Origin of the sequence: Microcoleus sp. AT9b-C3 (genome assembly GCF_036705485.1) — a bacterium.
Classification (GTDB): domain Bacteria; phylum Cyanobacteriota; class Cyanobacteriia; order Cyanobacteriales; family Microcoleaceae; genus Microcoleus.
On record NZ_JAUBUR010000005.1, the window covers coordinates 89,694 to 147,364 of the forward strand.

The 57,671-nt window shown below is 46.0% G+C and carries 45 protein-coding genes and 1 pseudogene (1 of these 46 only partly in view); 20 read left to right on the plus strand and 26 right to left on the minus strand.

The annotated features are described in order from the left end of the window. The coding region (locus QUB77_RS06730; RefSeq protein WP_333174692.1) for a Calx-beta domain-containing protein at nt 1-842 on the plus strand (842 nt) is incomplete at its 5' end. A 317-nt stretch (nt 843-1,159) separates the two neighbouring features. On the opposite strand, the gene QUB77_RS06735 is transcribed toward QUB77_RS06730, so the two are convergent. Continuing rightward, complete coding sequence (locus QUB77_RS06735) at nt 1,160-1,753, minus strand: DUF4129 domain-containing protein (RefSeq protein ID WP_333174690.1); 594 nt, start codon at nt 1,751-1,753, stop codon at nt 1,160-1,162. Between the two features lie 478 nt (nt 1,754-2,231). Between QUB77_RS06735 and QUB77_RS06740 the strand changes: the two genes are divergently transcribed. The 3 genes from QUB77_RS06740 to QUB77_RS06750 all read left to right on the plus strand — a co-directional run bounded on the left by QUB77_RS06740 (nt 2,232) and on the right by QUB77_RS06750 (nt 6,771). Further along, complete coding sequence (locus QUB77_RS06740; protein WP_333174689.1) at nt 2,232-3,959, plus strand: diflavin flavoprotein; 1,728 nt, start codon at nt 2,232-2,234, stop codon at nt 3,957-3,959. Nucleotides 3,960-4,403: 444 nt separating this feature from the next. Further along, nucleotides 4,404-5,033, plus strand: a complete 630-nt coding sequence (locus QUB77_RS06745; RefSeq protein ID WP_333174686.1) for a hypothetical protein — start codon at nt 4,404-4,406, stop codon at nt 5,031-5,033. After that, nucleotides 5,026-6,771 carry a diflavin flavoprotein gene (locus tag QUB77_RS06750; RefSeq protein ID WP_333174684.1) on the plus strand — a complete coding sequence of 582 codons (1,746 nt, stop codon included), beginning with the start codon at nt 5,026-5,028 and terminating at the stop codon, nt 6,769-6,771. The genes QUB77_RS06745 and QUB77_RS06750 overlap by 8 nt, the downstream gene beginning before the upstream one ends. A 104-nt stretch (nt 6,772-6,875) precedes the next feature. Here QUB77_RS06750 and pgsA read toward each other — a convergent pair whose 3' ends face one another. The 5 genes from pgsA to QUB77_RS06775 all read right to left on the minus strand — a co-directional run bounded on the left by pgsA (nt 6,876) and on the right by QUB77_RS06775 (nt 14,402). Further along, on the minus strand, nt 6,876-7,394 hold the full coding sequence (gene pgsA, locus QUB77_RS06755; RefSeq protein WP_333174682.1) for a CDP-diacylglycerol--glycerol-3-phosphate 3-phosphatidyltransferase: 519 nt from the start codon (nt 7,392-7,394) through the stop codon (nt 6,876-6,878). Nucleotides 7,395-7,602: 208 nt separating this feature from the next. Beyond that, on the minus strand, nt 7,603-8,448 hold the full coding sequence (locus QUB77_RS06760) for an ADP-ribosylglycohydrolase family protein (RefSeq protein ID WP_333174679.1): 846 nt from the start codon (nt 8,446-8,448) through the stop codon (nt 7,603-7,605). A gap of 83 nt (nt 8,449-8,531) precedes the next feature. After that, entirely contained in the window at nt 8,532-9,197 is a 666-nt protein-coding gene (locus QUB77_RS06765; RefSeq protein ID WP_333174676.1) for a sugar transferase, read from the minus strand. Nucleotides 9,198-9,515: 318 nt separating this feature from the next. Next, nucleotides 9,516-13,859, minus strand: a complete 4,344-nt coding sequence (locus QUB77_RS06770; RefSeq protein ID WP_333174673.1) for a hypothetical protein — start codon at nt 13,857-13,859, stop codon at nt 9,516-9,518. Nucleotides 13,860-14,165: 306 nt separating this feature from the next. Next, nucleotides 14,166-14,402, minus strand: coding sequence for a hypothetical protein (locus tag QUB77_RS06775; protein WP_333174671.1), 237 nt, complete (start codon nt 14,400-14,402; stop codon nt 14,166-14,168). A gap of 693 nt (nt 14,403-15,095) precedes the next feature. On the opposite strand from QUB77_RS06775, the gene QUB77_RS06780 reads away from it, so the two are divergent. The 4 genes from QUB77_RS06780 (at nt 15,096) to cobT (ending at nt 18,658) form a co-directional block, all read left to right on the plus strand. Then, entirely contained in the window at nt 15,096-15,809 is a 714-nt protein-coding gene (locus QUB77_RS06780; protein WP_015176662.1) for a Crp/Fnr family transcriptional regulator, read from the plus strand. 90 nt (nt 15,810-15,899) lie between these two features. Then, nucleotides 15,900-16,397, plus strand: coding sequence for a universal stress protein (locus QUB77_RS06785; RefSeq protein ID WP_333174669.1), 498 nt, complete (start codon nt 15,900-15,902; stop codon nt 16,395-16,397). A 325-nt stretch (nt 16,398-16,722) separates the two neighbouring features. After that, nucleotides 16,723-17,478 (plus strand): DUF2232 domain-containing protein, encoded by a 756-nt coding sequence (locus QUB77_RS06790; protein WP_333174667.1) that lies wholly within the window; start codon nt 16,723-16,725, stop codon nt 17,476-17,478. Nucleotides 17,479-17,551: 73 nt separating this feature from the next. Continuing rightward, nucleotides 17,552-18,658, plus strand: coding sequence for a nicotinate mononucleotide-dependent phosphoribosyltransferase CobT (gene cobT, locus QUB77_RS06795; RefSeq protein WP_333174664.1), 1,107 nt, complete (start codon nt 17,552-17,554; stop codon nt 18,656-18,658). Nucleotides 18,659-18,941: 283 nt separating this feature from the next. On the opposite strand, the gene QUB77_RS06800 is transcribed toward cobT, so the two are convergent. Beyond that, complete coding sequence (locus QUB77_RS06800) at nt 18,942-19,340, minus strand: hypothetical protein (protein WP_333174661.1); 399 nt, start codon at nt 19,338-19,340, stop codon at nt 18,942-18,944. Between the two features lie 664 nt (nt 19,341-20,004). Between QUB77_RS06800 and QUB77_RS06805 the strand changes: the two genes are divergently transcribed. Genes QUB77_RS06805 through QUB77_RS06815 form a run of 3 tightly spaced genes read left to right on the plus strand, consistent with a single transcriptional unit; the run spans nt 20,005 to nt 21,352 of the window. Then, the gene (locus tag QUB77_RS06805) at nt 20,005-20,145 is read left to right on the plus strand and encodes a hypothetical protein (protein ID WP_333174658.1); all 141 of its coding nucleotides are present in this window, start codon (nt 20,005-20,007) and stop codon (nt 20,143-20,145) included. After that, nucleotides 20,127-20,246, plus strand: a complete 120-nt coding sequence (locus tag QUB77_RS06810; RefSeq protein WP_333174654.1) for a hypothetical protein — start codon at nt 20,127-20,129, stop codon at nt 20,244-20,246. Before QUB77_RS06805 ends, QUB77_RS06810 begins: the two co-directional genes overlap by 19 nt. Beyond that, nucleotides 20,243-21,352 (plus strand): extracellular solute-binding protein, encoded by a 1,110-nt coding sequence (locus tag QUB77_RS06815; RefSeq protein ID WP_333174651.1) that lies wholly within the window; start codon nt 20,243-20,245, stop codon nt 21,350-21,352. Before QUB77_RS06810 ends, QUB77_RS06815 begins: the two co-directional genes overlap by 4 nt. 171 nt (nt 21,353-21,523) lie before the next feature. Here the strand turns inward: QUB77_RS06815 and QUB77_RS06820 are convergent, their stop codons facing one another. The 5 genes from QUB77_RS06820 to QUB77_RS06840 form a co-directional block, all read right to left on the minus strand. Further along, nucleotides 21,524-22,360: a DUF1963 domain-containing protein gene (locus QUB77_RS06820; RefSeq protein ID WP_333174649.1), complete on the minus strand. Its 837-nt coding sequence runs from the start codon at nt 22,358-22,360 to the stop codon at nt 21,524-21,526. 104 nt (nt 22,361-22,464) lie between these two features. Continuing rightward, the gene (locus QUB77_RS06825; protein WP_333174647.1) at nt 22,465-22,995 is read right to left on the minus strand and encodes a hypothetical protein; all 531 of its coding nucleotides are present in this window, start codon (nt 22,993-22,995) and stop codon (nt 22,465-22,467) included. Between the two features lie 300 nt (nt 22,996-23,295). Continuing rightward, on the minus strand, nt 23,296-26,517 hold the full coding sequence (locus QUB77_RS06830) for a PAS domain-containing protein (RefSeq protein ID WP_333174644.1): 3,222 nt from the start codon (nt 26,515-26,517) through the stop codon (nt 23,296-23,298). Nucleotides 26,518-27,200: 683 nt separating this feature from the next. Continuing rightward, nucleotides 27,201-28,331 (minus strand): aldo/keto reductase, encoded by a 1,131-nt coding sequence (locus QUB77_RS06835; RefSeq protein ID WP_333174642.1) that lies wholly within the window; start codon nt 28,329-28,331, stop codon nt 27,201-27,203. 5 nt (nt 28,332-28,336) lie between these two features. Then, nucleotides 28,337-28,843 carry a bifunctional nuclease family protein gene (locus tag QUB77_RS06840; RefSeq protein ID WP_006635481.1) on the minus strand — a complete coding sequence of 169 codons (507 nt, stop codon included), beginning with the start codon at nt 28,841-28,843 and terminating at the stop codon, nt 28,337-28,339. Between the two features lie 395 nt (nt 28,844-29,238). Between QUB77_RS06840 and ribE the strand changes: the two genes are divergently transcribed. Both ribE and QUB77_RS06850 read left to right on the plus strand, forming a co-directional pair. After that, a complete protein-coding gene (ribE, locus tag QUB77_RS06845; protein WP_333174639.1) occupies nt 29,239-29,952 on the plus strand; it encodes a riboflavin synthase in 714 nt (237 codons plus the stop codon). A gap of 291 nt (nt 29,953-30,243) precedes the next feature. Continuing rightward, on the plus strand, nt 30,244-31,434 hold the full coding sequence (locus QUB77_RS06850; RefSeq protein ID WP_333174637.1) for a glycosyltransferase family 2 protein: 1,191 nt from the start codon (nt 30,244-30,246) through the stop codon (nt 31,432-31,434). 50 nt (nt 31,435-31,484) lie between these two features. On the opposite strand, the gene QUB77_RS06855 is transcribed toward QUB77_RS06850, so the two are convergent. The 3 genes from QUB77_RS06855 to QUB77_RS06865 all read right to left on the minus strand — a co-directional run bounded on the left by QUB77_RS06855 (nt 31,485) and on the right by QUB77_RS06865 (nt 37,000). Continuing rightward, nucleotides 31,485-33,857: a hypothetical protein gene (locus QUB77_RS06855; RefSeq protein WP_333174636.1), complete on the minus strand. Its 2,373-nt coding sequence runs from the start codon at nt 33,855-33,857 to the stop codon at nt 31,485-31,487. A 74-nt stretch (nt 33,858-33,931) separates the two neighbouring features. Then, nucleotides 33,932-35,719 carry a peptidoglycan DD-metalloendopeptidase family protein gene (locus tag QUB77_RS06860; RefSeq protein WP_333174634.1) on the minus strand — a complete coding sequence of 596 codons (1,788 nt, stop codon included), beginning with the start codon at nt 35,717-35,719 and terminating at the stop codon, nt 33,932-33,934. Nucleotides 35,720-35,809: 90 nt separating this feature from the next. Further along, nucleotides 35,810-37,000, minus strand: a complete 1,191-nt coding sequence (locus QUB77_RS06865; RefSeq protein WP_333174632.1) for a transposase — start codon at nt 36,998-37,000, stop codon at nt 35,810-35,812. Nucleotides 37,001-37,637: 637 nt separating this feature from the next. Here QUB77_RS06865 and pgeF point away from each other — a divergent pair. Continuing rightward, on the plus strand, nt 37,638-38,516 hold the full coding sequence (pgeF, locus tag QUB77_RS06870) for a peptidoglycan editing factor PgeF (protein ID WP_333174629.1): 879 nt from the start codon (nt 37,638-37,640) through the stop codon (nt 38,514-38,516). A 244-nt stretch (nt 38,517-38,760) separates the two neighbouring features. Further along, entirely contained in the window at nt 38,761-39,372 is a 612-nt protein-coding gene (locus tag QUB77_RS06875) for a CPP1-like family protein (RefSeq protein WP_333067066.1), read from the plus strand. Between the two features lie 219 nt (nt 39,373-39,591). Here the strand turns inward: QUB77_RS06875 and QUB77_RS06880 are convergent, their stop codons facing one another. Beyond that, nucleotides 39,592-40,290: an HAD family hydrolase gene (locus QUB77_RS06880; protein ID WP_333174626.1), complete on the minus strand. Its 699-nt coding sequence runs from the start codon at nt 40,288-40,290 to the stop codon at nt 39,592-39,594. Nucleotides 40,291-40,786: 496 nt separating this feature from the next. On the opposite strand from QUB77_RS06880, the gene QUB77_RS06885 reads away from it, so the two are divergent. Together QUB77_RS06885 and QUB77_RS06890 are read left to right on the plus strand one after the other, a co-directional pair. Continuing rightward, nucleotides 40,787-42,916 (plus strand): diguanylate cyclase domain-containing protein, encoded by a 2,130-nt coding sequence (locus QUB77_RS06885; RefSeq protein ID WP_333174624.1) that lies wholly within the window; start codon nt 40,787-40,789, stop codon nt 42,914-42,916. After that, a complete protein-coding gene (locus tag QUB77_RS06890; RefSeq protein ID WP_333174622.1) occupies nt 42,897-43,430 on the plus strand; it encodes a GNAT family N-acetyltransferase in 534 nt (177 codons plus the stop codon). Before QUB77_RS06885 ends, QUB77_RS06890 begins: the two co-directional genes overlap by 20 nt. A gap of 20 nt (nt 43,431-43,450) precedes the next feature. On the opposite strand, the gene hppD is transcribed toward QUB77_RS06890, so the two are convergent. From hppD to QUB77_RS06935, 9 genes are all read right to left on the minus strand, one after another. Further along, on the minus strand, nt 43,451-44,512 hold the full coding sequence (hppD, locus tag QUB77_RS06895) for a 4-hydroxyphenylpyruvate dioxygenase (RefSeq protein ID WP_333174619.1): 1,062 nt from the start codon (nt 44,510-44,512) through the stop codon (nt 43,451-43,453). Between the two features lie 401 nt (nt 44,513-44,913). Further along, complete coding sequence (locus QUB77_RS06900) at nt 44,914-45,621, minus strand: SDR family oxidoreductase (RefSeq protein ID WP_333174618.1); 708 nt, start codon at nt 45,619-45,621, stop codon at nt 44,914-44,916. A gap of 83 nt (nt 45,622-45,704) precedes the next feature. Continuing rightward, nucleotides 45,705-47,111: an NYN domain-containing protein gene (locus QUB77_RS06905; protein WP_333174616.1), complete on the minus strand. Its 1,407-nt coding sequence runs from the start codon at nt 47,109-47,111 to the stop codon at nt 45,705-45,707. Nucleotides 47,112-47,153: 42 nt separating this feature from the next. Continuing rightward, the gene (locus tag QUB77_RS06910) at nt 47,154-48,425 is read right to left on the minus strand and encodes an APC family permease (RefSeq protein ID WP_333174614.1); all 1,272 of its coding nucleotides are present in this window, start codon (nt 48,423-48,425) and stop codon (nt 47,154-47,156) included. A gap of 388 nt (nt 48,426-48,813) precedes the next feature. Next, nucleotides 48,814-49,665, minus strand: coding sequence for a phosphate ABC transporter ATP-binding protein PstB (gene pstB / locus QUB77_RS06915; protein ID WP_333174611.1), 852 nt, complete (start codon nt 49,663-49,665; stop codon nt 48,814-48,816). A gap of 55 nt (nt 49,666-49,720) precedes the next feature. Next, complete coding sequence (gene pstA, locus QUB77_RS06920; RefSeq protein WP_333174609.1) at nt 49,721-50,701, minus strand: phosphate ABC transporter permease PstA; 981 nt, start codon at nt 50,699-50,701, stop codon at nt 49,721-49,723. Continuing rightward, on the minus strand, nt 50,698-51,705 hold the full coding sequence (gene pstC, locus QUB77_RS06925; RefSeq protein WP_333174606.1) for a phosphate ABC transporter permease subunit PstC: 1,008 nt from the start codon (nt 51,703-51,705) through the stop codon (nt 50,698-50,700). Before pstC ends, pstA begins: the two co-directional genes overlap by 4 nt. 201 nt (nt 51,706-51,906) lie before the next feature. Then, the gene (gene pstS / locus QUB77_RS06930; RefSeq protein WP_333174603.1) at nt 51,907-52,935 is read right to left on the minus strand and encodes a phosphate ABC transporter substrate-binding protein PstS; all 1,029 of its coding nucleotides are present in this window, start codon (nt 52,933-52,935) and stop codon (nt 51,907-51,909) included. Nucleotides 52,936-53,432: 497 nt separating this feature from the next. Then, nucleotides 53,433-55,028, minus strand: coding sequence for an IS1/IS1595 family N-terminal zinc-binding domain-containing protein (locus QUB77_RS06935; protein ID WP_333174600.1), 1,596 nt, complete (start codon nt 55,026-55,028; stop codon nt 53,433-53,435). A gap of 13 nt (nt 55,029-55,041) precedes the next feature. Between QUB77_RS06935 and QUB77_RS06940 the strand changes: the two genes are divergently transcribed. The 3 genes from QUB77_RS06940 (at nt 55,042) to QUB77_RS06950 (ending at nt 57,208) form a co-directional block, all read left to right on the plus strand. Further along, on the plus strand, nt 55,042-56,550 hold the full coding sequence (locus QUB77_RS06940) for a UbiD family decarboxylase (protein WP_333174597.1): 1,509 nt from the start codon (nt 55,042-55,044) through the stop codon (nt 56,548-56,550). 168 nt (nt 56,551-56,718) lie between these two features. Next, nucleotides 56,719-56,958 (plus strand): hypothetical protein, encoded by a 240-nt coding sequence (locus QUB77_RS06945; protein WP_333174595.1) that lies wholly within the window; start codon nt 56,719-56,721, stop codon nt 56,956-56,958. After that, nucleotides 56,951-57,208: a type II toxin-antitoxin system RelE/ParE family toxin gene (locus tag QUB77_RS06950; protein ID WP_333174593.1), complete on the plus strand. Its 258-nt coding sequence runs from the start codon at nt 56,951-56,953 to the stop codon at nt 57,206-57,208. The genes QUB77_RS06945 and QUB77_RS06950 overlap by 8 nt, the downstream gene beginning before the upstream one ends. Nucleotides 57,209-57,479: 271 nt before the next feature. On the opposite strand, the pseudogene QUB77_RS06955 reads toward QUB77_RS06950, so the two are convergent. After that, nucleotides 57,480-57,671 (minus strand): annotated as a pseudogene (locus QUB77_RS06955) (helix-turn-helix domain-containing protein); it runs 21 nt beyond the window's last position.

A 57,671-nucleotide genomic window follows, 5' to 3' on the forward strand; every position in this document is an offset into this window, starting at 1 on the left:
TGACTGATGCGATTTTGGAATCATCGCCGGAAACGGTTAATTTGGTGCTCTTCGGTGGCAATGTCAGTAATCCGTCACTTTTGACGATTAATGATGTGGCGCCAACTCCGACGCCGACTCCAACTCCAGCAACATCAACAGCAACCCAGTTTGTTTTTAGTGCGGCTACTTTCAGCACTCAGGAATCATCTGGCTTTGCTACGGTGACAGTCAATCGCATCGGCCCCAATACGGCGACCGCAAGCATTAGCTACAGTACTCTTGACGGCACCGCCCTATCAACTGGAAGTGCGGTTGATTATGCCTCTAGTGCTGGTGTACTCAACTTTGGCCCTGGGGAAACTTCCAAGACGTTCAGCATCTTTGTCAATCCTGATACTGTGCCTGAAATGACTGAGACTGTTAACCTATTTCTCAACAACGGCCCCGTCGGCACTCCGTCAACAGCAAGACTAGACATTATTGACGGTAGCAGCAGTGCATCTGGCAATATCTTCCAGTATAGTGCGTCTAATTACGGCACGATCGCCACTCAGGGGGGCCGCACAACGGTTACAGTTACCCGCTCAAGCGGCTTAGGTGCAGCATCGATTGATTATATTATTCTGGCGGGTACTCCAGGCAGTGGCTCTGCACCTGAATTTGGTACCGACTACCTGCTTAGCCCGGGCGGCCCCACTGGCGGCACGTTGTCCTTCGCCGACGGCCAACTCAGCCAAACCTTTACTATTCAAGACAACCCATTTAGTACCAATAATGGGACTGTGAACTTAGGTCTTGCTAACCCCACTGCGGGCTATAATTTCGGCAGTACAGCGGCAACAAGTATCACTCTCATCTAAGGCTGTTAGTAGGGCGAGGAATCCTTGCTCTACTAATATGTCCCGCAAGTAGTTAAATGCTTTTTATCGATTGGATATTATAGCAATCCTTGCAGGAGTCGTAAATTTTTTACCCCACCCCAACCCTCCTCTTACCAAGGGGAGGTAGTAAGAAATTCACAAATGATTTAGGATTGCTATATATCGTTTCCGGTTGCATGGGAATGATAAAGTCAAGGTCAATAATTCCACATTCCCCGACTCCCACTCCCCACTCCCAACGGAACATCATTCCGGTGTTACCGGAATTGATATTATTGTTTTTTGCCCTTACCTACTTAATCCTTAATTTGTTGATAAGCTTGCTGACACTGTTCAAAGGTTGAGGCGGAAGCTTCCCTATTCCCAAAATATAGTTGCTGATGGATTGTTATCACAGTTTCGTAAGGCACTGGCTGGGGTAATTGCTGGATTAATTCCAAATATTCGCCATCAGTGCGACTGGGTTGGTGAACCACGGTTCCCGCATCATTCAACCGCTGCAACACCGCCATGTAAAGACAGCGGCAAGCTTGGCGGTATTTCCCTTGTTGCTGCAATTTTTGCGATCGCAACAACCACTCTGCTACCGACAAATCGTTAATGGTTTTTTTCGCACTTCCATCAGTTGTTTGATTCCTATTTTTGAAATTATGAATATAAAAACGTAACAGTTGCCAAATCTGCCAACTCGCCCAGACTGCGAGCAATGCTAAGATTAACCAAAAGGCTGCTTTAGCGATCGCCCCTAAGATGGGGGAATCGAACCAAGATGGCAATTTGACATTCGGTATACTTTGGGCAGTTTTTAGTTCCCACCACTCCTGCAATCGTTGTTGCGACTGTCCTAATTGCCAACCCAAATTAGTTTTATCAAAGGAACTTTCAGACATAGCTTTACATCAATCAGTAGATTTTTGATTGCGGATTGGAAAAATTTTTCTTCTATAATTATCCCCAAAACCCCGACTTCTTAAAGAAATCTGGGATAAGAGAGCGCGATCGCATTTGACGTTTGATAAGGTTGACTTAAATGCCAAGTTATTGTCCCTCATTCAAATTGCCGCGCGATCGAGAATCGGATTTGAGTGATATTCTTCTAAAGTGGCGATCGCCCAACCGCTTGAATTCAGTTTTGTTACCACAGAGATAAGTTTATTGTCAACTGTTTATAGGCTCAAAATTCATTTTATTGAATTTTCCTTCTTCCTCAAATCCGTTACATCCGCTACAGTGCTTTGTTGCGGAACTGCCTTACGCCATAAATTTTGGGATACTTAACAGCCTCATAAGAAATTTTATAAAGATTTACAAAAGAAACGTGTCAGAATGAAGACAATAAGGTAATGGGTAAAAGACAAGGAGGCACTGATGGTAGCGCTGACTGAACGAGTCCAACGCAGATTGACGGTGGAAAAAGTCGAAATTGCCTCTGATACAACGGCAATTCGATGCCTGGACTGGGATAGAGACCGCTTTGACATCGAATTCGGACTCAAAAACGGTACAACTTACAACTCATTCATCATTCGCGGTGAAAAAACAGCCCTCGTCGATACCTCGCACGAGAAGTTTCGCCAGCAATACATGGACACTCTGACGGGCGAAATTGACCCCAAACAGATTGACTATCTAATTATCAGCCACACCGAACCAGACCACAGCGGTTTAGTCAAAGACGTGCTGGCGCTGGCACCCCAAGCGATTGTCGTGGGGGCAAAAGTAGCAATTCAATTTTTAGAAAACCTTGTACACCAACCATTTGAGCGATTGGTAGTCAAAAACGGGGACAAACTAGATTTAGGAAACGGCCACATAATCGAATTCGTATCGGCGCCGAACTTGCACTGGCCTGATACTATTTTCAGCTACGACAGCAAAAGTCAAGTGCTGTTTACCTGCGACGCTTTCGGGATGCACTACTGTTCCGACAGCACCTTCGATGACGATTTAGCAGCAGTTGAGGAAGATTACCACTTTTATTATGAGTGTTTGATGGCTCCCAACGCTCGATCGGTACTCGCTGCAATGAAGCGGATGGCAGAATTGGGAGAAATCGGTACAGTTGCGACCGGTCACGGGCCTCTGCTGCGGCACAATGTGGTGGAACTTACCGGACGCTACAAAAAGTGGAGCCAAGCGCAAGCTAAGGCAGAAACCACTGTAGCGGTATTTTACACCTCCGACTACGGATGGAGCGATCGACTCAGCCAGGCGATCGCCCACGGTATCACCAAAACCGGTGTCGCCGTGGAAATGATGGATTTGAGAATTGCCGACTTGCAAGAAGTCCGCGAACTTGTCGGTAATGCTGCCGGTATCGTGATTTGTTCGCCGCCGAGTAGTGGTACTGCTGCTGTGAATGCCGAAGCTGCTATCAACACAATTTTAGTTGCGGCTAACAACAAACAATCTTTCGGTTTGTGCGAATCCGGCGGTGGCGATGACGCATCGATTTACCCGCTGCGAAACAAGTTCAAAGAGTTGGGTTTAAAAGAAGCATTTCCCAACATTTTAATTAAAGAATCACCGACAGAAGCGAGTTATCAACTTTGCGACGAAGCCGGCACCGACTTGGGACAGTGGCTGACGCGGGACAAGGCTGTCAAACAGATGAAATCCCTCGACAGCGACCTTGATAAAGCTTTGGGACGAATCAGCGGCGGACTGTACATCATCACCGCCCAAAAAGGATCTGTTAGCGGTGCGATGCTAGCTTCTTGGGTAACTCAAGCTAGCTTTAAACCGCTGGGTTTAACAATAGCAGTTGCGAAGGATCGGGCGATTGAATCGATGATGCACGCGGGAGATAAATTTGTTCTCAACGTGCTGGAAGAAGGCAATTATCAAACTTTGATGAGGCACTTTTTAAAGCGTTTTGCTCCGGGTGCCGATCGATTTGCCGGAGTTAAAACTCAACCAGCAACCAACGGTTCTCCGATTCTGACAGATGCTTTGGCGTACATGGAATGCGAAGTAGTCAGCCGGATGGAACTTTCGGACCATCATATCGTATATGCGATCGTCGATAGTGGCCGTGTCTCCAATCCAGAAGCACTGCCTGCAGTTCACCACCGAAAAGTCGGAAATCACTATTAGCAAGTTGACAGTTGACAGTTGACTGTTGACTGTTGGCAGTTGTTAGGAGTAAGAAGGAAGAAGGCTATAAAGGCTTCGCGAGCGCGTCACAAGAAGGAATAAGGATGTTTCAATAAGCGCGTTTAACCCCTGATAAATGTCGTTTACATCCGAGGCCAGATCCCCCCTTAAGAAGGGGGGAACAGGAAACAGTTCAAAGTCCCCCTTCTTAAGGGGGATTTAGGGGGAGCTAGCCTGGGCTACAAACGAGATTTTTCAAGGCTTTAGGCTTTTGAGATCCATTCACTGCAAACCATACGCCGCCAACAGTTGCTTTTTTTTATTTCTTTCTCTCTTCCTTTCTTACTTACTCTGCATTAGGTGTGCAACACCTTACCAGGCGATAAAAGTACACCGGGCAAATTGTTGTCATTCTGACTCCATTTTCACTCTTAGGAATTGCTAATGCCTGCCAATCTTTTAGAAGACCGAGATTACACAATTATTATTGCCAGAAGCGATGCCAGCAGAGACCCTCACCATCCTTGGTACGAGGAGTGGGTAGAAGCACAGGCATCTCTGATCGACTTAGCAAAAAAATGTCAGCAATTTGACAGCGACGGCATCACCCTTTACGAAGCTTCTACTCCTATGTGGAAGTATAAAAATTCCAATGTTGCCCGGTTAGCTGAAATTTTGCAGCGACAAAATACGGAACCGGATTCAGAACAGCCGACTACAATTCATTTGGAAGAAGCTCTGAAAGCAACTTTTAGCGATTATTTCGCAAACAAAACAGATGGCAGAGGGAAGAAAGGAGCAATAATTGTTGCAGTCCTCGATCAAAAACCCGAAAATACCGCGGCTGTCGCTGAAATTATTGTAAGTGCAGCAAATAAAATAGATAAAGATGAAGAAATTGGAGTGAGCTTTATCCAAATTGGGGATGATTTGAAAACCAGGGAATTTCTGACTGACCTGGATACCAATTTACAGGGTAGAGGTGCAAAGTTTGACATTGTAGATACCAAGTTTTGGCACGAAATCAAAAGAAGTTCTGTAGTTCAGTTTCTCATAGGTGCAATTAATGACTAACACTTTGACTCCTAGACTCGCATCGGATGCCAAACCCCGCGACGTGCAGTTTATCCCGATCGCACTCGATACTTTTATTGTGCGATCGCGCACTTGGGACAGACTCAAATTTGAAGTCGAATATTCGCTGCAAAAAGGTACGACAGCCAATAGCTATATTATTCAAGCTGACAAAACTGCTTTGTTCGACCCGCCAGGGGAATCTTTTACCCAAAATTACCTGGAATTTTTGCAGCAACGGGTGGACTTGACCAAGCTGGATTACATAATTTTGGGGCATTTTAATGCTAACAGATCAGTAACAATTAAAGCTCTGTTAGAATTAGCTCCTCAAGTAGCTTTGGTTTGCACGAATCCCGCCGCAATTAGTTTGCGGGCCGCTTTTCCCGACCAAGAATTAAACATTCTGATCGTTCGGGGAGAAGAAACTCTCAACTTAGGAAAAGGTCACGCCTTAAAATTCATCGCGACTCCCACTCCTCGCTGGCCTGATGAACTTTGCACCTACGATCCGCAAACTCGAATCGTGTTCACGGACAAACTATTTGGAGCTCACGTTTGCGGCGACCAAGTATTTGATGAAGGGTGGAGCGTTTACAGCGAAGATCGGCGCTATTATTACGATTCCCTGCACGCATCTCAGGCAAAACAAGTGCTGACGGCAATGGATAAATTCGCCGATTTACCAGCAGCATTTTATGCTCCCGGTCACGGCCCGATCGTCCGTTACGGCCTTAATGAACTCAGCAATTTGTATCGGGAATGGAGCCAGCAACAAAATTCAAAAGACTTGACAGTTGCTTTGATTTATGCTTCGGCTTACGGAAATACGGCGACTTTAGCGCAGGCGATCGCCAAAGGAATTACTAAAGCCGGCGTTGCGGTGGAAAGTATCAACTGCGAATTTGCCGAACCGGGAGAAATTCAAGAGGCGATCGAAAAATGCGCCGGATTTATCATCGGAACTCCCACGCTAGCAGGACACGCTCCGACGCAAATTCAAACTGCTTTGGGAATAGTTTTATCTACCGCAAGTAAAAGCAAACTAGCAGGGGTTTTCGGTTCTTTTGGCTGGAGTGGAGAGGCGATCGACTTAGTGGAAAACAAGCTGAAAGATGCCGGCTATCGAATTGGATTTGAGCCGATTCGAGCAAAATTTAAGCCGACGGCGGCGACAATTCACGAGTGCAAAGAAGCGGGAACAGATTTTGCTCAAGCTTTGATTCGATCGCAAAAATTGCGGGCACCGAAACCGCAGTTAGCAGCGGGTAGCGATCGCACTGAACAAGCAGTAGGAAGACTCGTTGGTTCGCTGTGCGTACTCTCGGCGAAGCGGGGGGATGTCACCAGTGCGATGCTGGCTTCCTGGGTATCGCAAGCAACGTTTAATCCGCCCGGTGTGACGATTGCGGTGGCGAAAGATCGATCGATCGAAGGTTTGATGTACGCCGGAGATAAGTTTGTGCTCAACATCTTAGCCGAAGGGCGACAGTTGCGGAAGTATTTCATGAAAAACTTTGCTCCGGGAGAAGACAGATTTGCCGGAGTCGAAACAATGGAAGCTAGCAACGGCTGTCCAGTTTTGACTGATGCTCTAGCTTATCTCGAATGCGAAGTAATAAGTCGGATGGAATGCGGCGATCACTGGGTAGTTTATGCGGCGGTTGAAAACGGTCATTTGCTGAAAAATGACGGTGTGACAGCGGTGCATTACCGGAAATCTGGGAGTCATTATTAAACTACAGCTAGGACACGGCATTGCCGTGTCCCTACAAATACATCGAAGTTTTTATCTGCGTTAATCCGCGTTCATCTGCCCTCATCTGCGGTTTAAAAACCGATTTACTTGTCCTCAGCAGTCTTTTCCGGCCACAGATAAATAGCGCCCGAAATCAAAGTTAAAGCCACAGAAACCCAAAAAGCAATTAATGCCGGAAAATTCCACGCTTCAGACAAAGGAGCGATTAAAAGTGCGATCGCCACAATCTGACTCACCGTCTTCAACTTCCCCCAAATATTAGCTCCCGAAATCGTAGTTTTATTAACACGCCACCCCGCAATTGTCAACTCCCTGCCCAAAATCAAAAACACTCCCCAAGCCGGGACTCGACCCAACTCAATCAACACTAAAAGCGGCGCGAGAACCAACAATTTATCCACCAAAGGATCGAGAAACTTACCCAAATCGGTAATTTGATTCAGCTTCCTAGCCAAATAGCCGTCCAGCCAATCAGTAGCCGCAGCTACTACAAAAATTGCGGTGCAAATCCAGCGGCTTTGCCCGCTTGGGTCGTACAAACCGTAGAGCAGAAAAGGCACTCCCAGCAAGCGAGAAAAAGTAATCAAATTAGGCAAATTCATAATAGATAGGGCTAAGGTTAACTGGAACATTAAACAAAGGTATGTAGTTGCGCTTTAGCGCTCTTAGCTTAGGAAAGAGCGCTAAAGCGCAACTACATACCTAAAATTTAACCCTATTTGTGACAGTTGGCCTTAATCCTAATAGAAAGAAGTTCGGCAACGAAACAGTGTAAGGGATTTAACAGATGTAACCTATCTCAGGAAGAAGTCAGAAGTCGATCGCGCAATTCATTAACTGTCGATCCAGTTCTATGATATAATCTCTGCCGTAAGATTTATTTTCTAATCCTTGTACCAAATTTTCTGGCAGGTCTTGGGCAATTTCATTGCTACAGGAACCAGCAGCTAAAGCAATAGTTGCTACTGTATCAACATCTCCCGAAAAAGCAATGCAATCTTGGAGCAGTGTGCTCATACTATCATTTCGCATGACCGCAGTAATAGCTGCTCTAACACAGACCAAACCTTTAACGCTGACTTCTCCTTGCCAAGGTATCGACCACTCACCAGGGACGTGCTTTTCTAGAAAAATTCCCAAATTCTTCTTTAAACCTAGCTTATAAATAAAGTAATGAGACATCAAAGCAGCCGCTATAGCTGCTTTAATGCCATCAGGAGTATTGTGAGTAATGGCAGCTTGAACGGTAGCATTTTCGATGACTTTTTCAATAGTAGGAAAAACGCCAATCGGCCCGGCTCGCATCGCCGAGCCGCTTTTATCGCTAGCGGAGTGAATTTTTTCTAAGAATTCTTTTCCGTCTTGAACTTGTAGTAAAAAATTGTAAAATTTACCAGCATAACCAAATCGCCGATCGCGCCCAAAAGCTGCAACAAATTTGCTGGCTAAAAGTTCCGGTGTCCAAGGTTCTCGGCTGACGATAGCTTCTGCGACCGCTAAACTCATCTGCGTATCGTCTGTGTAACATCCAGGCGGGATATCGTGACGGGGATGCTTGATGTAACCGTTGAGATTGTTGTACATTTCGATCGTCTGCCGATCAACAAATTCAAAACCAGCACCGTAAGCGTCACCAATCGCTAATTCTATTAACATATATTTAATCCGTTTCCTACTATTTCATCCCCTGTGTTTCCCTAAAATTTAAAATCCCAAAACACCCCCAAACAGCAAGTCTATTAACACGCACCGTTTTTACTGAAGACAACCCAAATTGTTTGGCAAATCAGAATGATGTCGTACACAACAGACCACTTGCGCTGATAGTCGAGATCCATGAGTACAATCTCGTCAAAGTCTTTAACTCCAGACCGTCCGTTGACTTGCCACTCCCCAGTCATACCGGGTTTGACATTTAAACGTTGCCAGTGAAAATCGTCATAGGCAGCAACTTCATCAGGAGTTGGCGGCCGAGTTCCCACCAAACTCATGTCGCCGACTAACACGTTCCAGAATTGGGGCAACTCGTCCAAACTCGTGCACCGTAAAAAGCGACCGACGCGGGTAATTCGCGGGTCATTTTCATTCTTAAAAATGTGACCCTTGGCTTGGTTCCTAACTAAATGTTTGAGGTTTTCTGCACCGACAACCATCGATCGAAATTTCCACATTCTGAAATGTCGCCCTTTGAAGCTGCAGCGGACTTGACTGTACAGCAGCGGGCCCGGATTGTCCAACAGCATCGCCACTGCCACCGGCACCGCCACCACTGCAGCAATTGCCAGTCCCAGCAGCGAGCCCAAAATATCGATCGCCCGCTTTACCTTGCTCGTTACGGATCGGTGAATCGGACTTTTTGATACACAGACTTTGTAAGTAAATTCTTGAAAAAATAAGGACAGCATTTCTGATAATGATGATTTCGACGAGGCACCCATCGGAAATTTCATATGATTTCTCTCAACTTTAACGATCTCTTACGTCCATCTTATTAGCCATCCCAAATTTGCAGAAGCTGAAATGCTCAGCTTTGCACAATCTTTAAAAAGCAATAACACTTTTATAAAGTTTCTATGTATCTTTTATAAAAACGTATAAAGTTTATGTAAACTTACGTAAATTTACAGAAAAAAGTTCGTCCTGGACGAAAAAAAACCGGGTTTCGAGTAGGACTCTTCCCGGAAGACAGGGAGGATTATACTGAGAAACCTGGTTTTTGCCGTTTAGCGATAAATATCGGTGCGAACATCCCAAGCAAGTGTTAGTGGCTCTAACAATTTTTGCTGGCTGCTAGAGGCGAGTTTGCCCAAATATTTGCGAACAACAAAGGCGTGTTCGAGATTCAACCGATAACCCCGCGAGACATCTTCAAAGAAAAGCGGCTCAGCCAAAATTTCTTCCCAATCAGGATTTTGCCTCGACTCCTCGGCCAACAGCATGAAATCTTCCTCCGCAGGCACAAGTCCCGCCGGCAAATTTCCTTCCAAAATCCGCAAAATCCGGGGCTCGCAGGTGCGGGTATTCACGCCCTGGCGTTCCAACAACTGCAAAATTTCCTGAAAGCTCAGAGTTTCCTCACCCAAAACCTTCATTAATTCCCACAGCAGAAAAAAGTCGCTGTACTGCTGCTGCGACACATCCAAAATGTGAGGATAGAGAGCCAAACTCGCCAACCCGCAGGCAACTCGACCCATTTTTTGGGGAAAATTTGTACTTTGAGATACAGAATTTAATGCAGAATTGTGAATCTCAAAAATATCTCGATCGCCCTGCAATTCGTGGTCTTGAACCACGATCGCATTTGGCAGCTTCTGCCGCAACCAGCGGGCGATCGCAGGCCAAGCACCCATACCCCCCGCACAAATCGCCTGATTAATCCCCGCCGACGACATTCCCGCGCGGCTCAGCAAAGCATTTAATTCACGGTTCAACTGCTGCACAAAAGGCACTAAAACCAGACTTTCCAAATCTTTGCGCTTCACATCCCAATGCTGCTGGCCAATATCCAAAGCAAAACTTTTTTGATGTTGCAAAATAAATTTTATTTGCTTTGCTGCTTCTAACAATTGCAGGCCAAAAGCAGAACCTTGTAACCGCTGCTGCAATTGATAGCGGTTCGGCAAATCAGGATGCCCCGGACGTGGCAAATCGATCGACATTCCCCAAGTTTCATTTTTAGCCAACAACTGACAGATAATATCCTGATCGAAAGCATCGCCAGCAAAACCAAAACTGTGGCAAGTAAAATCAGCACGAGTTAAATCTTGAAAATTGGACGGCAACTCAACTAAAGCTAATTCCACCGTCGCCGCCCCCGCATTCAAAATCAAAGTTCCCCCGCTAAAAGATGAAGCATTCACAGTCAGCGGTGCAGCTTCTTGAGTGCCCTTAGCAGAATCCACGGCTGACGACTCGACTTCCATGCCATTTTTTACAGGAGTTACAGCGGCAAGCAAAGTGGCGATCGCATCTTCCACCACAAAAATTTGCGAACCAGAAGCCACCAGAGACGCGCCCAAAACCGCCTCCCGCAGATTAAACATATAAACATCCGACCAGCCGGCCGGAGTCCCCAAAATTACACCCTGCAAGTCTAAAAGCGCCGCATCGAGAGTTTCTGGCGTCAGTCCCGAAGCCCTACAAATTAAATTAGAAACTGGCAATCCTGCAAAATTCGCCCTCGGCATTGCAGAATCCAAAATTTCCTCGGATTCGGCAAATTTTTGCCCCTGCGTCCTCGGATTCAAAGTAGCCAGCAGCGCCCGCACAGCTTGCAGCGGCAAGGCGATCGAAAAAGCCTGCAAGGGCGACCACTGCAACAGCGGTTCGTACATCCCAGCAGCCTCCCGCTGATAAGGAATGCCCACCTTTAAAGGCAATTTAAAATTTTCCAATAAAAATTCTTCTGCAGCCAAAGCCTGGGGTCGGAATCCTACCGACTTGACTGTCACCTCTGACCCTGGGCTTCCTGGGGCTGTTTGGGCCAGCACCGCAGCCGAGGGAATCCGACAACTGGCGTCTGCTGGGGAACCCTCAGCCTGCGATGCTTCCCAGTAAATCGGGTGCAACTGACCGCTGGTGCGATCAAGCAAAGCCGCCGACAGGCCGCTGGAACCAAAATCAATGCCCAAATACCAGCTAGAATTCCGGCGTTCTGGGGATGGGGCGATCGCACCTACTGCCGAATGCCCAGCCGAGTCTTGCTGCTGTGTCCCGGCTAACTCGCTAAAATCGGTTTTCCCCTCAACAACTCCTGCTTTACTCTCTGTCGAAATTAGGTTTTTTTTTTGACTTTCTGGAGGACTCGATCGCAGTTCGTTAGTTTCCGCAGTTTCTGGAGGGGGAGAATCAGTCGAAGGTCGATCGGTCTCGGTTAAACTAGCCAAAATCTCGTCTAGCGTCAAATTCGAGTCGTCTTCCTCCGCAAACAAATTATCCTCAAGTTCGTTTTCCAAAACAAAGGGTTCATCATCAGAGGAGAGTTCCAACACATCGGAGAACAAATCCTCCAGCGTGCCGAGTTCTTCCTCTGCCGCCTCCGCAAAGGGATTGTTTGCAATGCCTTCGGGGGAACTGGCCGATAAATCCAAGCTGTTAGCGACTGAGAAATTCGATCGCCCAAAGCTAGTATTTTCCAATCCCTCCAGATTGTAGAGGTCTGCCTCCAAAAGTTCCAGAGTATTGTTGTCCAAATTTAGAGCTCGATCGAGGTCATCTTCTAATTCCTCGACCGGCAGCAAATCCTCGTCCGGCGAAGCTTGGATGTACCCATCATCGAGCCGCTGCGAGGATGAGTCGAATTCACCAGTTTGAACGTCACCGGCACTCGGCACACGGGACTCGGCACTGGGTGGGTGAGGGCTAATTTCTACAGGCGTTCTCAACGGCAAAGCTGCTGATTGAGGCTCAGTAGCGCCGAACTGCTGGCTGAGGTTTTGACCGGTTTCTAGATTTTCTCGATCGTCCCCGTCAAGTTGCACCTCAGCGGTTGAGGGTGGTGCTTCTGAAACTTGAGGTACTGTTGCCACTTGCGGTTCAAATAAATCTGCACTATCTAAAGTTAGAGACTCTACAGAATTCCCCATTACAAAGTCTGAATCTTCATCTACTAAAGTCTCTTCCAGAGATTCGCCTTCATCCAGCAGATTTACAAACAAATCTTCGGTCATTTTTAGCGATTCTGCAGTTTCCTGATCTGTCGTCGCTTGATATTCTACGCCTTCAGATTTTGCCTCAATTACCTTATTTTCTACCGGAAAACTTTCGATTTCTAATTCAACTTCAGGAACCGCTTCTCCCGCAAACAAACTTGCATACAAATCCTCAATGTCTTCTTCGGTTTCTGTTAACCTATTCTCCGATTCACCGCCAGTAAACCGAGCTGCATTTTGAGATATTTCGGGGGTAGAACCCAAGAAATTATCTTCCGACTCCGGGAGCAAACTTGGGGCTTGAATGCGGTCGCGATCGCGCCTCAACTGTCTGAATTGCGGAGAAATTTCTGTACCGGCGTAGGGAAATCTGTCTTGTTCTCCGAATTCGCCGGTGCGAATTTCCTGCACCGAGTCTCCCGTCAGAGTCTCTGGAGTATTTGAAAGGGCGGGAGCGACATCCGATCGATCGGCTGCGGTTGGGGTGACGGTTTCGAGATTATTTGCTAAATCGATCGGCTGTTGAACGTAGGAAGACGCTTCTCGCCCCAACTGTGAGGCCAAGTGGTTGACCAAAGCCGCGAACATCCCCTCGCTCTGCTGGCTCAAACCGTACATATTTTCGAGTTCTTGTCTCAAGGAAGCTTGATAGCTTTGCAGATTTGCTTGCAAAGCCTCGAACACGATAGCCATCCTAGAATCGAGACTCATCAGCAGACTGTCAGCATGAGATTGCAAAAGTTGCATTTGCTCCAACCTCTGAGCCGGCGTCAGCAGCGGGTGTTCTTCTGAGGTTTGTCGGTTAAGTGTTACGTCAATAGCCGATTGTTCATCAGGCGCACTGCCCAAAGAGTATGGTGCTGAGATGCTTTGCAATAACTGATTTTCTAGGGAACTGAGAATTTGGGAGAAATCGCTAGTCAAGGTTTCTTCCAAGCGACCAGTCAGTACCTGCAAGAATTCAGCAATGATTTGCTGTTGGTTGGCTTGTTGCTGAGCTAGGGATTGTTGCTGCTGCCGTTTTGCTTCTAGCTGTTTGATTTCTTGAATTAGAGCTTGCTGCTCTTGCCGCAAAGCTTCTATGTCTTCTTGGAGTGGCCCTGTCAGGCTTGAACGCAGGTGGCTGATTTCTCCGGTTACGGCAAGCATGATTTGCTCTGCGGCTGAGGGGCCAGGGGCGGGCAGAGGCACTTTGGGCACTGGAACCGGTTGCGGGCGGACATTTGGGCGGGCGGGGGCTTTTGGGGCCGTTTGCTTTGAGTCGGAGGAAACCAGATAAGCGCGAATTCGCTCTAAAAGTTGGCGCTGGTGGACAGTATCTATCGAACCCGTCCAAGGCAAGCGGGGTGCGGGCTTGCTGAGTACCTCGTCTATCTCAGCAATCAGTGCTTGAATTTTGTACTTCTGAGAATTCAAGGGCGGAACCTCTGGGAATGCGGCTTGGGAGAAACTTTACCGACAAAAGACTGAAGTCAGGCGGCAGCGATGCCAATAGATAGAATAATCTGAATGCGAGTCCGTCAATCGATTTTAGATTTTAGATTTTAGATTTTAGATTTAAGCATTGACCCCACGGATAAATTCGGGGACTCCTTTATCGGATACAGGTTTTTTATTTCTGGACGGATGAATCCGGGGGCTTGTATCCTGGATGCTTGATTGTCAATAATTTACTAATATTTTCTGACAACTGTTAATTAACCTTTTGCCTTCGGAGCGCTTCTATTGCCTATGATAGGTTAGTCGGTACTTCCGCACCAAATGCCCGCTTCTATCAATTCCAAGTGCTTTCAAATTCTGCGACTCAGGGGCGAGTTTCCCTGCCCGGAGGCTGATTCCTGCTCCTAGTAGCTGCGATCCCGACGAACTTTTGCCTTCACCTGCTTGAACGGCGGGCCGCACACTGTCACCGCGAGTTTCGTTAGCATGGTGGCGCGCCAGTGTCTGTTCATTTTTCACCGACTTGGAAAAAACCTCAAACAATTTGGGCTTTGGGATACCGAGATTCGGGATTGTTCCCGTATACTGGATTTGAGTAACCTTTAATTATAGCCTATTATCTGTATTCATGGCTAGATACTAATGGTACAATAATGTGGGGTAGCAGAAAATTTTGCTGGGCGGTGGGTGGGTTTGGCTCGCCAAGAGCGCCTGTCTTTAGGCTCGCAATGGCTGTGGATTTTGCCGATCGTGCTGACATTTGCCAGGTTCTAGGTAGTTCGGATTTGGGATCTGTCTACCGTGCTTGCATGCTTGTACTCGTGGATTCTGCCTTCTCGACAGCAGGGCAGAGTGACAACAAATCTCTCAGCAGTGTTAAGCTTGTCTTCGCGAAGTGCTTGTCTTCGGTAATTTGATCGGCTCAGTCGTTTGCCACATTGCTAAAATTTTATTAATAAAATTTGCTCAGTGGTATATATCTAAAAAATTATGGTATATTCTTTAGTTTCTAGCTCCCAATCAGAGCTTGAGGCTATTAATTCCCATATTGAGCCTTTGACCGCAAAACTTTAGAGGTAAAATTTCCGATTTTAGATCCTTGATTTTAGCTCCTTGTTTCTCAAATCTTGAATCTCAAATCGAATGACTCGGCTGCAAGCTATTTGTAACTGCCCAGCGCAGCTCAAGCGCATAAATTAAAATGATGGCCTCATGGAAGACCGCTTTAACACCCGAGATCCGAATTCTAATATAAATCAATTGATAGTTTCTACTCCTTTTTTTGCAGGATTACCCGATCCTGTAATCGAGAGAGCAACTGTCCACATCGTTACCCGCAGTCATCCGTCAAATCAAGTGATTTTACTCGAAAATGACTGGGGAACATCAGTGTATTTTATATTGGATGGTTGGGTGAAAATTCGCACCTACAACCTAGACGGAAAAGAAGTAACACTGAATATTTTAGGGAAAGGAGAATTATTCGGGGAAATGGCCGCGATCGAAGAAGCACCGCGATCGACAGATGTGATCACCCTAGCCCCGACACTGATCGGCAATATGCCATCTCAGGATTTTGTGCAGCTCATTCATACCGAGCCGCTAGCAGGCATTCGCCTAGCTCAACTGATGGCGCGTCGCCTGCGACAAGTCAACCGCCGCCTGCGTTTGCGAGAGTCGGACAGTACCTCGCGAGTAGCAGATATTCTATTATTCTTGGCAGAGGGGCAAGGCAAAAAAATCATGGAAACAGGAGGTACAGAAATACCGAACCTGCCACACAGAGAATTGAGCAGCCTCAGCGGGCTGGCTCGCGAAACAGTAACGCGAGTGCTCAGCAAGCTGGAAAAAAAAGGAACTATTCAGCGCGAACGTGACGTTTTGTGCATTCCCGACCTGCACGCCTTAGAGCGTCTGTTAGTCTAGAAGTATCAGAGTTTGCTTTTATTGAATCTAATTTAAAAGCACTCTCTGTTAACTAACTGATATTAATGATTTCCCGCAGGAGGTAAAGCTGTGAGTTTTAAGAAAATTTTCGCCGCCTTAGATGATTCTGAACTCGGCCACCGCGTCTTCACTCAAGCTTTAGAATTAGCTCTGAGCGATCGCGCCCAGGTGATGCTATTTAACTGCGTTACTGTGAGCACGGTGGGTCAGACAGCAGTGCCCATTCCGGTAGATTTGGGCATGAATGTCGAGTTAATGGATCAAGCTTACCAAGCTCAACGTTCGCGGCTGGAAAGCGAGGTAAAACAGGCTTCGGGTTTGCTGAAAAATTACTGCGACGCCGCAGCAAACAAAGGATTGCAGGTGGAATTTGACTGCAAAATGGACGGCGATCCGGGGCGTTGTATCTGTGAATCCGCCGAAAATTGGGGCGCCGATTTAATAGTGTTGGGAAGGCGTGGCCGCACGGGGTTCGCAGAAGCTTTCCTCGGCAGCGTCAGCAATTATGTCGTTCACCACGCATCTTGTTCGGTTTTGGTAATCCAGGAAGTCAAAATCGAAAAATAATGCTGCTGAAAATTTGGGCTGAGAAAATCCATCTAAAATAAGACTTGTGTTCCTACCTAAACCCGGTTTCTGCGAGCAATATTAAATTTGGCGGCGAGGCATCCAAACACTGAAACCGGGAATCAGCCGTATCGGGCGCAGATTCCGTAAAATCTAAAATCTAAAATCTAAAATCTAAAATCGGGAATCAGCCGTATCGGGCGCCTATCCCGTAAAATCTAAAATCGCCAAATCGCCAAATCGCCAAATCGCCAAATCGGGAATCAGCCGTATCGGGCGCAAGTCCCGTAAAATCTAAAATCTAAAATCTAAAATCTAAAATCGGATGAGTGATTTTTTGTCAGCAGATGCTGCGTCTAATTCGGGTAGTTCACCCAATACAAATAACGAGCCACCAACCGCCGATATTTCAGCAATGGCTGGCGATCGCACCAATCGAGATCCGGGGAAGCGCGCCTCTGGGGAAGCGCCTTTAAGGCTGGTAGAAACGGCTTTTTTAGCAAGTACGGCTAGCTTAATTTGGCTGGTAAATTATTACTTTCCGCTGGGGCCTTTGCTGCGGGTTTTTTTCCCGATACCCATCGCCCTGGTTTACTTGCGCTGGGGCAACCGAGCCGCTTGGATGGCAGCTTTGGTATCGGGTTTGCTGCTGTCGGTACTGATGGGCCCGACGCGCAGCATTTTATATGTAATTCCTTTTGGAATTATGGGAGTTGCGCTGGGAGGACTTTGGAGGCGCCAAGCGAGTTGGTCACTCTCTATTAGTGTGGGCGCGCTAATTGGTACAGTCGGCTTCTTTTTTCGGTTTTGGCTGCTGTCAGCGTTGGTGGGTCAAGATTTATGGGTTTACGTAACCGCCCAGGTAACAGAGATGGTGGAATGGGTGTTTGTGAAGCTGGGCTGGCTTAATGTACCGAGTTTTAACACAATTGGGGCGATCGCCGCCGGGATGATTTTGGTTAACAATATTGTCTATTTATTTGTAGTACATTTAGTAGCTTTGTTGCTATTAGATCGTTTGGGAAATCCAATTCCGCGGCCGCCAAGCTGGGTGCAAGTTTTGATTGATTATGAAGAGTAGTTATTGGGAATTGTTGACTGTTGACTGTTGACTAACAACTAATAATTAATGACTACTGACTACTGACTAATTTATGATTGGTATTTATACAGAAATTGAACAGGGGCAGCGGTGGATCGATCGCTATCGGGGACGAAAACCGATATTTGCCTGCGTGTTAGGATTTACCGCTACAGGCTTAATTCCGGGGATTTCAGCAGCAGGAGCAACGCCGCACGATCGACAATTTACTTGTTTAGCCGATGCAGAATTTTTGTATAACGGCCCCCAACCGTCGCCCAAATATCCTTTGCCACCCCTAGAAGCGGGTGCCTCCCCAGTATTGATATCTCGCGCTGTAGTCGAAGCTTTGGAACTTCCCCTTTACCTATTTAATGCTGGTTTGCCCCTCCCACCTCCCGTACCTGCAATTGATTTGGGCGGCACTCCGGCAAAGTGCCTGATTTCTGGGAATGCTTTAGAACTCGAAACAGTCAAACATTTGCTCGAACAAGGATTAATTTGGGGAGCTAAATTAGCCGCTCAAACTAATGGCAGCTATTTAATTTTAGGAGAGTGCGTAGTTGGGGGAACGACTACTGCTTTGGGCGTGTTAATGGGTTTGGGTATTGCAGCGGCGGGCAAAGTTAATAGTTCTCATCCTCGCTGCAATCACGCTCAAAAATTGGCTGCGGTGACAGCGGGACTTAATAATGCTGAGTGGGAAATTGGCGGACAAAACAGCACTCCCCTGGAATTGTTAGCGGCGGTGGGCGATCCGATGCAAATAGTGGTGGCGGCAATGGCGATCGCCGCGAGTCGGACTTGCGGGGTGCTTCTGGCCGGGGGTACGCAAATGCTGGCAGTGTACGCTTTGATGCAAGCCTTAGCCCGTGAATATGCTATCTTTTGGCGTCCCAAACAAATTGCGGTGGGGACTACGCGCTGGGTAGCCGAAGACCCTACAGGAGACACTATAGGACTCGCTAAAGATATCGGCGGTGTGCCTCTGTTGGCCGCGCAGCTAAGTTTTGCTGGCTCTCGCTACGGGCAATTGCAAGCTTACGATCGCGGCTATGTTAAAGAAGGTGTCGGTGCGGGAGCCTGTGCGATCGCCAGTGGCCTGACTGCAAATTGGACTTCCACTCAACTCCTGCAAGCTGTTGAAGCTTTAGCCTCGCGTTGTGAAATTAAACATTAAGTAGATAGTTATAAGAATCGATGCCAGATTTGTGAACTTCTCTCTTTCTGCTCTTTCTTCTCTCTCTCTGCGTCCTCAGCGCCCTCTGCGGTTTGTAAAAAAATCTTGTTCACCAAAGAAATAGCCTTCCTATTTCTACACAATATCTCGCTTTCATGCAGTATTCTTCCTGTTAATGCCCCGACCCAAAAAACTCTCTGCAATAACTCTATAAGTAGACGAGCATAAATCAACGCAACTTGTATTTGTTTTTGGATTAATGCCCGATCCGCGCTAGCAATATTTAATTAGGCCCGCCTAGATGTTGCGAGTGCATTCTTTTGGAGAGCAACTGTTCTTCCAAGGCGGCAATTCGATTGTAAGCTGCTGTTAGCTGAGCTGTTAAACGCTGGATTTGAATCTCTGCGCTCAGCTCTTTTTCCAAGCTTTGAGAATTCTTGTCGAAGTAGCTGTCATCTAACAGTATGTCTTTGTGTTCGAGGAGGCCGTCGATACTGCTGTAGCTTTGATAGGGCGAGGTTTGGTCATTTCTTAGGGTTCCAGAGCGATCGTTTGTCTGTTGCTGGGTCAGCTTCGTCTCCTGGGAGGACTCCAATAACTTTTCACTGAGGTTTTCTATGAGTTTGTAGAGGGCATCGACTTGTTGGGTCAATACTGTAACTTGCTGGCGGAGCGCTTCCATACAATCATCCTTTGGCTCGTAACTTAATATCTTTACATTTTAGGTAAATCTTTACATAACTTGGATTTATCACTAAATTATTTAATTTTTGACGTAATTGTTGTGATCCTAATCCTGACGGTAGATTTAGGGAACCAGCTTGAAGATAATGGCTCGCCATTGGTGAGTCGATTGGAGATTTTAGATTTTGGGTTTTACATAGTCTTGGACACAGAAACCGGTTGGTTAACCCCCATGCTTCGTTCAAACCTTCAATCTGAGTTAAAACGTCGGGTTTCAGAGAGTCGGATCGCAGAGCGTCCTATTAAATTGACTTCGCTCTCGCCAGTGCTTTCAGGATTCAGAGGAAGGGATTTTTAGTTTGTTTAGTTATTAAGCTGTCGCCGATTTAAAAAGGATTTTTCACTTCGGTTGGGTAAAAGCGTTATCCAACTGCAGATGGCCGCGATCTCGTTGTTTCGTTACATTACAAAATGTAACATAAATGCAGTCGATCGCCCCCGCTGACGAGCGCAACTGGCTCAAAGGAACTTGCAGCACAGAAATTAGGCGTTAAGTTGACGGAGTTTCCGGCATCGGAAAGCTCGATCGACAAGGTAGAAGTTCAGTTGACAGTTGACAGCACGGGTAGCGACCTCTACCTGAAAGTCCGAGGATTGGAGTAATGAATAGTCTTCTTTTAATTTCTCCCGATACGGCTTGGGGCTTTAAACCAATTCTTTCTGGTAAAATTAGGGCAAGAGTCAAACAGACTCAGACCGCAGCAGAACCGAGTACAATGGCTCTGTGTTTGAGGAAGAAATAAGACAAATCGGCGCCAACTACCGGACTCGACAAACAATTATTTCCCGGGCTGCAGAACACAAAACGATCGGTCAATATTTAGAAAAGCGGATTCACAGGTGAAACGAAGGTCTTTGCTATTGGGGGCCGCCACCCTAACTTTAAGTCAATTGGCGGCAGGGTGCGACTCGAAGCCCATTCTCAAAATTCGATCGCTCAAAAACGGTATTCCGGCCCAACTGGTAAGCAAATTTAGCCGCGATGTACAACCGTCTCCGCTTTTGCAGGTAACGCAAGAACCGCAATTAAAAGAATTATTCGCCCTATTGCAGGAGTGGAAACGGGTTCCCAAATCAAAAAATCAAGCTGACTTGGTGATGTTGGGAGATTACTGGCTGACTTTGGCAATTAGGCAAAAATTGATTCAGCCGATCGATCCTGCTAAGTTTGCTAATTGGCCACAATTGCCAGAAAGATGGCAAAAACTCGTCAGACGCAACGATGAGGGTAAATTAGATCCTGAAGGTAAAGTGTGGGCTGCACCTTACCGCTGGGGAAGTACGGTAATTGCTTATCGAACCGACAAATTTAAGACTTTGGGCTGGACTCCCACAGATTGGAAAGACTTGTGGCGATCGGAATTGCGCGATCGAATTTCTTTGCCGGATAGCGCTAGACAAGTTATTGGTTTAACATTAAAAAAACTCGGAAAATCTTACAATACCCAGCAATTAGATCAAGTCCCAAATCTTAAAAAAGAACTTGCAAATCTGCACCAACAAGTTAAACTTTATAGTTCTGACGCTTACCTGCAACCATTAATTTTAGGCGATACTTGGTTGGCAGTAGGTTCCTCTGCGGACTTGCTGCCGCTGCTGCAAACTCAAAAGGATATTGCTTTAGTAGTTCCGGTTTCGGGAACTGCACTTTGGACTGATTTATGGGTAGAACCAGCATCAAAGAAGCCAGTTGCTTTAGTGGAAAAATGGATTGATTTTTGCTTGCAGCCTCGGGTTGCTCCTCAATTATCTTTGCTGGCTAAGGCTAGTTCGCCGATAATTGTCGGTATGAAACCCGAAAATTTGCCGTTGGCTATTCGCACTAATTCTGTGTTGTTGCCGGATGCTAAGATTCTTGCTGCTAGCGACTTTCTGCTGCCTTTGGGGGATGCGGGGATTGCACAATATCGATCGATCTGGCAAGAAATTCGGCAAGTAGTGAGAAGTTAAAATGTAGGGTGCGTCAGTCACCAGCCCACAAGCGCCGAGAAAATCATCAAAACTGACGCACCTTAAACCCTAGAGTTCGTCAGTCACCAGCCTTGTGTGTGTAGCAAAGCAACAAACGCCAGCGAAATAACAAACAAAACAGCAGCGGCGGAAAGTGTTGGTATTTTAATTTTAATAACAATCGTAATTATAAATTACCTGAGAAAAATCTAATTTTTCTAAGTCCTCAGCACGAATCAAAAAGTTACCTACTCCATCATCACCCCAACAAATTTCATTCTCACTAATCATGTGTAAGAGTACAACTTTATGGTCTTGGTATTGCGGACTATACTCACGAGGATCAGTTTGCGTAAAGTAGCCGTATCCCCCTATTTTATGGTGAATGTCGTATAAATTATCATAATACCAATCATGTAATTTGTCATCATCTGCATCCATTACATCAAAAAATTGTTTAAGCTTTTGTTGTCCAAAAAAATTATTAAATTGATAGTCTTCTCGGCAAACCCACTCATTGTCAGGACTAAACTGTAAAGCCAAACATTGTTGCGGATTATTCACGTATTTATAGTTTAAAGGTGAAAATCCCTTAACTTCTTGATTCAACAAAAAAGCAAAATCTGTTTGATAATTATTTGTGTCAATTTCGGGAAAATACAATATTTTAAAATCTTTTTGGTTGTCCAAATTGTCGAAATCCATGCCATAAAAATCTGTGCCACCGATATAAAACTGCAAAATTCCGTGTTTGGGGAAAGGCGCTAAATATGGCACTTGGGCAAAGATTTCCTCAAAATTGAGTTGTGCCAAAAGGTGCATATATTTTCCATCACTATCTTTGGGAAAATCGTAACCTTTCGGCAAGTGAGGCACTCCGCCAAATTTGCTTGACCAGAAATCAGTCGCCTTTCGTTCGTAAGTGATTTTAATAACAGGCTTTTCTGAACTTTCAATTTCTTTACGGAAAGGTTCTAATTCAGCAGGAAGATCAAGGTTGGTTTTCATTTTTTCATACGTATTATAAACGGCGTTTTTCAGCTCAAATGCACGGTGCGTCAGCTCTTGATTTATCCATTATTCATCAAATAACTCGCTGCTGACGCACCCTACTAAAAGCCTTTGAGTTTGCCTCGGAGACCGGGATTTGACAGAGATTCTAAGTCTATTTTACAGCTCAGCCGATCGCCCTTGCACGAATAAACCGCCAAAGCTGTCCCTTGACGGTTGCAAACTCGCACATTGTAACCATAATCGTTGGCGACAGTGCCAAAGCGGTTAACAAACTGATAGCGTTCCATATAATCGAGCAAACTCCAAAGTTGGCGGTTGACTATGAGAATTACCCAAGTATTGCCGGGATCGACAAACCAGCGATCGAGCAATTTGCCGCCATAGAGTTTTTGAGCTAACCACAGACTCGGCACACTTTTTTCGGTTTGCGAAAGCGGCGGCGGCGGGAAATTAGCAGCGCTGCCAGTCGGGCAAGCCGGCTGCTGGGAATATGCCGCAGATTGTCCCCACAGCAAGGCTCCGAGGCACGCAGAACAGGCGATCGGGAACAAAAATAAACTTTTTGTCAAAATGCCGTGTTTGCGGCGATAAACTTGATTTTCGTGGCGCTTTTTGTGGTAATTCATCATATTATTAGACAAGATTGCATAAATCATTCATTGATACAGAAACCGCAGATGTAAGGCAGATAAACACGGATAAACGCAGATAATTTTAAATTACTCGTTACTAGGCTGGAGCCTAGTAACGCAGATCCGGAGGCTCTGCCTCCATGTTTCCAAGCGAGGCAGAGCCTCTAGATTTAGGTTCCCAGGCTCTAGCCTGGGAACCAGTTAATTTTATTATTCTTCAGTCCGCAGAGGCGGACATTGTTTGTATAGTAGCGGTTGCAACCGCCGACTCTTCTTGCTCTTATTTCTGCAAAATTATTAAAATTCCGATCGCCTAAACAATGAAGCAGGCAGACAAGCAGTAAAAGTAGAACCGCAATCTAACTCGCTAGTAACTTCAATATCGCCGCCCATCATCTGACAAAAACGCTGACTGATAGTCAGTCCCAAACCAGTACCGCCGTACTTGCGAGTAGTTGAACTGTCAGCTTGAGTAAAAGGTTGGAATAGTCGCTCTTGCTGCTCTTGTGTCATGCCGATGCCCGTGTCCGTCACTCGGAAAATTAAAAAATCTGCATCCAAAATTAACAGTTGAGCAACTCTCGGTTGATATTTATTTTTTAATTCTTCACTGGTAATTCTTTCGACAGTAAGCACGATCGTCCCATTAGCACAAAATTTAGCAGCATTGCTGAGCAAATTCAGCATTACCTGCCGCACTTTCATCAAATCGCCGTGCATCGCGCCGATATTGTCAGAACTCAATACTTCCAAAGTATTGCCGTTTTTATCCATTAGCGGTTTGATAGTTGTTACCACCTCCTCGATTAAGCCTCCAACATCGAAGCTTTCGAGGTAAATCTCCATCTTGTCAGCTTCAATTTTGGAGATGTCGAGAATGTCCTCAATTAGGCGCAGCAAGTGTTTGCCAGCAGTGCGAATTTTGTCTAAATCCGAGACTACCTCTAAGTTGCCTAACTCTTCGGCATCTTCCACCAGCATATCGCTGTAGCCGATAATCGCATTCAGGGGAGTTCGCAACTCGTGGCTCATGTTTGCCAGAAAAGCACTCTTGGCGCGATTGGCGAGTTCTGCGGCTTCTTTGGCCAACTGCCACGCTTCCTCAGCGTCTTTGCGTTCGGTGATATCTCGCAGTGTCGCCACCACCGCTTCGACGCTGCCGTCTGTCGCACAAACCGGGCTGAGAATGTACTCGTAGTCGCGGGTTCCCCAGCTTGCCGTGGGGACAATTACTTCGCCTTTCACGGGCTCGGCTGTGGTAAATATGCCGTGGCATTCTTGGTGAACTCGCTGCATAATTGTTGGCGACCAGCCTAATTCCTGCCAGTTTTTGCCAATCATTTCTCTGGGGTTCATGCCGGCAGCTTGAGCCGCGGTGCGACTGACATAGGTGTATTTTCCCGATCGATCTACTAGAAAAATTAGGTCAAGAGAAGCGCCGAGAATGCCGTCAACTGTTCGGGCGTGTCGGGCTACCTGAGCGGTCATTTGTCTGACTGTGATGGCGCCGCGGACTCTGGCGGCGAGTTCAAACTGCAAAAGTTCGTTGGCTTGTTTGAGGAATAGGGTGCGCTGTTCGACTTCTATTTCTAGTTCTGCTTTGGCTTTTTCTAGGGTGAGTTCGGCAAGTTTGCGATCGCTCACATCTGTAGAAATTGTACCGACTGCATAAGCTTTACCTTCATAGTTGCAGAGGGGAAATTTCAGAGAAATATAAGTGTGCGGGCCGTCGTCTTGAGGGATGATTTCTTCGAGGGTTAGGGGGGAGGAGGATTCGAGAACTTTCAGGTCATTTTCTCGCAAGGCTCCTGCTTTGTCTTGGGGAAAAATATCGCCATCAGTTTTACCTGTTATTTGCTCTTTGGTGATGTCGAACAAATTGTCAAAATGGCGGTTGGTGAGCAGGTATTTTCCGTCAAGGTCTTTGATGTAAATTACTGCTGTTGAGTTGTCTAAAATCGCTTGCAGCAGTGCTTCGCTCTTTCGCAGGGCTTTTTGAGTGTTTTGGCGAGCGAGTATTTCTGGCTGCAATTCCCAGTTGAGGCGATTTAAGTCTTGCCAAGCTTCCTGGACTAGATTTAAGGCGATCGCGCTTTTTTCTAGTTCTGTATGTACCTGCCGCGACTGGTTTGAGGCGGAGTTTTCGGGCAATTCTATGGGTTGGAAAGCGAGCGGGATGTGGGGATTTGCGATCTCCCGATCGCCCACCAATTTTTTATATCGAAAGTCTACGGCTAATTGACCATCTAAACTCGATTTTTTAGGGAATAAATCGGGGAATTCGCCGAAATTTAAATTGTCATAAATTCGATCAAACTTGCGGGATCGCTGCGGCGGTTCGGCCCTGGAGTTAGATGCCCAATTCCCGTCTGCTGTTGATAAATCTGAGTTAGCGGGTTTGGCAATCCGGCGAGTGACAGCAACTGCCAAGGCGAAGGGGACAACGGCTGCTGCAGACATTGCCAGCAGCCAGTTATTGCCCCACCCAGTTGCGATCGAGGTTTTGGGGATGCCCCGCACTAAAATTGCTGCGGGCTTTCCGGCTAAATTCTCCTGGGATTGGGCAGCTACTGTATAAGTTTGACTGCCTATTTGTACGTTTCCGGCGACTGGTTTGCCGCCGGCGGCGAGTGCAGATTTTAGGAGAGATTTGTCTATCGAATTTAAGTCTGGCAACTGTTTGTCTTTTGTAACTGCTTGCGAACTTGCCAAAACAAATTTGCCGTCAGCCAGCGGTGCGTAGATAGCGTGATATCCGCCGCCCTGTAAATTGAGGGTTTTGGTGCTAGCAACTACCGAAGTTTTGCTGATAATTTTTCCTAATACTAAGGCAGCAATCACTGTCTGAGTTTTTGGATCTTTTACGGGAATTGCTGCGTAGCGGACTAGCACAGGGCGATCGCCCTTTCCGGGCGGCAAAGACTCCAATTGTTTCTGAACTTCTGATTTGGCAATGATTTCGGTGGCAGTAATTGGCTCTTTTGCAGCGAATACTCGATCGACTATTTTTTGCAGGTTAAAACTTTTTCCCTTCTGGTTGGAGTTGACGCTAACCACTATCTGCCTGTTTTTTCCCACTAATGCCGCGCTGTCTATTTCCCCTGTTTTGACTTGATTTTCTAGAATTTGCTTGACAGATTTTTGCAAATCTGATACTTTTTTGCCGCTGTTGTAAGCTAAGGCTGTTTGGACGATCGTTTTGCTGTCAGAGGAGTTTTGCAAACGGTCGGCGGCGCGATCGAGTGGGAGATTGTAGTTAATTTCACTAAGGCTCAGTTCGGACTTAGCTTGATTTTGCAGTTGATTGCTTCCAACTGCTGATGTTAGCCAAAGTGCTGCTGCCGTTAGTCCGACGGGCAAGATTGTTTGTAAAGTCAGCAGTCCGATTAGCTGTTTTCTGGTAACAGATAAGTTGTAGGTACACGGCTTGAAAGCTGCTTTCAATCTTCTTTCGGAAGTCGCAACTTTAGTTTGCTGCAGACAATTTTGCTGGCTGTCGTTTAACTGAGTATGAGCCATAGTAGTAGATACGGGATCGGTTGTAGATGACAGGCGATCAATTAATCGGGAAGGCAATCCATTTTAGATTTTAGATTTTAGATTTTAGACTTGGGCGTGAGCGGTCAGTTGAACGATTTTAGATTTTATATCGAGTTCGGTTAATCACTCATCATCAAAGTGTTGCCTCTCGCCGCCGCCAACCTAGCAAGAAAATGACTGGCGTATTCTCAAAAAAATCGGTTTCTGGCTGTTAATCAGAGTGTGTTATTTAGTTGTTTTTACATATAATACTTTCGGCTCCTATTTAAAGGGTGTTGGGATCATCCAAATGAGTGCTTTCACAGGAGTGTTCGCGGTTAGATGTAGGCTTTGCTGTGCAAGATACTCGCACTCCTCAAAAACGCTTTTTGCAAAATCGGGATGCTCCCAAATAACGCATACAGTCGTAAAACGAAGTAATTTTTCCATCGACTGTATGGTAAATTCAGTTAAACTGAAATGTTGCACCATTATCAATAAGGTTTTTATGGGCGGGCTCTCCTGCCCAACCCCTACTCCCCACAAGAAATTAATTCTTTGTGGAACAGGCATCTTGCCTGTTCTTGAGAATGGTGCAAGATGTAAGGTTAAACCAAAGTTTAGCGTAATTATTGCAAAACTTAGATACGCTCGATCGACCTTTTCCCTGCTTCACCTTTTTTTCAATCCCACAACCGCCTGCCTGCTTTGCCCCCCAGTCGCTGGTGAGTATCTTTGAGCAAAGTTGGGATGTCTAACTCTTCGGGACACCGGGGCAAACATTCGCCGCAATCGGTGCAGCGGTTGCCTTTGCTGCCGGGAAACCAGTGTCCGGCATTTTCAAACATGGCGTAGCGGTATTTGCCAAAGTCAGTCATGTCACACCCGACGGCGAGATTGCGAAGTCGCAATACTTCGGGAATGTTGATGTTTTCCGGGCAAGGCAAACAGGCATAGCACTGGCTGCATTTGTCGGTTTTCAAAGTGGCTGCAATAACCGATTCTAGCCGATCGAACGCAGCGATTTCGGCGTTGGTGAGGGGAAAGTCGCGATCGCAATATTTCAGGGGTTGCTCTAATTCTGTCTCATTTGCAGCCCCCACACTCAAAGTCCCAATCCTAGTATCGCTAAGTAAAAACCGATAGTTTAACTCTAAGGGCGAGAAAGGCGAGCACAATTGTGCGAGAGTTTCCGGGGGCGTGTAGAGTTGCCCTCCTTTATCGGCTGGGGAAATGATGAAAACGCCCATATCTTTGTGCTTGGCGAGTTCAATTGCCGGGGCGTTGCGCTGAAAAAAATAGTAATAATGCAGATTGACAAATTCAAACAAATCTGTATTGATTGCAGCCAAAATCAGATCCAGAGGCCCGTGAGTCGAAAAGCCGACGTGCCGAATGCGACCATCAGCCAGGGCTTTGCGTACAGCTTCCATGCAGCCTGTGGGCGATCGCACAATCGCCAAATGTTCCCAAGTATTCAAACCGTGAATTGCCAGACAATCGATATAGTCTAAATTCAGGCGTTTGAGGGATGCGTCGATGCAGCGTTCCATTGCAGCAGCATCCTCGGTTGGGGAAATTTTCGTAGTGACGTGGAGGCGCGATCGATCGACAGACAAACCAGCCGAAAGGGCCGCGCCAAGATATTCCTCGCTGCAACCGTAACCAGCCGCAGTTTCCAGGTGATTGATTCCCTGAGACACCGCCTGTTGTACAGTCTGACAGGCAGTTTCCTCAGAAGCCAAATAGCGCATGGTTCCCAAGGAAAATACCGACAGGTGCAACTTTGTTTTGCCAAAACGTCGATAGCGCATAAAGGTCAGGAAGTTTCGCCCGGGCTGAAGCCACTTCTCTTGATCAAATCCTCTGGACGGAGGTTTGAGATAAATTCCCGGAAGGCCCGGCGTTCTGCCTCATCAGCATCTCGATCGACAGGTATGGAAGCATCAGCCACGACTTCTTCCATCACCCAGATGGGGCAGTTCGTTCGCAGGGCTAGGGCGATGGCGTCACTAGGTCGGGCATCGATCTCTTTTTTGACTTCTCCCTGACGGACGATCAGCACGGCATAAAACGTGTTATCTTGCAGCGAGTGAATAACTATGCGCTCCAAGGTAAGACTCCATGCCTCTAAAAAATTGACCATCAGATCGTGAGTTAAGGGCCGAGGAGGCTTGTGGCCCTCGATCGCGCTAATAATAGCCTTTGCTTGCTCCTGACCGATATAAATAGGCAAAGCCCGTCGCTCAGTAGCGTCTCTCAATAGGACAATAGGACTGCGCGTGGCTGCATCTAAGGCAATTCCAGCGACTTTCATTTCAATCATTCGATCGGCCTCATAGAATTAAGAAACTGTAAGGCAGTAGAGAACTTGGACATAAAGATCACCTAAATCCAGTATGACTTGATCTTCGCCTGAATCAGCAACAGATCTGGGACTGTCGATTTTAGATTTTAGATTTTAGATTTTCGATTGACTTGGAGGGAGAGGCAGGGCTGTTTCATTCTCTTGTAGGGGCAGCCGCCCGTGGCTGCCCCCATGTCCCAAACGCCTGTGCAGTCGTCTGTGGCGGGCTAGGCACGGGGACACTACCCTACAAAATTCATGTTTTTGGTGAGAATGAAACCGCCCTGGGGGGACAGGGGGACGGTAAAACCTCCTGTCTCTGGTTTGTCCCTATGGTTTGATGTAAATAAGCGATCGACTACGGAAAAATACTTATGTTTACAGGACTAATTCAATCTCTCGGAAAGCTGAAGTCGCTAGGCAACGATTATTTCCAAATTTCCTGCACATCAAACAACTCCTACCCGATTTTACAAGATTTAGCCATTGGGGACAGCGTAGCCGTGGATGGAGTCTGTTTAACGGTAGTGGAAGTTCTGCCGCAAGGTTTTGTCGCCGTCGCTTCCCCAGAAACCCTTCGCCGCACAACTCTGGGCTCATTCCCCGATGCTTTGGTGAACCTAGAAACCTCCCTGCGCGCCGGTAGCAAATTGGGGGGACATTTTGTGACGGGGCACGTAGATGCGATCGGCACTTTAGCGACATCAACCCAAACCGCCAACGCTTGGGAGATGCGGTTTACTGCCCCACCAGCAGCCAATTCGGGATGGCAACGTCAAATCGCACCTTACATCGTTTCCAAGGGCAGTATCGCCGTCAACGGCATCAGCTTAACCGTGGCAGATTGCGATGCTGACGGCAATTGGTTTGAAGTTGCGGTCATTCCCCACAGTTTTGGTGAGACAAACCTCAGCTATTTGCAACCAGGAAGTTTAGTAAACTTAGAAGCAGATATTCTCGGCAAATATGTCGCCAAATTTCTCCGCAGCGGCTCAAAATCCCATCCCGAACCTTGGGAAGAAGACCCCGCAATCAACAGTTTGGGAACAATTACACCCGAATTCTTAGCAGAACACGGATTTATTTAATCAATGAAACAATAAAAATCATTGCTGAACGAAGTAGCTGTGGGCCGGGGAGCATCTCTTTATCATTTAGAATATAACTTTTAGTTGTAGTCTATCAGCATTCTCTTGCTTTGCACAACTCATTGATACGTGCTATATACCATTGACGTTGAACAGAGAAGACGCTACAATTTTTATTAGGGGTTTCTTGGCTATCTCTTCCACCGACTGTGTAAGTCCTGACTGCGACGAGTGTAAGGTAGAGCTGCCAATCTACAAAGAAAAAAAATTGAAAAACCTTGTTAAAAACCAATGCAGCCAGATTCTCAAAAATCTCCCAATTTACCTCTCGTCTCAGTCATTATCCCTGCATACAACGCTGAGCCATTTATTGAAGAAACTCTGAAATCAGTTTTAGCTCAAACTTATCCAGCAATTGAAGTTTTAGTAGTCGATGACGGTTCCCAAGATCGAACCCCTGAAATTGTCGAAAAAATTGGCCAAAAAGATTCTCGCGTCCAGCTTCTGAAACAGCAAAATGCTGGAGTCGCTGCTGCTCGAAACTTAGGAATTCAGAAGTCTAGAGGAGAATATATTGCTCCCATTGATGCCGATGATATTTGGTATCCTGAAAACATAGAAAAACAAGTTCAATGTATGTTGGAGGGAGGGGAAGAAGTAGGGGTCGTGTATTCGTGGACAGTGGACTTGGATGAAAAAGGATTGCTAACAGGAGGATTCCGGTCTTATAGAATTGAAGGTGACGTGTACGGGACCCTAATCTGCCACAACTTTATAGGAAACGCGAGTGCTTCTATGATCCGTCGCAGTTGTTTGGAAAAGGTGGGGGTTTATGACAAGACATTGAAGGAAAGGAATGCTCAAGGCTGTGAAGACTGGGACTTATACCTGCGGATAGCAGAGATTTATCAATTTCGAGCCGTGCCGGAATTTTTAATTGGCTATCGCAGGATGTATAACACTATGTCTACCAACTATACGACAATGGCGAATTCTCAATCTTTGATGCTGCAAGCTGCCAAGCAACGGCATCCCGAAATTCCCGATTTCCTGCACCGATTATCTACCAGTAATTTTTTGCTGTACTTAGCGAATCAAAGCAGCCGCAACGGCCGCGATCGCACCGCGCTCTTTTGGTTATTCCAAGCTTTAAAAACTGAGTGCATCTCACCCTTATTACGTTCTGGCTTTTACATAGTATTGGGAAAGAGCCTTGTAAACCTATTATCCCAGTCTGGGAAACATCAGGATGCTCTAGATGCACCTGTGAGAGTAGAAGATACGCCATCCTCTGATCAGCAACTGATCGGCCGGGAGGTGTTGGTAGAGATCCGGCGCAAAAAGATCGAATTAATGGTAACGATAGGGAACATTTTTCACCGCTCAATTTCCCTGCTTGTCAAGCGAAATCGAACAAATATTGACACGATTCCTCAAGTGAAGATTAGCGCCACGCCGCCGACAAAAGCAGAGTTGTCTTAAGGCTATTAAAACTTAACTACTCACCGCCACTGCGTTGCTGTGAGTAGTTACTACTTTTTCAAGCGATACAGCACCGACTCAGTATTAAAATCTTTTCCGAAAACCGGTTGCAGCGGGCCTTGGGCACTTGTCAGCCAAGATAGAGCTTTCCTAGTAGCTGCGTTTGTCCCAGTCAGGGGTCCGAATCCCACAGTCCTAATTTTATTTTGCCGAAGGTTGTCAATCCATGCCGAAAGTCGATCGCCTCTAAACGGCACATATAAAACTTGCCTGTCCCAATTTCTCCCGTAAAATAGGTAGCTGCGCGAACTTAAAAAGAACCCTATTTTTTCATCAGCTACTGTATTTTTGTCAATATATTCGTAAATACCACGATACAGTTCTGTGCGTGCAATTTCTCGCTTTTCCCTCCAATGACCAATTACTATCAATCCTATACAGACACCAATTATCACTATGTAAATGGATTTTTTGCGGGTGGGAAATAGATGATTCAGCCATCCTAAACCAGGATGGATTTTCCACAATATCGCAGCCAGCGTCACACACACAATATAAAAGATCGGATCTGGTAATATATCTGGCCAACTAGGAGCTAATATTTTCCAGATACTATTAATAGCTTCTATTGGGTTAGACTTAAAATTGTCAATTAACAAACTCCCCCAAACAATACTATCTCCGGTGAAAGAAGCATTTTTAATATAATCAAAAATTGTGTTGCTAGTAATTCCGCAAAAACCACTAATCAAAACCACTGCCAGAACAAGTTGATTTTGAGTTTTCAAGAGAGTTGCTGTAGCTGCTGCTGCGATGGCGAGTAAGCTTAAAAAGGGAAATCCATATCTGAGGTTAAAACCGAGTAGAGGGCTAAGTTGACCGATCGACTCTCCCGCAGTACCGGACGTGTAAGGTGTAATTAAATACAAAACTCCGGTGCTGGCGAGAACTACAATTAAAATGATATTATTTTGATTAATTATTCTGGTTTTACCTTTGCTCAAAGCCAAAGGTGCTGCCAATACCTGAAAGGCGATCGCCAGAAAGGGCAGTTGCAACCTAATGATAATTTGTAAGCCGACAGTTTGCCAGTGGGAAATATTGCTGGGATTAAATTGAGCTGCTAAAGTGCTTTGCCAAATCTTTAGAAGTGACGAAGCGGGCGGCTGCTGTACCGGAGGTGTTGCCCCAGGTACGGGAGACGGTAAGGAAACAGGCTCTAAGGGAATTTTAATATCGCCGACTTCGGTGACAGGGTAATTGATTTGCAGCAAGTTTCTCGCATACCAAAAACCTCCTAAAAGCAAGCAACAAGCTACGCCGCACAGCAAGACTGGTTTGAGAAAGTGGCGAATTCTAAATTTAGCTGATGTGGAATTTTTATTAACCGCGAATCTTTTAATTTCTAATATTGCTAATCCTCCTAAAAGTGAGGCTGCATAGACTATCCCAGTGATTTTTATTCCGGCTAGCATTCCTACGGCTGCCAAAAATAGGGATAGTTCAGATTGCGATCGGCTGCTATGATAGGATAAACCTAGATACAAACCCACTGTAAATATGGCAGCTAGCGGTAAGTCTGGGTGAATCGTGTTAACTTGGTTGAGCATCATCGGTACTGTCAATACTAAAGATGCTGCTGCCATACCGTGAATTCGGGTTGCTCCAAATTTTATGCTCAAGAGATAGACGGCAATTCCCTCAAGTAACCACGCAATTAGCAGGGGAAAAGCTGCGAGAAAGTCTTCTTTGAATGGGATTACACACAAAGCAGATAAAACGTGCCAATTGTACGGATATACTTTAGCTTGTTCGTGATCGAAAATCCAATTTCCGGCGGCATCTAATAATGTAAATGAATGGGTTTGATACCATCGGGCGATCGCAGGCAGGTGAAACCACAATGAATCATAATTGGTTGTGGGTTTGCTTGCGAGAGTTTGTAACAGCAAAAATCCTGCAACAGCGGTGGCAAAAATAATTAGGAATTCGGATAATCCCAGAGGTTGCTTGAGTTGGGGAATCTGCCAATCGGAGAAGGTAAAAGTTTTGTGGCTTTTTGTATAAATCAGGATGAAGCCGATCGCACCAATCAATATTTCTGCTATAATCACCGCAACAATATTTAGGCGATCGGCACTTCCTAAAATCAAGCCCATACAAACTTGTGCAATACTCCATCCCGTCAGGAGTACAAGGAGAAAATGGGGAAATGAATAGTTATTGTTTTCTTTCTGATTTTCAAAGGCAAGAGACAAGCTTAAGGGAATCGGCCCGACTAGAATAATCAGAAATAAAATTAATTCCCACAAATTCTGCGCTATTAGCATAAGCTGCAAGTTACCATTTTTTATCAAATTTTCCTCCTTACCCGAAAAAGCCTGGTAACGAGGAAAATCAACGAGTTCGCGTGCTCGTTGCACAAAACATAAATTTTCTTGTGGGGTGGGCTTTTCGACCGTTCCACAAGAAAATTAATCTAGCCAATCCCCAATTTTTACCTGTTAGCTTGCTTCTGAATTTTGGGTTTGACTGCTTCGGCATCTTTGGGCTTAGAAATGTCAGCTTTTAACAGTTCCGGGAATGGCGGCTGGAGGTTGTGAACTTCGATGTCCATTCCCAGTGGCAGAGGTGGAAGCTGAGGCAGATCGTTTTCCAAATCCTTGAGTGAGTTAGCGGTTTGTATTTCCACCATTTTCGGCATTTGTGGTACTTTGGCGGTTTCCAAACTGCCGATCATTTTTGCCAGAGCGAATTCTAGCTGAGAGCCCGGATCGATCGCCACCCAACCCTGGTCAGTCATTTGGCGAACCTCGAAGTGGAGGTGAGGCCCTGTAGACATTCCCGTACTGCCGACGCGGCCGATCGTCTCTCCCTGTTTCACCCACTCTCCCGGTTTCACAAACAGTTCCGAAAGGTGGGCGTAGAGAGTTTCCTGAGACTTTTTGCTGTGGTTGAGAACCACAGTCAAACCGTAGCCGCCCAACCAATCGGCGATCGCCACTTGACCCGCATAGGCTGCCAGTACGGGCGTTCCCATCGGGGCTCCCAAGTCAGTTCCGGTGTGAAACCTGCCGTAGCCCATAACCGGATGAGTCCGCCACCCAAACGGCGAAGTAATTGCCGAAGCAATCGATAGCGGAAACAGCAAGCTGGTGTTGCCATTTCCGGGCAGACCTGCGGGACGTGGCGTGAGATTGTAGTAAGCAAAGCCGGTATTGCTGCCGCTGCTGACACTAACCGCACCGACTTGAACCGGCCCGAGTCCCATGCTGGGCGCTGGAGCGCCGCCGCCGTAAGATGCCGATCCGGCATAATATCCTGCGTCTGCGGAGTATCCAGTGTTTGCGGAGTAGCCGATGTTTGCCGAGTATCCAGTGTCTGCTGAGTATCCTGCGTCTGCCGAGTATCCTGCGCCTGCCGAGTAGCGCGGGGGTGCGTAAGCAGATTCCGGCGGGTTTGAACCCCCCCAAACCTGGCTGCCTATTTGTTGAACGGCTTGACCGAGTTTACTGACAGGATTTCCGCTACTATTTCCTGCCACAGTTTCTCGAACATTGCCCGGAAGGCTTTCTGGCAGATTTCGAGGAGGAGGGGCTGCAATATAACCGTCGTTTGCGATCGGAGTTTCCTGTCTGTAGTTTGGTTCTGCGGCATCTGCCGTCACCGGATCGGAAACAGGAGGAGGCGCGCACCAACCGCCTTCTCCTTCGCAGCCGGTCGATCGTTCTGCAAACTCTACACTTGTTGGCGCTTCGTACTCTTGGTACTCGCTGGTAGCGCCAATACTGTAGTCTGTTTGGTCGATTTCAGCGTGGGCTGGGTTAACTGGCGCTTCAAAAGGTGGCTCCTGGGCCGTCGCTTCTGGCAAAGGAATCAGCGCTGGTTCCGGCAGATAATATTCGGTGGGAGGTGGTTCGCTGGCGTACTCCGGCTCCCAGGCGGGTGCGGGATCGAAAGGCTCGGAGGGCGGAACTTCTGCCTGCGGTTCAGGGTATGGTTCTGGCGACCCTTGGCTGTATTCGGGTTCCGGGGGCGGAAGAGGAGCTTCAAATAATGGCTGGAGTTCTGCTGCGCCGGGGACGGCTTGTTCTGCTGGCGGAGTTTCGGCTTGGGCCCAAACTAGGCCTTTGCTGAGCAGTCCCAGACTGGCAAGGCAACCCAGTCCCACCAGCAGTGAGCGATCGGACAAAAGGCGCGATCGAGTCCGGGTGCCTGTAGGGTTCTTTTTTTGCTGTTTGGTGTTCAAATGGGCTGTTATTTGCTTGTCTGGAACTGGTTTCACGATTTTTTTTCCCAACTCAACAGGGGGCACAAGGATCTCGAATTGACAACTCCTCGACCCGAAGGCACGAGGATTCTTGGTTCATTGGGACTACTCATGTAGCTTGCCCTCCCCAAAATTCACTGCGATTTGCCCAACCGCTGTATATCCACGCTGCAACACCACCTGCGCTGCTGCAACATCTCGATTCGTTTCATAGCCACACGTTTGACATCTATGCACCCGTTCGGATAGTTCTTTTTTGCCTGTATGGGTTTGACATAAGGGACAAGTTTGACTTGTTCCGTTGGGGTCTACTTTTGCAAAGTATGCACCTCGCTTAAAGCAAACATGACCCAAGATATTCAGGAACTGACCAAACCCTGCATCAAGCGTGTGCTTGCTCATCATTCCGGCTGACATTGCTTTGAGGTTCAAGTCCTCAGCAAATATTGTTTGGGCCCAGGTACATAAATGATGTGCGGTTTTGAAATGAAAGTAAGAGCGACTGTTCGAGATGTATTCGTGGTGTTTAGCTATTTGGTGTTGAATTTGACGAAACTTCCTAGAACCTTTTTTCTTGCGCTTGAGTTGACGTTGCAGCAATTTCAGCTTGCGTTGTCCATCCACAAAGAATCGAGGTCTATCAATCAATTCACCATCAGAAGTTGCCAAAAAATGTTTTAACCCTAAATCAATCCCTAATCCATGCCCTGAAGGTGAGGCTTGAGGCACTGCGACATCACATTGCAAACTGAGCATGGCATAGTAACCAGAAGCCCTCTTAACAACGCGAATTTGCTTAACATCAAAGCCTTGAGGGATTGGACGCGACAGGTGCATTTTTACCGGGCCAATCTTGGGCAGGTTGACCCAATCGGCATTATCAAACCGTTTAACGGATTCTAGATTCAATTGAGGGAACACAAATGAGCGCATCCGCTTTTTGAATCTAGGAAAACCGTGTCCTCGTTCCCACATCGCCACAAACGCTGCCTCTAGTTGGCGCAACGCCTGCTGCAAGACATGGGTGTGAGGCAGTTTTAACTCAGGAATTAACTTCTTTGCCAATGCCAATGATTTGCATTGGCGGGCAAAGGTTGGACGCGGTGCATCATCCGGGATAATGTATTCCTGCTTAATGCTGCACGAGTTGATATCACACTTACGAGAATTAACCCAATCTTTTCGTTCTCGCAATCCAAAGTTGTAGACCTTGCGGCAAATATTGAGCCACTGGTCGAAAGTTTGGCGTTGCACGTCAGTAGGAATGAGCTTGTATTCGTAGGTGAGATTTAACATACAACTATTGTAGAGCCAACCTGAATAAATGCGGTGCTGTTTATTCAAACAACTCGCTGAGAGATTGCGAACCGAAATTCCCCTTAGAAGGGGGAGGCTTGTATCCCATTTTTTTGGTCGGGATCGAATGTATGGCCATCCTTGTCTTTATATACAGGCCTAACTGATTCTACCGGGGTTGAGGCAATTTTTTTTGCCCGTAGAACAAGCTCAAATGCCTTACGCATTCACTCGCGATCGATATCCGGTTTTTTTGATCCCGATGGCACTTGCCTAGAAGTCTGTGACGGCCACACTGATGATAGCGCTTTGGCGTTCGTCTATGTTAATTAGTTGCCTATATTTTTGTGGTTCTGCAAAATTTCGGCGCAGTCGGTCGTCCTGAAATATTGCACCATTCTCAATAATCTTTTCAGGGCGGGCTCTGTTGCCCACCCCACAATAAAATCTACTCTTCGCGGAACGGGCCCGAAAGCCTGCGCGAGAGAGAATGGTGCTCGGGGCGTGAGTTGTTCTAAAACCGCCTACTCATCGCGATTTTTTCCTGAAACCTGCCCCTGCCTTTAAACTTCGCGGACAAAATTTTTGATTGTTTAGAATACAAGCTAAATGATGCGCTTGGGTAAGGATACGTTTCATGACTGTAGCTGGCGATCGCTTGACAAATTTTACTGACTCTGTATGCGCCGGAGTACCTGACGGTATCAGTTGGGACTGGCAGAGTTATGAAGGCTTGCCCTATCTGACTTGCAGCTTGCTTTCTCGCTGGTATCACGGCTTTTTTACTCGCGATTTCTCGCCCCAGGGGCCGATCGATCTGACGGAAGTTCTCGAACCGGGAGCTAAGGTTTACCGACTCCAACAGGTACACGGCAATGTGGTACTCAAAACGAGTGAGTTGTCCCCGGTTGTGGCTCCGGGCCCGGAAACCGCTGCCCCAAGCTATGCTGAGGCTGATGGCTTGGTTGCCGATCGAGAATTGCAGGCGCTGTGGGTTTGCTCGGCTGACTGCGTGCCGGTTCTGATTGCTGACGATCGCACGGGACTGGTTGCAGCAGTTCACGCGGGTTGGCGCGGGACTGCTGCTAAGATATTACCAGAGGCGATCGCTCAACTTGTGGCACAAGGCAGTCAACTAGAAAATCTGAAGATTGCTATGGGGCCGGCGATCGCTGGAGAGGTTTACCAGGTATCTGTGGAAGTAGCAGCGGAACTGGGAGCCACCATTGCTCCTAAGAGTGCCGTTAGTGCGACAGCAGACGGCATTCTAGAGTTTTTGCACCAACTGCCGGAAACGCCTGTCTTAGCCGATCCAGAACCGGGAAAAGTACGCTTGGATGTTCGCCTCTGCAATGCTTTGCAATTGCAGCAGTTGGGAATCGATGTTTCTCAAGTGGCGATCGCTCCTTTCTGTACTTATTCTGACTCGGCTCACTTTTTTTCGTACCGCCGCGATCGACTTAAAAAAGTCCAGTGGTCGGGAATTGTGAGTGCCTGCGGGACAAGTCCCTTCTGAGGGCATTTGGCAGAAGGTAAAATTTTAGACGGCCAAGATAAAAATAAAAATCTTTGGATTCATTATTTTTTATTTACGAATGCCAAATGCCTTCTAGTTTCTATTTTCGTAAGGTTTGCTGGTTCCTGTTTTAAACCACCAAAAACTAGCAGCAAAACTTTTGGGAAAGCGGCCCAAGCCCCCGCCCCGCTTTCCTCTCTTGTTAAGATTACTCTATAACGAGAGTCTTCAGCGGGTTATTACCATGAGTGAGCCAACTCCCTATCAACTGCTTGAAGTCGATGAAGATGCTTCCTTTGATGAAGTGCAAGAGGCCCGCACGCGCCTAGGTGAGCAGTACAGCGGTGACAAGAAACGTTTGGAATTGATCGAAGCAGCTTACGACGCGATCCTCATGGATCGCCTGCGGCAGCGACAGGAAGGTAAAATTAAAGTACCCGAACGCATTCGCTTTCCCGAACGGCTGACTCCGCCACCTCCAAGCTTTACTCCGTCTCCTCCTAGTGGCAGCCCAGCTTGGTTGCAGCGGCTAATCGATACTCCTAGTAAATCGGACATTTTGTGGCCGGCTGGGGTGTATGTGGGGTTAGGCGGACTGAGTATTTATCCGGCGGCTAATGATGGTTTACTACAGTTGACTCTGGCTCTTGGGGTCGGCTCTTGTCTTTATTTTGTTAATCGCAAGGAACAAAAATTTGGTCGGGCAGTGCTGCTGACTGTGGCTGGCTTGGTTATAGGCTTGTTGCTGGGAGGCTTTTTGGGTTCTTTGGTCAGTCCGGCATTTATAACAACAGAGAAATTTATCGCTTTGTTTACGTTTTTAATTCTGTGGCTGGTCAGCGGTTTTCTGCGATAGTCAGTTGTCAGTTGACAGTTGACAGTTGACAGTTGTCAGTTGTCAGTTGTCAACAGTCATCAATCATTAGTCAACCATCAACAGTCATTAGTTATTGGTAATTGTTAATTGGTAATTAGTAATTGGTAATTGGTAACAATCAACTAACTACTAACACCTAAAACCTACGAACCAACCAATAACAATTAACCAATAACAATAATTAACCACTGCCAAATGTCAACTGTCAACTGACAAGTGACTATCTAAAATAATCTCAACTGCTTCGCTCAAATTGTTGGCAATTAAATCCGGTTGGTGCATTTCTAGTTGGGTGCGATCGCGAATTCCGCACAAAACACCAATTACCTTGACACCGTGCGTTTTTGCTGCTACAATGTCCGCCTCCGTATCGCCAACCATCCAAGTGTCAGAAGCCGGCGGCAGTTCGGCGAGAGCTCTTGCCATCAACAGCGGCTTATCTTTGACATCCCCGGTTTTAACGTAATCGTTGGGGAGGCAATAGCGGCGGTTTTCTGGGAAAAATTGCCCTAAATTGCAGCGGTTGAAGGCTTCATCTAGTTCCCTAACGCGGCGCATGGTCATCACCGCTAAGTCTACTCCAGCGCGCTGCACCTTTTCGAGCGTTTCCAGAACGCTGGGCACTGGTCGATCGTAAATCATGTAGGGTAGCGTGTGGACGGTTTGACGGCGTTTCTGGGCAAAATCGCGGGCTTGATCTGCGTCTAATCCTGAGAGAATGCCAATTTCGGTTTCGGGAACCCGCGCCCGCTTCATGTCCCAAAACTCGGCTTTGGGGAGTTCGCGCACTGGTTGGTCCCAACGCTTAGTCTCGGCGAGACAATACTGGTAAACTCGGTAGTAGCGATCGGACACGTCCATAATCGGGCCGTCAAAGTCGGTAATAAGTCTCAGCATTTAGCAGAGTATTTTTAAGCTTTTATACAAATTCTTCGATACTATATCACTTAAAGGTAACACTTTGTTTACAAAAATTGACACAAATACCCAGGGGAGGTAAGGTCTATAGGAATGGTGCTAATTAAAGCAAACATTTGAATTAAACTGTGATGTTCCTCAACTTTAGCGGTTGTCAGCCATATCGGGGAATTTAAAATTAAAATGTGCCACACAAATAGTGTAAACCGCTACATATTGTTCATATATCTCCACCTCAATCGAGGCTGATTTTGACTGCGTTTTCTCAAAAAAAATTGGTTCAATTAATATTTGGCCAGATTTTTCAAATAAGCAAAAAACTGCTTGGAGAATCCAAAGTGTACTGTTTGCATAAATTAGCCAGCGGTAACAGGTGATGACATCCGCCAGTATAAAAATTTCCCTGATAAATCGCAGCCAAACAACAACTAACTTTATCGGCTAACCTTTGAGAGAGATGCTCTACAATAACGAGATGGTTCCAACATTAACTGTAGAGAGCAGCGCCAGAAGTATTAATATTCTTCTTTATAAGCTGTTATCCTTACGCAGGATTGAATACCTCACAGTCGATCGGGAACTTAAAATTCAAGAAATATCTTTGAAAGTGCAAGATTTTGCCTACATTCATGAGGAAGTAGGCGAAGGAAAAGATGTGCGCGATAGTTTTCCCGAACTGATCGGAAGTGAAGAAATCCTTGAAGGGATTATTGAAGAACGAGAGCAAGACTTTCAGTTAAAAGCAATTACCCGAACTCTCAAAGACGGATCTTATTTGTATCTAAATTTGTACATTTTTGGTTATCATGAAGAAGCCAATGCTGACAGATTGATTATTTTATGCGAAGATGTGACCGATAGCATTGCAGCTCAGAAAAAAAGGGTTCATTCTGTCAAGGAAAACAGTATTAAAGGCGATAACTTAGCTGCGGCTGGCGATTATATTGACAAAATTATTAATTCCCTAGGGGATGTTTTGTTCGTAACAGGAACATCTGGCCAAATCAAAAAAGTGAATCAAGCTGCACAGCAATTATTTGGATATACCGAATCGGAATTAATCGGCCAATCCATATCCATGATTACGGCTGAGGAGGAATTGTTACGCAAAGTCAGCCAGCTACCTCCTGCACTTAAAAGCGAATATTGGCCTCAAGTAAAAGTAGCTTGCCAAACGAAAATAGGTGTAAAGCTGATTGTTGCGTTTTCATGCTCTACTTTCGAGACCACCCTAGGAAGCAAGGATGGAGATAGCGAGGTCATACAAGATTTTGTTTATATAGGTAAAGACATTACCAAGCAACAACGCATAAAAAAGTGTCAAGAAGCACAGTATGCTGTTACTCATATCCTGTCAGAATCAACTTCTCTAGATAGCGCAACTCCGAGAGTTTTGCAAGCTATTTGCCAAAGTTTTGGGTGGGATTTTGGCGAACTTTGGACGCCTGCAGAGGTGGAGAAAGAAACTAGATTGGGTGAGGAAATAAAATCTGAAAAAGATCCGCTTTGGTGCCTGCCGCTTTGCTGTCCGATCGAGGAAACTCCTTGTTGGCGGCGGGTGGCAGTTTGGCAGGCAGCGGAGGAAGTTAGGGAGTTTGCCGAAAACGATCGGCAGATTACTTTGGCTGCGGGTGAGGGTTTGCCGGGGGCGGTTTCCAGAAGCGGTTCTACGCAGTGGATTACTGATCTTGTGGCCGATCGCAATTTCGTGCGATCGCGCTTGGCCGAGGAAGCGGGACTGCGATCGGGATTCGGTTTCCCCATTCACGCTAGGAGCCAAGTTGTAGGAGTAATGACTTTTTTTTGCCGGGAAGAGCTGCAGCCCGATCAAGATTTACTTCAGATAATAGCTGTTGTAAGTTCTCAATTAGGAGAATTTGTCAAACGCAAATATGCAGAGCAAGAATTGCAAGAAGCTGAAGCTTCAATCCGATTTTTGTACGAAGAAGAAAAACGGCAAAGTGAAGAATTAGCTCGGCAAAATTTAGCTTTAGAACAAGCCAAATTAGAATTACAAGCAGCTAATATGGAATTGCAGCGCCTGGCTTCGGTGGATGGATTGACTCAAATTCCCAACCGCCGCTGTTTTGACAAAAAATTGGAGTTAGAATGGCAGTTGATGGAGCGAGAAAAAGAGTCGCTGTCTTTAATTTTGTGCGATATCGATTTTTTCAAACTTTACAACGATCGTTACGGTCATCAAGGAGGCGACGAATGTTTAAAACAAGTAGCCGAGATTTTAGCTAGCAAGGCTCAGCGGGCAGGAGATTTAGCCGCCCGCTACGGCGGCGAAGAATTTGCGGTAATTTTGTCGCGAACTGATGTGCAACGAGCAATGCGGGTAGCTGAAGCAATTCGCAGCGATTTGAAAGCAGCGGAAATTTTTCATGCTGCTTCCAAGGTAAGTAAGTTTATAACTCTCAGTATGGGGATCGCTACTACTGTACCTGCTGCTGGTTTATCGATTGAGGAGTTAATTGGACAGGCCGATCGAGCGCTGTATCGAGCTAAACTAGAAGGACGCGATCGTATAGTTGGCCTAGACTTAAAAATAGAATTTCAGGAGCCGCAAGGAGTATTTTCTGATGATTGTGAGAGAAGCTAAAATCGCTGACGCACCTGCAATCGCACGAGTTAATCTAGATACTTGGCGGACAGCTTACCGGGAAATTATACCAGCAGATTACCTCGCACAGTTATCCTATGAAAAGCGAGAAAGCACTTGGCAAGAAATCCTGGTCAACGTCAAAAATACTGGAGTTTTTGTATGCGTTGCTGAGAATGAATCGGGAGAAATTGTAGGTTTTGCTGCCGGTGGTTGCGAGCGCACCGGCAAATATGTATATAAAGGAGAATTATTTGCCATTTATATTTTGGAGGAATATCAGCGTCAAGGAATCGGACGGCAACTCGTGAGAAAAGTTGCCACAAAATTGGCAGAATTAAGTTTGAACTCGATGCTAGTTTGGGTACTAGGAGACAATTCAGCCTATAGGTTTTATGAGTTCTTAGGAGGTGAAAAAGTAGACGAACAGCAAACAAGTAGAGCAGGAGTTGCACTCAAAGAAATTGCCTACGGGTGGAAAGATATCGCAGTGCTGATTAACACGCCTGTATGACTTAAAAACTGGAAGTTTTGTCAATCATCGATCAAACTTCCCCTCTTCATCTGTTCCCGTTCTATCGCCTCAAACAAAGCTCGAAAATTCCCCGCGCCAAAACCTCCAGCTTGCACCTGTTTGCCGTTAACTACACTAACTCGGCGCTCAATAATCTCGAAAAAGAAAGTCGGTTCTGCAAAAATTGGCTGGGTAAAGATTTGCAGCAGCATTGCTGCGGGAGTATCTTCTTGCCAATCTGCCAAAACTTGACAAGCTGCAATTGCTTGCCAATCGGCGGGCAAATAGTTTTGTCGCTGCTGCAATTCCGAATAGTATGTTGGAGGAACCGGCAGAAAAGGCAAACCGCACGATCGCAAATCGGCAACAACACCCACAATATTATTAGTTTGCAAAGCCATGTGCTGAATTCCCGGCCCTCGGTTTGCACTTAAAAACTCTTGAATTTGAGAATTAGCTGATGCCGGTTCATTAATCGGGAATTGCACCCCACCTTCAGCGTGCACCATAACTTGGCTCCGCAAAGCCGATTTCTCAGTCTGAATGTCAAAATTTTGCTGCGGTTGAAAACCTAATATTTTTTGATACCAACTCACAGCACTTGACAAATCGCCCGATTCAACATTTAATACTACGTGGTCAATCCGGGTAAACAACGGCCGCTTATCCGAAGCCGATAGCAGTGAATGGCTGCCAATTTGCTCAACCAGCGTATGGCTTAAATCTCCCCAGCCCGAAATTTTTGCCCGCTTAAAATAGCCTCCTGCGTTTAGGTCTTCTTGAATCGGTTCCAGGATTTTAGCGCCTTCTGCCGCCGCTCTAGCTAGCGCTAATTCAATATTTTTTACCCGAAAACCCACATCGGAAATCCCTGGAGGATGAAACTTCAACCAACTAGCAGCGGGACTCGCGGGTGTCAGGGGCGAAGATAAAACAAAACATACATTGCCGCTGCTGACAACTTCAGTGTGAGTGTGGCTGTTGGCGTAACCTGCTATGAATTGAAAGCCTAACTGGCTGACAAACCAGTCGCGGGATACTTTAGCGTTTTCAACGTAAAATTGAATGCGATCGAACTCCATAATCAATAATTGAAAATGGAAACTGAAAAAGGGAAAATCTGCTGATTTTCAAGGCGAAATTCCAAGGTACAGACTGAGTAATGGATATTTTTCATACTTTTTATTGCGCGCCCACTTAATAATAACCTAAAGATTGAATATCCTAGCTCCCTCTGAAGGCAGAAATAAGTAAGCACTTAAAAGAAACCCCGTGTCTGAGATAACTTAGGTTTGACCGCTGGGCTTTCACCAATAGGGCTAAGGCAAAAAAATGGTTTGATATGCTATTTATAGGGGTAAGGTGCGCAAGTTTATGCACCATACATAATTAACTGCTGTACAAGTTCTCAAACCTAAAAATATCATAATTTTTCTTGCCTTCAGCTTCCGCTGCGTTCTGCCTTCAAATCACTCCTCAATCGCTAAAAGAACAAATGACTTTCCGGCTGAATATTAATCTCCATCGGCACAGCTTGCGGGTCAGCCGAAAGAGCAAACATAATCGCCTTTGCAGCAGTGTCGGTACTCAGCATTTTTGACCTGTCTACCTTCAAACTCACATTATCCCAAAACGGAGAATCCACCCCGCCAAAATAGAATAGCGTAAACTTAATGCCGTAGCGTCGCAGTTCATCTGCCATGCACTTGCTGAAACCAACTACCCCAAACTTTGAAGCGCAATAAGCCGTTCCCATCGCCATCGAATGCTTGCCCAAAATTCCGATGACATTGCAAATGTGGCCGGATTTGCGCTCTTTCATTACATTCGCCGCTGCTTGAGATGTGTAAAAACTGCCTTTCAAGTTCAAGTCAAGCATTGCATCTAAATCCGCAGGTTCTAACTTGTTCCACTGCTTGAGAATTCCGGCACCGGCGGCGTTTACGAGAGCATCAATTTGTCCGAAATGTTCCACAGTTGTCTGCATCAGCGTCTCGACTTGCTGCAAATTGGTGATATCTGTGGGTACGCACAGTACCTCTGTTGCCGAAAGTTCGCTCGCTAAAGCGTCTAATTTACTGCTGTCTCTGGCGGCGAGCACTAGCCTTGCACCCGCATCAGCGAGTTGACGGGCCACCGCTGAACCGATGCCGCCAGTCGCACCCACCACAACCACAACTTTGTCCTGCATATCCCTTTACATTTCTTGACGTTCCGATTGTATGATAACTCAAGTTGCTAGTAATGGGGAGGTTTATATATTTTAATTTTTAATTAATTGAGGGAAACTTGCCAGCCTTTTTCGGCTTTTTTTAGCTGGAGAGAAGCGCAGGATTGCAAAAATTTAGTAAATTTCCTACCGAGATTAAAATCTTTAATTATTTGGGTAATTTGTTTGCCGTATTGTCTGTGAAATTCGCTACCTACATTGGAGAGAAATACAGAATTTTCGGGAGAGTTGTCTGTTAAGTCGCCAACGATTTTGACAAGAGCTCTTTCCAAGTCTTCCAGAGAATTAATATCTGTCAAAGTCGCAGGTGCTGTCTGGTGGTTATTGATAATTTCTTGGCTAAGTATTGGCGGCGGGGGCGATAATCTTACTTCAAAAAGAGTGACATAAGTTTGAGAAGTTTCTGATGGTTTGTGGAGGACAAAATCGGTGGGATATTTGAGAAAGATATCCCTAGTTTTAGTGCCGAGTAAATGATGGGCGACAACTTGATTGAGGACTAAGCCGTAATTTTCCCTAAATAAAGCTGAAACAGTAGAAAGTTTGATCCACTGAGTTGAGGTGCGTTTTTGCTCTTTTTTGATTAATTCTTTTAGCTGAATAACTAATTGTTCTAGGGGTGTAATTTCCGGTATGGTTACAAGAGAATGGGTTTCCATTTGTCCGGTTTTGCTGTTTAAAACTATGATTTTATCTACTTGTTTGCGGACTTGAAATACGGTTAATCCGTGGGCTTGCAGTGTATTGCTGAGGTGAGTCAGGGCGCGATCGGACGAACAGACAAAAATCTCTTTGGCTGTGGGATAATGTACGAAAATCGATGCGCCGACTGTAGCCATTTTTAAGTCGGCACTGTCTTTGCCGGGGGGGACGTGGATTAGTTGATAGCCACGCTGGTGAAATTCGGCATCTTTTTTGCCCATGCTGCGCCAGTTGGCAAAGGCAACTTTGATTTGGATGGGATAGTGGCAAATTCCCTCTAAAAATTTTTCGGTTTCGATGTTGAGTTGCAAGTTTTCGACATCTAGCAGCAAGATAGCAATGCCGATAGAAAGAGAATTTGTTTGATTGGTGAGAGTGGAAGGTTTGGACGAAACTGAGTTTTGTGATTTAGCGGGTGCTGTTTCAGATTGGGCTAGCTGCTGAATTTTGGCAAATAATTTGCTGAATTGAGGTGAATTAACGAATTCTGGAACCAGCAGAATTTGTAGGTATTTTTTTGCAGTCAGCAGCAGGGAATCTGTATCGCTGGCTACAGTGAAACTTTTTGTCAATTTTCCAATCAAAACTGACTGAAAATCAGGTTTAGCCCAGGGGGTTTTCCTATATTTTTCAGTTATCCATTCGGGATGCTGTTGCTGAATGGTAATTAGGGTTTGAGCTATATAGCGACTGATGACGCTGAATGCGAGAGATTCTTGAGTCGCAAGCTCGGGAGTTCGATCGGGCATGACCCTCTACAATGCGGGATGCTGTTTCAATTTATCACACTTCTAGTTTCTCGCCGGGAGTCGGACGATCGCCCGCCAAATTAAACCGACGGCAATTAATGCCAATCCTGTCAGCCAAATTTCCCTCTCCACCCAGAAAGCCAAAAACAGACAATTCCCCAAACCCAACCAAGCCAACCACTGCGGATAAAGCCTTTCGGCGGGGGAAAGTTGCAGCGCGGCGAGGTTGGTGATAGCGTAATATATCAAAACGCTAAAAGCGCTAAATGACCAAGTGGTTTTGACATCGCCGACGAGGATTAAAAGTGCGATCGTAACTTCCACAACCACCACAGCCACGTAGGGAGTTGTCCCCGAAGGATTAAGCCGCGCCAAGACTCTCGGCATATCCAAGCGCCGCCCCATCGCCAGCCAGATGCGCGACAGCCCTAAAATTAAGTTCAGCAAGACTCCCAACATAGCGGTAATTGCACCGACGGCTAGCAGTTGCGAAACTCCTGGAATTGGGAAACTGCGGGCGATGACTTCCAGGGGTGCAGTCGTGCCGCCTGGTTGTAAAGACAATTTATCGGCTCCCCCCGCGCCCGCGACAACTACTGCTACCCCCACGTAAAGCAGCATTGTCAACACCAAAGTGAAAATTATGGCTTTGGGAATGGTTTCCCTCGGTTCCCTCACTTCTTCGCTCATTGTGGCGATGCGGGCGTAACCGCTATAAGCGACAAACATCAGGGCGGTGGCCTGGAGGATGGAGCCGATCGAGCTATCATTCTGTACGGTGGCCATTTCCCACCTTACCTCTGGCAAACCGACAGCCACAAACAGCGCTAAGGATAGAAGTGTAACTGAGACTATGGCAGTATTGGCAATATTCGATCGCCTAATTCCCGTCAATACAATTAAAGTGAGGGTGGCGAGGGATCCTAAAGCTGTTAGGATCAGGTAAGTGCGATCGGCTACACCAACTGCATTTAAAAAATACCCCGCAAAACCTAAAGCAGCAGTAGCAGCAGAAGCCGTTTTCGCCAACAGAAACATCCAGCCTGCCGTGAAACCCAGCCAAGGATTGAGATATTTGTACCCATATTCATAAGTACCGCCGCTAACAGGATGATTTGCCGCTAATTGAGCGCTGTTAAGGCCATTGCAAACAGCCACTAAAGCCGCAATACATACAGCTAAAATCACTCCCGGGCCAGCAACTTGCGCAGCTATTCCGATACTCACAAATACTCCGGTACCGACGATTGAACCCAAGCCCATGAGAGTTGCGCCGAAAACACCTAACTCTCGCTTAAGAAGCGGTGAAGACATAAATATAGCGGTTTTCTGTTCAGTGCCATACTGATATTAGGTTAGATCTAGCAATATTTGCAATAATTCGGGCAGGGGTTTAAACCCCCGCCTCAAAAATCAAGTCCCCAGCTAGGAGGACTGCAATACTTCTTGAGAATGTTGCCCAATCTGAGTTAACACTAATATCAATTCTGCTTGCATTGGAATGAATGATTAAACCGCAGAGTACGCAGAGTACGCAGAGGAAGAGAACAGAGAGAGATGAATAATTCCGATGCTAACGGATTTGATATAACTCAAATACTATTACTATTTCCTAGTTTTCTTAAGAGGACTTTAACTGTGAGACAGGGACTTAAGCCCCTGTCATAATATAGCGACTAATAGAAAGGAAAGAACCCTAGTATTAACCGAAACGGCCTTGAATGTAATCTCTCGTACTCGAATTGCCCGCAGAAGTAAAAATCTTACTGGTAGGCCCAAATTCCACCATGTGGCCGATGCGACTTTCATCAGTATTAAAGAAAGCCGTGTAATCAGAAACACGAGCAGCCTGCTGCATATTGTGCGTCACAATCACAACAGTTAACTGCTGGCGTAGAGTCTGAAATAACTCCTCAATCTTCATCGTTGAAATCGGATCTAAAGCAGAACAAGGTTCATCCATCAGCAAAATTTTTGGCTTCACAGCTAAAGCGCGAGCAATACAAAGTCGCTGCTGCTGTCCCCCCGAAATCCCCTGAGCCGATTTATTCAAATCGTCTTTGACTTCATTCCAAAGCGCCGCACTTTTAAGGGCAGATTCCACAATTTCATCTAATTCTGCTTTGCTTTTGCGACCAAAAATCCTCACGCCGTAAGCAATATTATCGTAGATGCTCAGTGGAAACGGATTTGGTCTTTGAAACACCATCCCAATTTGGCGCCGCAAACTATTAATGTTTACTTTCGGGCTGTAAATATCCTGTCCAAAAAACTCTACTCTTCCTTTAATTTTAACTTTTCCCTCCAATTCACCAATCCGGTTGAGAGCTTTGAGAAAGGTAGATTTGCCACAACCTGAAGGACCAATAATCGCCGTAATTTGCGGGTGAGGGATATTCATCGATAAATTTTCTAATACTTTGTGAGTTCCGTAATAAAAACTCAAGTCGTGAACCCGCAGTGCTGGCATTGCATTGGGGTCTATTTCCGGGGTGGCATCGTCTAGGAATTGAGCTGTATAGTTTTCGGAGTTCAAGTTAGCTTTAGGTTTCATTATTGGCTGGTTATATTGTTAATATTTGACTGAGAGATGCACTTTAGTTATTGATTTATCGGTTTTGCAAGCGTTTCCGAGTTACTGTACGGGATGCGACGCTAGCAATCAAAACCATGCCCAAAAGGACAGAGGCAGCAGTCCACGCCAATTCGTTCTGCTCCTTGTAAGGAGAGCTGGCGTAGCTATATATTAATACCGACATAGAAGGAGTCGGAGTCAGCAGTGTTTCGGGAATTTCTTTGAGTTTTGAAAGGGTTTCTGCACCTATGGGGGACTGCATTATCTCGCCCAATTTATCAACTAAAGGAGGCCAAAATTGACTCGACAACGCCGTTACAATCAGGGGTGCGGTTTCGCCGGCTGCCCGGGAAGCAGCGAGTAAAATACCTGTGGTAATAGTTGGAAGTGCTGAGGGAATAATAATGCGAAACATAGTTTGAAAGCGTCCGCCTCCCAAACCAGCAGAAGCGAGACGGTAAGAAGTAGGCACTAATTTTAATGCTTGTTCTGTTGTCAGAGCAACAACTGGAAGCATGATGATGCCGAGGGCAAAACCGCCTGCTAATGATGAAAATGCTTTGGTGGTAACGACAATTAGGGCGTAGGAAAAGACGCCAACTACGATGGAGGGAACGCTGCTGAGAATGACGGTGATAAAGCGAATACTATTAGCCATCGCTTTGTTTTCTCTACCAAACTCAGACAAAAATATTCCGGTCATTACGCCGATAGGCACGCTGATTAATGTCGCAATTCCCACCATTAAACCAGTGCCGATAATCGCATTGGCAAAGCCGTTGGGCTGGTCTTCAACTCCGACGGGTGCGGGCAAAGATACTAGCACTTCCCAGCTCAAATGTGTAAGTCCTTCCCCCAATATTTTGTACAAAATAGCTAACAAAGGTAGCACGGCAAGAGCTGTGAGAACGAAGGCAATAAGTGTCATTCCACGACTGAACAAATTTCTGCTCAGTGACAGGGGGTTGTAGATTTCTGCATCCAGAATACTGTTTGATTTTTGTGCTTGAGTCATTTTTTATTTTTAGCTCCCTTAACGCCCATTAGCTTAACCAGCAATACTGCCACTGCATTCACCAACAAAGTGATGACAAATAGAATCAAGGCTAAATACATCAAAGCGCCGATGTGCAGTGGTTCGAGAGCTTCCCGAAATTGACTTGCCAAAACCGCAGGAATTGAGTAGCTGGGAGCTAGCAGGGATTGGTTGATTTGAATCGAGTTGCCAATCACCATTGTGACGGCCATTGTTTCGCCTAAAGCGCGTCCCAAAGCCAAGATTGTAGCGCCTATAATTCCTGAACTAGCTGCTGGTAATAACAGCTTAAATATTGTTTCCCAGCGGGTGGCACCGAGGGACATGGAAGCACTTCGCAAATCAACTGGAACTGACATCAATACATCGCGGCTTATGGCGGCTACTGTTGGCAAAATCATAATTGATAACAGTATTCCTGCAGGCAGCATTCCGGGGCCTAAAGGTTCGCTGCTGAACAAGGGAAACCAACTGAAATTATCGAACAATGACTGCTGCAAGGGCAACAAAAAGGGAATCAAAACAAATATTCCCCAAAGGCCAACTATTACGCTGGGAATAGCCGAGATTAATTCAACCATGAATCCCAAGGGCGATCGCACCCAAGCGGGTAAGAAGTTCTCGCTCGTAACTATAGCTACTGACAGCCCTAAAGGAAGTGCGATGATTATGCCGATCGCAGAACTAATTACAGTACCGTAAATAAACGGCAAAGCCCCAAACTGCAACTCGCCGATATCCCACTTGGGATTCCACAAGAAGGAGAGTCCAAAATTGCTAATAGCTGGCCAAGCATCTTTAAAAATTACCGCACTCATCCAGAACAGCGTGCCTGCTGTCGCTAAGGCAAAAGCCCATACAAACAGTGTAAATCCTGACTCGATCCATAAACCTTCGCCCGAAGTATCTGTCAAGTCTAATGCTGTGTTTATTTCTGCCGATTTCCGAGTCACTTTTTTACTTTTCTTGGAAGGATTGGCCATACCGAAATTCTTGCGTAAAAAGCGAATTATTGGCTTCAAATGCTAGTTAGTCAAATGGCTGGGTGCGCCCTGCACACATGGTTGGTAGGGTGCGCAGTGCGCACCTTACACAGTAAATTTAGCGCACATTAACCCGATAATTTATGAGTTTTGAGTCATACATTTAACTCGTCAACTCATAACCTCATGCGATCGCCAAAATTAACCTCTGGCAACCACACTCTGATTAACTGTTTGAACCACCTTTTGAGCTGTAGCTGAAGGAATTGTAGTATACTCTAGCTGTTTGTTGATACCTTGGCCTGTAGTCATCACCCAATTAACCATCTTTTTAATAGCCTCTGCTTTCGCAGCAGGATACTGTTTGTAGATTAACAGCCAAGTCAAGCCAACAATCGGATAACCATCGTTAGGATTTCCTTCTACTAAGCGGAAATCTGCGGGGAATGTTTCCCCTGCTAAAGCTTTCTCTGCTTCAGCCAAGCTAGGATCTACAAACCGGCCAGCTTTATTTTGAATAAACGCTGTTTGGAGATTGTTTTGCCGAGCATAAGTATCTTGAACGTAGCCGATCGCACCCGCTGTATTTTTCACCAAAGCAGCTACGCCGGGGTTTCCTTGACCGCTGACAGGGCTTCCTGGCCAACTCGGCTGAGCCGCTGCTTTGACGCTGCTGCCGATCGCCTGCAAGTGGTTAGCAAAAATAAAGGTTGTACCGCTGCTGTCTGCGCGTACAGCTACTCGAATTGGAGTATTGGGCAAGTTTTTAGCTTGTCCAGAAATTCCCGCTATTTTAGCATCGTTCCAGCGGGTAATTTTGCCTTCAAAGATGCCTTTCATCGCATCATTATTTAGCCTCAGATTAGTCACTCCGGGCAAGTTGTAAACAACTGCAACAGCGCCGCCAGCAGTCGGAACCGCCATGACGCCGCGCTTTACTTCGGCTATTTGTGCAGCAGTCATCAGCGCGTCGCTGCCTGCGAAGTCAACAGTGCCTGAAATTAATGCTTTGATACCAGCACCGCTGCCGGTTCCTTCGTAGTTTACAGTAATTTGATTTGCACTTCTCATCTGAGAGAAGTAGCGATCGTAAAGAGGTTTGGGGAAAGTGGCTCCCGAACCGTTTAGTGTGACAGCAGCTACAGCAGAAGTAATCAACGAGAGCGAAAATGCTGCTACCGCTAGCGTAACTATAAAAGCACGCCGCCAACGTGCTGTGAAGAAAGTCATAATTGTCGTCCTCAATATTATTGATAGCAGGCTTTGGGAATCCTACATAGGATAGACGAAAATCCCTAACTAAAGACATAGGAAAGAATAAGCTTGTTTTAAATTATGGTTAATTTTAGATTAAACTTTTAATTATTAAGAAATGGGTGCAATAACACTAAGCTTGTTTTAAATTATAGTTAACATTAGATTAAGTTGTTGAGGGTTAGCTGCAGCGAGTTCTATTGGAGTTATTGCGCGTATGATTGACGCTCGAAATTGGCGATCGCCTTCATTCAGTTGACAGTTGACCGCTTGACAGTTGACCGCAAGAGGGCGACCTCTACCTGGAAGTCCGAGGATTGGAGTAATGAATAGTCTTCTTTTAATTTCTCCCACTTATGCTTGGGGCTTTAAACCAATTCTTTCTGGTAAAAAATGATTTGTCCGATCGCACTCGGCTAATTTCGCACGGCTGGGCGATTTACAGCGCAGGTAGGGCCGTATTTATAAAAAAGCTAGGGAAGTGCGATCGCCACATGATAAATTTTACCGTTTTTCTTAACTTTAAATTTTTTGCAGTCCTGCAAAAAATCTGCAAATTTGGTGTCCAAATGCAGCGATTTCAGCTTTTTAGTAATTGGTTGACCGTATTGCTTTTTAAATTCGCCGGCTACCTGGGGAATTGGAATGTAACTACCTGGAGATTCAGCAGTTAATGCCAGTACAATTTTTTCTACCCATGCTTCGAGGGCGGCAGATAATTCATTTTTTGAATCGGAGGGTTTTTGAACGAGTTCCACTTGATGTTCTGTACCGATTAATTTTATTTTAAAAGTAGCTGATTGCGACTGCAAAAATTTGATTAAACTAGAACTATTACCCAAAAAAGTTTTTACAATTAAATCAGCATGAGAGTGATATTTAGCAAAAAAAACTTTCTTAATTCTTGTTACAGGAATAGCATCCTCTTTCCACTCATTTTGTGCCAATTCAATTATTTCTACAAGTAGATTTTTTAAAACATCTAGCGACTCAATAGCATTTGAATTGACAGCAGGTACTATTTTTGGCAAATTTTGCTCCGCAATATTGGGAGGAACAGCAACGGTCGCCAAAGATGGTTCAAGCATCGGGGTAACTCGGTTTGGTACTGACTCCAACAGTGTTGCTGCATGGGAAATTGTAGAATTGAATGCAACATTACGGCGCTCTTGAAAGAGCTCAGCCACACTAGAAAAACGAGCGATTCGCTCATCAATAGATTTGTGTTCAGCCTTCAACAACTCTGCAACTTGATTAGCCAATTCTTCAAAACTAGGGATTTCCATTTCTCTCTGACAAGAATAGTGATTAGTATCACCAGTCAGAGAATTTTCTACAGACAAAACCGAATTTTGCCGTCGCACGCGAAACACAGTCAACCCCTGATTTTGCAACTGATTGCAAAGATGATTTAACAAACCATCCGAAGAACAGACAAAAACTTGTCGCACATCCCGATATCGATATAAAATAGCAGCGCCAAAAGCAATCATCTTACCATCAGCACTATTAGCACCGCCCGGAACGTGAATCAGTTCGTAACCGCGATCGTAAAGTTCAGCATCCAACTTCCCTGTACTCGGATTTTTCCAGTTAGCAAAAGCAATTTTAACTTGCAGGGGATAGTCGCACAAATCGGCTAAGAATTGTTCTGTATTAACCTTAAGTTTCAGATTTTCGGCATCTAACAGCAAAATCGCAATCCCGCCTGACTCTGTGGTGGTTGCAGGGGCCATTTCCTTCGGGATAACTTCGCTTAAGCGTGTTTCGGTGCATTTGCGATTTAAAGAGTCCGGGCCGGCGGCATCAAAAAATTGTTTGCGGCAAGCTTTGCAAAGATACCGCTGATGACCGTTGGGACGGCCGTTTTTACGAACTTCGTCAGATTCGCATCGAGGACATTTCATGTAACTATTATTGCAGCCTCCTCTGGAACCCAACAAGGCATTACCTTTGTCTTCCTTCGCGCCCTTGGCGTCTTCGCGGTTCGTTAAATACGTATCTTTTGAGCGGTTCAGGAGTAACTTGTGGCAGTCGATCGGCTCATAATAACAAAAGAACGTTAACAATTCTTAAAAAAAAATGGCTAGAGACTTGCGGGGATTCCTAAAACTACTCGAAGAACGGGGACAACTGCGCCGGATTAGCGCTTTAGTCGATTCCGACCTCGAAATTGCCGAAATTTCCAACCAAATGCTGCAAAAAGGCGGCCCTGGACTGCTGTTTGAGAACGTCAAAGGGGCAGAATTCCCCGTCGCAATCAACCTGTTGGGTACAGAAGAGCGCGTTTGCTGGGCGATGAACATGGAAAAGCCGATCGAACTAGAAGAGCTCGGCAAAAAACTGGGAATGCTGCAACAGCCAAAACCCCCAAAAAAGATTTCCCAAGCCATAGAATTCGGCAAAGTGCTGTTTGACGTAGTGAAAGCCAAACCCGGCCGCGACTTTTTCCCAGCTTGTCAGCAAGTGGTAATTGAGGGAGAAGGGCTGGATTTGAACAAAATCCCGATGATTCGCCCTTATCCGGGAGATGCGGGCAAAATTATCACCCTGGGTTTGGTAATTACCAAAGATTGCGAAACCGGTACGCCGAATGTGGGCGTTTATCGGTTGCAGTTGCAGTCAAAAAACACGATGACTGTACACTGGTTATCGGTGCGAGGCGGGGCACGGCACTTGCGGAAAGCGGCGCAGGCTGGTAAAAAGTTGGAAGTTGCGATCGCCCTTGGAGTAGATCCCCTGATTATTCTCGCCGCAGCAACCCCAATTCCTGTAGATTTATCGGAATGGTTATTTGCCGGACTTTACGGCGGTTCCGGCGTGCAATTGGCCAAGTGCAAAACCGTAGATTTGGAAGTACCGGCGGACTCGGAAATCGTGTTAGAAGGAACGATTACCCCCGGCGAAGTTTTGCCAGACGGGCCCTTCGGCGATCACATGGGTTATTACGGCGGCGTGGAAGATTCGCCGCTGGTTCGATTCAACTGCATGACGCACCGGAAAGACCCGATTTATCTAACTACGTTTAGCGGGCGGCCGCCGAAAGAAGAAGCAATGATGGCGATCGCGCTTAACCGTATTTATACGCCTATTTTGAGGCAGCAAGTATCGGAAATTGTCGATTTCTTCTTACCGATGGAAGCCCTCAGTTATAAAGCTGCAATTATCTCGATTGATAAAGCATATCCCGGTCAAGCGCGCAGGGCTGCTTTAGCATTTTGGAGTGCATTACCGCAGTTTACTTACACTAAGTTTGTGATTGTTGTCGATAAAAGTATCAACATTCGCGACCCGCGTCAAGTAGTGTGGGCAATTAGTTCTAAAGTTGACCCGGTTCGAGACGTATTTATTTTGCCGAATACGCCTTTTGATACGTTAGATTTTGCCAGTGAAAAGATTGGTTTGGGAGGCAGAATGGGGATTGATGCTACTACGAAGATGCCGCCGGAAACCGATCACGAGTGGGGGGAAGTTTTGGAGTCCGATCCTGATGTGGCGGCGATGGTAGAAAGGCGTTGGGCTGAGTACGGTTTGGCCGATTTGAATTTGGGAGAAGTCGATCCTAATTTGTTTGGATATGAGATGAGGTAGGGAACGAATCGTAAAGGCGCAGAGGAGAAGGGGAGAGAATTTCTCCCTTTTTTAGAAATTTTGATAAACTTAGAGTAACGTTTAGTCAATTCTGAGATTTGCAGTAGGTTGGAATGGTGGCTCACGCTTAAAAATGCAAAATGAAAAATTAAAGATGGAGGATACACCATGACATCGCAACTTCAACAAACCATCAATCTGGCTCGGTCACTTTCATTCACAGAGCAGCTTGAACTCCTAAAAACACTATCCACAATCATTCAACAAACCCATTCTCTAGAAAACCAAATCACGCCCGAAGGAGACACAGATTTTTCAGAAGAAAGCTTTCGCACATCCTGGCGACAAGCTGTAACCGGACAAACTCTACCCCTTTCGGAACTTTGGGAGGGCATCGACGTTGACTGACACGCCTTTGGTAGAAATTCGGTTGACCCCTGAGTTTCAGCGCAAACTGAGAACCCTAGTAAAGAAATATCGCCAAGTCCAAGCCGATATTCTTTCTATTTTTGAGCAGTTGCAATTAGGAGAGTTTCTGGGAGATCAAATCCCTGGTATTGGCTCTATCGTTATGAAAGTGCGGCTTAAGAATAGCAATATTCAAAAAGGTAAAAGTGGCTGTTATCGCCTGATTTACTGGATTTCATCGCCCGAATAGATTGTTTTATTAGACATTTACTCAAAGTCGGATCAGCAAGATATTGAAGTAGGGGAGATTCGCCAAATTATTAAAGCATTCAGCACGCAATCTGAAGAAACTGATGTTTAAAGTGATTCAGGACACGGCAATGCCGTGTCCCTATTATTAATTGGGCGATGGTTACATTTCTCATCGAAGGCTCATGATTATTTTGGGGTCGGGAAACGGCATTGCCGTGTCCTCCTTTGTTAGCAACCTAATTAAACCCATTTCCCGCTGACAAATCAGTTTATTGTTCCAAAACCTCAACCAAATCTTCGATCATCAAATCGAATACAGCAGCAAGTTTCTGCAAAGCCGTGTAGTCCACTGTTGCCAGTTTAGGAGCTTGCGCGTAATTTTTGACCGTGCTGTACGGAATACCCGTTCTCTCGGAAACTTCTTTGAGGGTTCAACCCTTTTCCTCAGCTAGTTCTCGAAC

What these genes read in the sequence shown, in the direction of transcription:
- QUB77_RS06735 (WP_333174690.1), bottom strand. Translation starts at nt 1,753, where the DNA reads ATGTCTGAAAGTTCCTTTGATAAAACTAATTTGGGTTGGCAATTAGGA.
- QUB77_RS06740 (WP_333174689.1), top strand. Translation starts at nt 2,232, where the DNA reads ATGGTAGCGCTGACTGAACGAGTCCAACGCAGATTGACGGTGGAAAAA.
- QUB77_RS06745 (WP_333174686.1), top strand. Translation starts at nt 4,404, where the DNA reads ATGCCTGCCAATCTTTTAGAAGACCGAGATTACACAATTATTATTGCC.
- QUB77_RS06750 (WP_333174684.1), top strand. Translation starts at nt 5,026, where the DNA reads ATGACTAACACTTTGACTCCTAGACTCGCATCGGATGCCAAACCCCGC.
- pgsA (WP_333174682.1), bottom strand. Translation starts at nt 7,394, where the DNA reads ATGAATTTGCCTAATTTGATTACTTTTTCTCGCTTGCTGGGAGTGCCT.
- QUB77_RS06760 (WP_333174679.1), bottom strand. Translation starts at nt 8,448, where the DNA reads ATGTTAATAGAATTAGCGATTGGTGACGCTTACGGTGCTGGTTTTGAA.
- QUB77_RS06765 (WP_333174676.1), bottom strand. Translation starts at nt 9,197, where the DNA reads ATGCTGTCCTTATTTTTTCAAGAATTTACTTACAAAGTCTGTGTATCA.
- QUB77_RS06780 (WP_015176662.1), top strand. Translation starts at nt 15,096, where the DNA reads ATGGAAGACCGCTTTAACACCCGAGATCCGAATTCTAATATAAATCAA.
- QUB77_RS06790 (WP_333174667.1), top strand. Translation starts at nt 16,723, where the DNA reads ATGAGTGATTTTTTGTCAGCAGATGCTGCGTCTAATTCGGGTAGTTCA.
- cobT (WP_333174664.1), top strand. Translation starts at nt 17,552, where the DNA reads ATGATTGGTATTTATACAGAAATTGAACAGGGGCAGCGGTGGATCGAT.
- QUB77_RS06800 (WP_333174661.1), bottom strand. Translation starts at nt 19,340, where the DNA reads ATGGAAGCGCTCCGCCAGCAAGTTACAGTATTGACCCAACAAGTCGAT.
- QUB77_RS06805 (WP_333174658.1), top strand. Translation starts at nt 20,005, where the DNA reads ATGAATAGTCTTCTTTTAATTTCTCCCGATACGGCTTGGGGCTTTAAA.
- QUB77_RS06820 (WP_333174649.1), bottom strand. Translation starts at nt 22,360, where the DNA reads ATGAAAACCAACCTTGATCTTCCTGCTGAATTAGAACCTTTCCGTAAA.
- QUB77_RS06825 (WP_333174647.1), bottom strand. Translation starts at nt 22,995, where the DNA reads ATGATGAATTACCACAAAAAGCGCCACGAAAATCAAGTTTATCGCCGC.
- QUB77_RS06830 (WP_333174644.1), bottom strand. Translation starts at nt 26,517, where the DNA reads ATGGCTCATACTCAGTTAAACGACAGCCAGCAAAATTGTCTGCAGCAA.
- QUB77_RS06835 (WP_333174642.1), bottom strand. Translation starts at nt 28,331, where the DNA reads ATGCGCTATCGACGTTTTGGCAAAACAAAGTTGCACCTGTCGGTATTT.
- QUB77_RS06840 (WP_006635481.1), bottom strand. Translation starts at nt 28,843, where the DNA reads ATGATTGAAATGAAAGTCGCTGGAATTGCCTTAGATGCAGCCACGCGC.
- ribE (WP_333174639.1), top strand. Translation starts at nt 29,239, where the DNA reads ATGTTTACAGGACTAATTCAATCTCTCGGAAAGCTGAAGTCGCTAGGC.
- QUB77_RS06850 (WP_333174637.1), top strand. Translation starts at nt 30,244, where the DNA reads ATGCAGCCAGATTCTCAAAAATCTCCCAATTTACCTCTCGTCTCAGTC.
- QUB77_RS06865 (WP_333174632.1), bottom strand. Translation starts at nt 37,000, where the DNA reads ATGTTAAATCTCACCTACGAATACAAGCTCATTCCTACTGACGTGCAA.
- pgeF (WP_333174629.1), top strand. Translation starts at nt 37,638, where the DNA reads ATGACTGTAGCTGGCGATCGCTTGACAAATTTTACTGACTCTGTATGC.
- QUB77_RS06875 (WP_333067066.1), top strand. Translation starts at nt 38,761, where the DNA reads ATGAGTGAGCCAACTCCCTATCAACTGCTTGAAGTCGATGAAGATGCT.
- QUB77_RS06880 (WP_333174626.1), bottom strand. Translation starts at nt 40,290, where the DNA reads ATGCTGAGACTTATTACCGACTTTGACGGCCCGATTATGGACGTGTCC.
- QUB77_RS06885 (WP_333174624.1), top strand. Translation starts at nt 40,787, where the DNA reads ATGGTTCCAACATTAACTGTAGAGAGCAGCGCCAGAAGTATTAATATT.
- QUB77_RS06890 (WP_333174622.1), top strand. Translation starts at nt 42,897, where the DNA reads ATGATTGTGAGAGAAGCTAAAATCGCTGACGCACCTGCAATCGCACGA.
- hppD (WP_333174619.1), bottom strand. Translation starts at nt 44,512, where the DNA reads ATGGAGTTCGATCGCATTCAATTTTACGTTGAAAACGCTAAAGTATCC.
- QUB77_RS06900 (WP_333174618.1), bottom strand. Translation starts at nt 45,621, where the DNA reads ATGCAGGACAAAGTTGTGGTTGTGGTGGGTGCGACTGGCGGCATCGGT.
- QUB77_RS06905 (WP_333174616.1), bottom strand. Translation starts at nt 47,111, where the DNA reads ATGCCCGATCGAACTCCCGAGCTTGCGACTCAAGAATCTCTCGCATTC.
- QUB77_RS06910 (WP_333174614.1), bottom strand. Translation starts at nt 48,425, where the DNA reads ATGTCTTCACCGCTTCTTAAGCGAGAGTTAGGTGTTTTCGGCGCAACT.
- pstB (WP_333174611.1), bottom strand. Translation starts at nt 49,665, where the DNA reads ATGAAACCTAAAGCTAACTTGAACTCCGAAAACTATACAGCTCAATTC.
- pstA (WP_333174609.1), bottom strand. Translation starts at nt 50,701, where the DNA reads ATGACTCAAGCACAAAAATCAAACAGTATTCTGGATGCAGAAATCTAC.
- pstC (WP_333174606.1), bottom strand. Translation starts at nt 51,705, where the DNA reads ATGGCCAATCCTTCCAAGAAAAGTAAAAAAGTGACTCGGAAATCGGCA.
- pstS (WP_333174603.1), bottom strand. Translation starts at nt 52,935, where the DNA reads ATGACTTTCTTCACAGCACGTTGGCGGCGTGCTTTTATAGTTACGCTA.
- QUB77_RS06940 (WP_333174597.1), top strand. Translation starts at nt 55,042, where the DNA reads ATGGCTAGAGACTTGCGGGGATTCCTAAAACTACTCGAAGAACGGGGA.
- QUB77_RS06945 (WP_333174595.1), top strand. Translation starts at nt 56,719, where the DNA reads ATGACATCGCAACTTCAACAAACCATCAATCTGGCTCGGTCACTTTCA.